The 57512-nt window shown below is 64.6% G+C and carries 50 protein-coding genes (1 of these 50 running past the window's edge); 19 read left to right on the top strand and 31 right to left on the bottom strand.

From position 1 onward, the window contains the following. The 4 genes from HZZ16_RS34290 to HZZ16_RS34275 all read right to left on the bottom strand — a co-directional run. Positions 1 to 239: the beginning of an MlaD family protein gene (locus tag HZZ16_RS34290; protein WP_197954913.1), read on the bottom strand. Its footprint begins 580 nt before the window's first position; the window shows 239 of its 819 coding nt (coding positions 1–239); it begins with the start codon at positions 237 to 239; its stop codon lies off the left edge, out of view. 195 nt (positions 240 to 434) lie between these two features. Then, on the bottom strand, positions 435 to 2651 hold the full coding sequence (locus HZZ16_RS34285) for an acetate--CoA ligase family protein (RefSeq protein ID WP_197954912.1): 2217 nt from the start codon (positions 2649 to 2651) through the stop codon (positions 435 to 437). A gap of 143 nt (positions 2652 to 2794) precedes the next feature. Further along, the gene (locus tag HZZ16_RS34280) at positions 2795 to 3364 is read right to left on the bottom strand and encodes a class GN sortase (RefSeq protein WP_197954920.1); all 570 of its coding nucleotides are present in this window, start codon (positions 3362 to 3364) and stop codon (positions 2795 to 2797) included. 204 nt (positions 3365 to 3568) lie between these two features. Continuing rightward, positions 3569 to 5833, bottom strand: coding sequence for a marine proteobacterial sortase target protein (locus tag HZZ16_RS34275; RefSeq protein WP_197954911.1), 2265 nt, complete (start codon positions 5831 to 5833; stop codon positions 3569 to 3571). Positions 5834 to 6019: 186 nt separating this feature from the next. On the opposite strand from HZZ16_RS34275, the gene HZZ16_RS34270 reads away from it, so the two are divergent. From HZZ16_RS34270 to HZZ16_RS34230, 9 genes are all read left to right on the top strand, one after another. Further along, positions 6020 to 6790: a helix-turn-helix transcriptional regulator gene (locus HZZ16_RS34270; protein WP_197954910.1), complete on the top strand. Its 771-nt coding sequence runs from the start codon at positions 6020 to 6022 to the stop codon at positions 6788 to 6790. A 164-nt stretch (positions 6791 to 6954) separates the two neighbouring features. Beyond that, entirely contained in the window at positions 6955 to 8091 is a 1137-nt protein-coding gene (locus HZZ16_RS34265) for an acyl-CoA dehydrogenase family protein (protein WP_197954916.1), read from the top strand. A 126-nt stretch (positions 8092 to 8217) separates the two neighbouring features. Further along, entirely contained in the window at positions 8218 to 9381 is a 1164-nt protein-coding gene (locus HZZ16_RS34260; protein WP_197954909.1) for an acyl-CoA dehydrogenase family protein, read from the top strand. Next, positions 9381 to 10037, top strand: a complete 657-nt coding sequence (locus tag HZZ16_RS34255; protein WP_197954907.1) for a glutathione S-transferase family protein — start codon at positions 9381 to 9383, stop codon at positions 10035 to 10037. Before HZZ16_RS34260 ends, HZZ16_RS34255 begins: the two co-directional genes overlap by 1 nt. A gap of 214 nt (positions 10038 to 10251) precedes the next feature. Further along, positions 10252 to 11052: a helix-turn-helix domain-containing protein gene (locus tag HZZ16_RS34250; RefSeq protein WP_197954906.1), complete on the top strand. Its 801-nt coding sequence runs from the start codon at positions 10252 to 10254 to the stop codon at positions 11050 to 11052. A 194-nt stretch (positions 11053 to 11246) separates the two neighbouring features. After that, entirely contained in the window at positions 11247 to 12113 is an 867-nt protein-coding gene (locus tag HZZ16_RS34245; protein WP_197954897.1) for a beta-keto acid cleavage family enzyme, read from the top strand. Between the two features lie 142 nt (positions 12114 to 12255). Next, positions 12256 to 13872, top strand: a complete 1617-nt coding sequence (locus HZZ16_RS34240; RefSeq protein ID WP_197954895.1) for an acyl-CoA carboxylase subunit beta — start codon at positions 12256 to 12258, stop codon at positions 13870 to 13872. Beyond that, positions 13869 to 15845 carry an acetyl/propionyl/methylcrotonyl-CoA carboxylase subunit alpha gene (locus HZZ16_RS34235; protein ID WP_197954893.1) on the top strand — a complete coding sequence of 659 codons (1977 nt, stop codon included), beginning with the start codon at positions 13869 to 13871 and terminating at the stop codon, positions 15843 to 15845. Before HZZ16_RS34240 ends, HZZ16_RS34235 begins: the two co-directional genes overlap by 4 nt. Before the next feature lie 180 nt (positions 15846 to 16025). Further along, entirely contained in the window at positions 16026 to 16829 is an 804-nt protein-coding gene (locus HZZ16_RS34230) for a hypothetical protein (protein WP_197954891.1), read from the top strand. A 143-nt stretch (positions 16830 to 16972) separates the two neighbouring features. Here the strand turns inward: HZZ16_RS34230 and HZZ16_RS34225 are convergent, their stop codons facing one another. The 10 genes from HZZ16_RS34225 to HZZ16_RS34180 all read right to left on the bottom strand — a co-directional run bounded on the left by HZZ16_RS34225 (position 16973) and on the right by HZZ16_RS34180 (position 28304). Continuing rightward, a complete protein-coding gene (locus tag HZZ16_RS34225; RefSeq protein WP_197954889.1) occupies positions 16973 to 17323 on the bottom strand; it encodes a hypothetical protein in 351 nt (116 codons plus the stop codon). Positions 17324 to 17494: 171 nt separating this feature from the next. Continuing rightward, on the bottom strand, positions 17495 to 18481 hold the full coding sequence (locus tag HZZ16_RS34220) for an ABC transporter ATP-binding protein (RefSeq protein WP_197954887.1): 987 nt from the start codon (positions 18479 to 18481) through the stop codon (positions 17495 to 17497). After that, positions 18478 to 19485 carry an ABC transporter ATP-binding protein gene (locus tag HZZ16_RS34215; protein ID WP_197954885.1) on the bottom strand — a complete coding sequence of 336 codons (1008 nt, stop codon included), beginning with the start codon at positions 19483 to 19485 and terminating at the stop codon, positions 18478 to 18480. Before HZZ16_RS34215 ends, HZZ16_RS34220 begins: the two co-directional genes overlap by 4 nt. Next, complete coding sequence (locus HZZ16_RS34210) at positions 19485 to 20378, bottom strand: ABC transporter permease (protein ID WP_197954884.1); 894 nt, start codon at positions 20376 to 20378, stop codon at positions 19485 to 19487. Before HZZ16_RS34210 ends, HZZ16_RS34215 begins: the two co-directional genes overlap by 1 nt. Before the next feature lie 194 nt (positions 20379 to 20572). Then, positions 20573 to 21520, bottom strand: a complete 948-nt coding sequence (locus HZZ16_RS34205) for an ABC transporter permease (protein ID WP_197954883.1) — start codon at positions 21518 to 21520, stop codon at positions 20573 to 20575. Positions 21521 to 21548: 28 nt separating this feature from the next. Further along, positions 21549 to 23147 carry an ABC transporter substrate-binding protein gene (locus tag HZZ16_RS34200; RefSeq protein WP_197954882.1) on the bottom strand — a complete coding sequence of 533 codons (1599 nt, stop codon included), beginning with the start codon at positions 23145 to 23147 and terminating at the stop codon, positions 21549 to 21551. A gap of 349 nt (positions 23148 to 23496) precedes the next feature. Continuing rightward, on the bottom strand, positions 23497 to 25047 hold the full coding sequence (locus HZZ16_RS34195) for an AMP-binding protein (RefSeq protein ID WP_197954881.1): 1551 nt from the start codon (positions 25045 to 25047) through the stop codon (positions 23497 to 23499). Between the two features lie 18 nt (positions 25048 to 25065). Continuing rightward, positions 25066 to 26220, bottom strand: a complete 1155-nt coding sequence (locus HZZ16_RS34190; RefSeq protein WP_197954880.1) for an iron-containing alcohol dehydrogenase — start codon at positions 26218 to 26220, stop codon at positions 25066 to 25068. Between the two features lie 335 nt (positions 26221 to 26555). Next, positions 26556 to 26801, bottom strand: a complete 246-nt coding sequence (locus HZZ16_RS34185; RefSeq protein ID WP_027565029.1) for a PilZ domain-containing protein — start codon at positions 26799 to 26801, stop codon at positions 26556 to 26558. Positions 26802 to 26912: 111 nt separating this feature from the next. Continuing rightward, the gene (locus HZZ16_RS34180) at positions 26913 to 28304 is read right to left on the bottom strand and encodes a T6SS phospholipase effector Tle1-like catalytic domain-containing protein (protein ID WP_197954879.1); all 1392 of its coding nucleotides are present in this window, start codon (positions 28302 to 28304) and stop codon (positions 26913 to 26915) included. A 359-nt stretch (positions 28305 to 28663) separates the two neighbouring features. On the opposite strand from HZZ16_RS34180, the gene HZZ16_RS34175 reads away from it, so the two are divergent. Next, positions 28664 to 30256: a YecA family protein gene (locus tag HZZ16_RS34175; RefSeq protein ID WP_197954875.1), complete on the top strand. Its 1593-nt coding sequence runs from the start codon at positions 28664 to 28666 to the stop codon at positions 30254 to 30256. A gap of 250 nt (positions 30257 to 30506) precedes the next feature. On the opposite strand, the gene rpmB is transcribed toward HZZ16_RS34175, so the two are convergent. After that, positions 30507 to 30815, bottom strand: coding sequence for a 50S ribosomal protein L28 (gene rpmB / locus HZZ16_RS34170; RefSeq protein ID WP_197954873.1), 309 nt, complete (start codon positions 30813 to 30815; stop codon positions 30507 to 30509). 539 nt (positions 30816 to 31354) lie between these two features. Here rpmB and HZZ16_RS34165 point away from each other — a divergent pair. The 5 genes from HZZ16_RS34165 (at position 31355) to HZZ16_RS34145 (ending at position 38320) form a co-directional block, all read left to right on the top strand. Then, a complete protein-coding gene (locus tag HZZ16_RS34165; protein WP_376707610.1) occupies positions 31355 to 32164 on the top strand; it encodes a DUF3108 domain-containing protein in 810 nt (269 codons plus the stop codon). 757 nt (positions 32165 to 32921) lie between these two features. Then, positions 32922 to 36344: a helicase-related protein gene (locus HZZ16_RS34160; RefSeq protein WP_197954870.1), complete on the top strand. Its 3423-nt coding sequence runs from the start codon at positions 32922 to 32924 to the stop codon at positions 36342 to 36344. A gap of 84 nt (positions 36345 to 36428) precedes the next feature. Next, positions 36429 to 36680 (top strand): RNA-binding S4 domain-containing protein, encoded by a 252-nt coding sequence (locus HZZ16_RS34155; protein WP_197954914.1) that lies wholly within the window; start codon positions 36429 to 36431, stop codon positions 36678 to 36680. A 132-nt stretch (positions 36681 to 36812) separates the two neighbouring features. Further along, positions 36813 to 37151 carry a ferredoxin FdxA gene (fdxA, locus tag HZZ16_RS34150; RefSeq protein WP_018643465.1) on the top strand — a complete coding sequence of 113 codons (339 nt, stop codon included), beginning with the start codon at positions 36813 to 36815 and terminating at the stop codon, positions 37149 to 37151. Positions 37152 to 37495: 344 nt separating this feature from the next. Further along, complete coding sequence (locus tag HZZ16_RS34145) at positions 37496 to 38320, top strand: CarD family transcriptional regulator (protein ID WP_197954868.1); 825 nt, start codon at positions 37496 to 37498, stop codon at positions 38318 to 38320. 87 nt (positions 38321 to 38407) lie between these two features. Here HZZ16_RS34145 and HZZ16_RS34140 read toward each other — a convergent pair whose 3' ends face one another. Beyond that, positions 38408 to 39796, bottom strand: a complete 1389-nt coding sequence (locus tag HZZ16_RS34140) for an adenylate/guanylate cyclase domain-containing protein (protein WP_246510634.1) — start codon at positions 39794 to 39796, stop codon at positions 38408 to 38410. A gap of 33 nt (positions 39797 to 39829) precedes the next feature. Then, positions 39830 to 40201, bottom strand: coding sequence for a winged helix-turn-helix transcriptional regulator (locus HZZ16_RS34135; RefSeq protein WP_246510632.1), 372 nt, complete (start codon positions 40199 to 40201; stop codon positions 39830 to 39832). Positions 40202 to 40309: 108 nt separating this feature from the next. Between HZZ16_RS34135 and HZZ16_RS34130 the strand changes: the two genes are divergently transcribed. After that, positions 40310 to 41014, top strand: a complete 705-nt coding sequence (locus tag HZZ16_RS34130; protein ID WP_197954866.1) for a glutathione S-transferase family protein — start codon at positions 40310 to 40312, stop codon at positions 41012 to 41014. A 182-nt stretch (positions 41015 to 41196) separates the two neighbouring features. Here HZZ16_RS34130 and HZZ16_RS34125 read toward each other — a convergent pair whose 3' ends face one another. The 7 genes from HZZ16_RS34125 to cyoA are packed head-to-tail and all read right to left on the bottom strand — an operon-like array spanning position 41197 to position 48117. Further along, positions 41197 to 41730: a response regulator transcription factor gene (locus HZZ16_RS34125; RefSeq protein ID WP_025033366.1), complete on the bottom strand. Its 534-nt coding sequence runs from the start codon at positions 41728 to 41730 to the stop codon at positions 41197 to 41199. Beyond that, complete coding sequence (locus HZZ16_RS34120; RefSeq protein WP_197954865.1) at positions 41720 to 43123, bottom strand: ATP-binding protein; 1404 nt, start codon at positions 43121 to 43123, stop codon at positions 41720 to 41722. The genes HZZ16_RS34125 and HZZ16_RS34120 overlap by 11 nt, the downstream gene beginning before the upstream one ends. Next, on the bottom strand, positions 43095 to 43943 hold the full coding sequence (locus tag HZZ16_RS34115) for an SURF1 family protein (RefSeq protein ID WP_197954864.1): 849 nt from the start codon (positions 43941 to 43943) through the stop codon (positions 43095 to 43097). Before HZZ16_RS34115 ends, HZZ16_RS34120 begins: the two co-directional genes overlap by 29 nt. Continuing rightward, entirely contained in the window at positions 43940 to 44320 is a 381-nt protein-coding gene (gene cyoD / locus HZZ16_RS34110) for a cytochrome o ubiquinol oxidase subunit IV (protein WP_036001948.1), read from the bottom strand. The genes HZZ16_RS34115 and cyoD overlap by 4 nt, the downstream gene beginning before the upstream one ends. Then, positions 44317 to 44946, bottom strand: a complete 630-nt coding sequence (cyoC, locus tag HZZ16_RS34105) for a cytochrome o ubiquinol oxidase subunit III (protein ID WP_197954863.1) — start codon at positions 44944 to 44946, stop codon at positions 44317 to 44319. The genes cyoD and cyoC overlap by 4 nt, the downstream gene beginning before the upstream one ends. Then, the gene (cyoB, locus tag HZZ16_RS34100) at positions 44947 to 46944 is read right to left on the bottom strand and encodes a cytochrome o ubiquinol oxidase subunit I (RefSeq protein ID WP_197954861.1); all 1998 of its coding nucleotides are present in this window, start codon (positions 46942 to 46944) and stop codon (positions 44947 to 44949) included. Positions 46945 to 46956: 12 nt separating this feature from the next. Next, positions 46957 to 48117 carry a ubiquinol oxidase subunit II gene (gene cyoA, locus HZZ16_RS34095; protein ID WP_197954859.1) on the bottom strand — a complete coding sequence of 387 codons (1161 nt, stop codon included), beginning with the start codon at positions 48115 to 48117 and terminating at the stop codon, positions 46957 to 46959. 182 nt (positions 48118 to 48299) lie between these two features. Between cyoA and HZZ16_RS34090 the strand changes: the two genes are divergently transcribed. Beyond that, positions 48300 to 49628 carry an MFS transporter gene (locus HZZ16_RS34090; RefSeq protein ID WP_197954857.1) on the top strand — a complete coding sequence of 443 codons (1329 nt, stop codon included), beginning with the start codon at positions 48300 to 48302 and terminating at the stop codon, positions 49626 to 49628. A gap of 51 nt (positions 49629 to 49679) precedes the next feature. On the opposite strand, the gene HZZ16_RS34085 is transcribed toward HZZ16_RS34090, so the two are convergent. Further along, complete coding sequence (locus tag HZZ16_RS34085) at positions 49680 to 50174, bottom strand: VOC family protein (RefSeq protein ID WP_197954855.1); 495 nt, start codon at positions 50172 to 50174, stop codon at positions 49680 to 49682. A gap of 88 nt (positions 50175 to 50262) precedes the next feature. Further along, positions 50263 to 50808, bottom strand: coding sequence for a carboxymuconolactone decarboxylase family protein (locus HZZ16_RS34080; RefSeq protein WP_197954851.1), 546 nt, complete (start codon positions 50806 to 50808; stop codon positions 50263 to 50265). Between the two features lie 139 nt (positions 50809 to 50947). Here HZZ16_RS34080 and HZZ16_RS34075 point away from each other — a divergent pair, with 139 nt between their 5' ends. After that, positions 50948 to 52162 (top strand): acyl-CoA dehydrogenase family protein, encoded by a 1215-nt coding sequence (locus HZZ16_RS34075; protein ID WP_197954850.1) that lies wholly within the window; start codon positions 50948 to 50950, stop codon positions 52160 to 52162. Between the two features lie 169 nt (positions 52163 to 52331). Continuing rightward, entirely contained in the window at positions 52332 to 53471 is a 1140-nt protein-coding gene (locus tag HZZ16_RS34070) for an acyl-CoA dehydrogenase family protein (RefSeq protein WP_197954841.1), read from the top strand. 173 nt (positions 53472 to 53644) lie between these two features. On the opposite strand, the gene HZZ16_RS34065 is transcribed toward HZZ16_RS34070, so the two are convergent. The 5 genes from HZZ16_RS34065 to HZZ16_RS34045 form a co-directional block, all read right to left on the bottom strand. Beyond that, on the bottom strand, positions 53645 to 54682 hold the full coding sequence (locus HZZ16_RS34065) for an amino acid ABC transporter substrate-binding protein (protein WP_197954837.1): 1038 nt from the start codon (positions 54680 to 54682) through the stop codon (positions 53645 to 53647). Between the two features lie 85 nt (positions 54683 to 54767). Beyond that, positions 54768 to 55361 (bottom strand): L,D-transpeptidase, encoded by a 594-nt coding sequence (locus HZZ16_RS34060; protein ID WP_197954834.1) that lies wholly within the window; start codon positions 55359 to 55361, stop codon positions 54768 to 54770. Between the two features lie 210 nt (positions 55362 to 55571). Beyond that, entirely contained in the window at positions 55572 to 56072 is a 501-nt protein-coding gene (locus tag HZZ16_RS34055) for an RNA pyrophosphohydrolase (protein ID WP_197954832.1), read from the bottom strand. A 201-nt stretch (positions 56073 to 56273) separates the two neighbouring features. Then, on the bottom strand, positions 56274 to 56780 hold the full coding sequence (locus HZZ16_RS34050) for an RNA pyrophosphohydrolase (RefSeq protein WP_036024645.1): 507 nt from the start codon (positions 56778 to 56780) through the stop codon (positions 56274 to 56276). A gap of 75 nt (positions 56781 to 56855) precedes the next feature. Next, on the bottom strand, positions 56856 to 57512 hold a 657-nt coding region (locus HZZ16_RS34045), incomplete at its 5' end, for a divergent polysaccharide deacetylase family protein (protein ID WP_197954830.1).

Here is a 57512-nt window from a genome sequence, read left to right as displayed (position 1 = left end):
GCCACGATCCTGCGCGGATTCTCCAGTTTGATCGACAGGATCTGGCCGGCGGGCACGCCGTCGAAATTGACCGGCCCGCCGCTGCGCAGCCCGCTGGCGGAGCCGCCTTCGAACACCACGCGCAACTGGCTGCGGCTCTGGATGGTACGCCATTTCTGTACGCCGAGCAGGCCGCCGAACGCCACGGCGATCGCCGCCAGCGTTGCCGTTCCGATCACAAGATTGCTCGCGCGTGCCATGCAGGGGCGATTCTACGGCCAAAGCGGGGAAGTTGGAAGGAGGCCGCGATGGTACGTAGGGCGGGTTAGCGAAGCGTAACCCGCCACCGTCTCTCGTACGCCTGGGGGATGAATAGGTGGATTACGCGGAGCCTGTCATCGGGCCGCGCATAGCGCGGACCCGGTGGCTAATCCACCCTACGGCACGGCGCGACATCAGTGCCCAGCCGCCCGCCTTGCCGCAGCATTGTTCAGCACGATCAGGGCATCGACGGCGACACCGGTCCTGGCGTTGATCAGGAACGGGTTGATGTCGATCGAGGCGATGCGATCGCCCGCATCCGCGATCAGATTGGACAGTCCGACCAGCGCCTTTACGGCAGAGGCCTCGTGCAAGACAGGCCTGCCGCGATAGCCCCGCATCTTGATGCCGGCCTTGGTGCGGCCGATCAGGAACCGTGCTTCGCTCTCGTCCAGCGGCGCGCCGGCGAGCGCGACGTCCTTCATCAGCTCGATGTCGATGCCACCGGTGCCGAACAGCACGACAGGCCCCATCTCGGCATCAAGCGAGGCGCCGACCACCAGCTCGAGCTCGGCCTTGACCTGCTGTGCGATCAGGATGCCGTCGAGCTTCGGCTTGCCCTTGAGCTTCGCCACGCGCGCGGTGATGTCGGCGAACGCCTTCTTCACCTCGGCTGCGCTGTTGAGGTTCAGCACCACTCCGCCGATGTCGGACTTGTGCAGGATCTCGGCGCTGACGAGTTTTGCCACCACCGGAAAGCCGATCTGCTTGGCAATCTTGACGGCGTCCGCCGCGGTCTGTGCGATCGCCTCCTTCGAGATCGGGATGCCGTAGGCCTTGAGCAGCTTCTTCGAGGCGACCTCGTCGAGCGCGGCGCCGGTTGCCGATTTCAATGTCTTCTCCAGCACGGCGCGCGCGGCCGGCTTCGAGCTCGAGACGATATCGGGCACTTCCTTGCGCAGTCTCGCATAGGCGAGCAGCGACTTGATCGCGGTCACCGCGCGGTCCATGCCCTGCATCACCGCGAGATGCGGCAGCGACTTCCGCAGGCCCTTGGTGTATTCGGTAAAGCCGATCGACATCGCGCTGATGTAGATCACCGGCTTGCCCGCCTTGCTCGTCATCTCGTTGACGATACGCAAGTTGCGTTCGCGCAGCTCGTGCGGTGCTTTCGGCAGTTCGGCATCGACGATGACGATGTCGATATCGGGGTCGTCGATCATCAGCTTGATCGACTTCATGTAGACAGAGGGATCGACCACCGCGGCGAAGCCGGCATCAAGCGGATTGCCGACGATCGATCCGGGGCCGAGCATCTTCGCCAGTTCCGCACTGACGTGCGGGCTCAGCGGCGCAAAATTCAGGCCTTCGGCATAGAACGCGTCGATCAGCATGCCGCGCTTGCCGCCGGACAGCGTCACCGCGGCGAGCCGGTCGCCTTTGGGCAAGCCAGCGTGGACGAAGCATTCGGTGGTCTCGATCAGCTCGTCGAGGCCGCCGACGCGGATCACGCCTTCGCGCGTCGCGATCGCGTCGAACGTCTCGATCGAGCCGGCGAGCGCGCCGGTATGGGCCATCGCCGCGGCGCGGCCGCCTTCGGAGGCGCCGAGCTTGAGCGCGATCACGGGCTTGCTCGCCGCGCGCGCCGCCTTGCAGGCTTCGCGGAAGGCCTTGGTGTTGCGCACGCCTTCGAGGTAGACGACGATCACTTTGATGCTCGGATCCTCGGCGAAATAGCGCATCAGGTCCGGCGTCTCGAGCCCGGCCTCGTTGCCTGTGGTCACCATGTAGCCGACGCCGACGCCGCGGTCTTCCAGCGCCTGGCGGATCGCCATGACGATGGCGCCGGATTGGCCGGCGATCGCCACCGCGCCCTGTTCCATGGTGACGATGCGATCGTCGATATTGGTGAAGAGCTTCTCGCCGGCGCTCAAATTGCCGAGGCAGTTCGGGCCGGTGACGGCGAGCCCCGTCTCGCGCACGGCCGCCTGCAATTGCGCAGCCAGCTTCTGGCTTTCGTCATCCTGCAGCTCGCTGAATCCAGAGGTGACGATGGTCGCCGAACGCGCGCCGGCCGCGGCGGCATCGCGGATCACCTGCACAGCAAAGCGCGCAGGCACCAGCACCAGGACGTGATCGGGCTTCTCGGGAAGACTCGCAAAGTCCTTGTAGCAGGGAACGCCCCAGATGGCGTCGCGCTTGGCGTTGACCGGATAGAGGCCGCCTTCGAAACCGTATTTGACCAGATTGTTCCAGATGCGCTCGGCATAATTGCCAGGCTTGTCGGTCGCGCCCACCAGCACGATGTTGCGCGGGTGCAGCATGGCATGGATGCCCTTGACGACGTCTGCCGCGTCCGGCGGCGGAGACCATGGGCGGGACGCGGACGCAGCAGACACATGGGCTTCCATGGCGTGACCTCACCTGTTGTTCTTATTGGTGTCGCGTCACTCTGTTCTATGGCGAGTCCTTTGCAGTGGCAACCATGTGGGCGTCATGCCGTGAGGCGGAATGAAGGCCGCCATCGGCGTGTCTCACCGATCCAGCAGGCGATCTATCTGTCCGCTTCGATCAATGTCGCGTGCAGGATGTAGCGCTCGGGGCCGGATGTGACGGCATCGAATGGCCAGCAGGTCGCGAGAACAAGTTCGAAACCTCGTGCCGAGGTGTCGATCCCCGATGCATCGAAGCGAACCACGGCCGAGGAATCCGCGCGATAGCGAAAGTGTCGACCGTCACTGCGCATGACATCGATGATGTCGCCAATGGCAACATCCTTCAGGAAGCGAAAATGAGTGTCACGATGGGCGGCATAGACGGCAATCCCGCGTTCGCCCGCATCAGCCGTGTGCTGGATATGGCCGGGTCCGAAAGCAAGTGCCTGCCCGCTCGCGCCTTCCAGCACGATGGCACTGGCGCCGATCCGCTTCACCTCGATCCGCGCGATCGGCCAGGTGTCGGCCCATGACCAGGGCTTCACCGCCTGTCCCGTCGCAATGCTTCGGTCGAATGCCCGCTCCAGCAGCAGCTGCGCCAGCCATGCCTTGGCATGGATATAAGCTCCGTCGCCGAACAGGATGAGGCCGATCAGGGCCAATACGAGGGGAGAGATGAGGCGGGGCACTGTTTCCACACTCGTCATTGCGAGCCACCGGGTTCGCGCGACGCGCGGCCCGATGACAGGCTCCGCGAAGCAATCCAGAATCTTTCCGCGGAGGCAGCCTGGATTGCGTCGCTGCGCTCGCAATGACCAAAAAAGGCGCGCGCGGCCGTTTGGAGGGGACGGGCAGCCGCGCGCGCTAACAGAGGAGTCCGGGGCGCTCCTCTCTCAAGCGACGTCGGTGAGCAAGGGCCGACGCCGGTTGAACATGAACAGGATCAGGGCGAGCACGATCAGGATGAAACCCGCGATCATCTTCAGCTCCGCCGAGGTTGCGGTCTTGGGCAGGCGGATCGCATCGGGCGCAGCAGGCGTCGGCCCTCGCGTCGCCGGCTGGTTGCGCGCATCGGTGTGACGTTCGCGCAGCTGTGTCGGCGTCAGATGCGGCCGCTCGCCGAATACCTTCTCGAAGTTCCAGCCCGCGGGCAGGTTGAGCGGCAGCTCGCTGAGCTTCAGCGGCGCGCCGTCGGGACGGCTTGGCGTCTTGTCGACCGCGACGAGGCTGGTCAGCCGCGTGACGATCTGATGGTCGAGCGCCAACGCCAGGATCGCCTTGTCGGAGTCTTCCGGGGTCATCTCGCGCACGGTGCGCGCCACCTCCGCATCGGCGATCTTGCGCCTGGCCCAGAGCTTTGACAGGCCCTTGCCTTCGGCCGCGCTTTGCAGCGGCAACGTCACCGACCACGGACGGTCGCCGACGCGGCCCTTGATCTCGAGCGAGCCTGCGAGCTTGTCGAGTCTCGCCGCCAGCACCAGGGGCTCGTCGCGATAGACGTCGGGAATGATCGCCGGGGTGACGTCGGCGTTGGCCTCGGAAAAGGTTGCGGTGAGGCCGGTCACGGCCGGATTCTCCAGCTTGGCGAACAGGCCGCGCATGCGCTCCTCCACCTGCTCGACGGAGCCGATATGGGTGAAGGCGCCGCGGCCGAGCTCGGCGGCGCGGGTCATCAGATAGGTGTTGGGCGCGGAGCCGATACCGACCATAAAGACGCGCGAGCGGCCGCGCATCGTCGTGATCGCATCGAACAATTGCTGCTCGTTGCCGATCGCGCCGTCGGTCAGGAACACGACCTGGCGGACCATGCCGGTGTCGCCGAGCCTGTCGGTCAGTGCCGCGCGCATCGCCGGTACCATCTCGGTGCCGCCGCGCGCCTGCAAGGCGCTTACGAACGAGATCGCCTCGCCGACATGCGCGGCATCGGCCGGCACGGACGCCGGAAACAGCACGTCCATGGTGTCATCGAAGCGGATCACGTTGAAGCGGTCATTCGGCTGCAGGCGGCCGAGGGCGTAGAGCAGGCTTGCCTTGGCCTGCACGATGGACGTGCCGCCCATCGAGCCGGAATTGTCGATCACGAACACGACCTCGCGCGGCAGCGGCTTCTGCATCGCCTGCTCCGCTCTCGGCGGGGTGATGAAGGCGAGCAGGTAATCGGCATCGCCGATGTGCTCACGAAACAGGCCGACCGACGGCGCTTTCTCGGCAGCCGGCTTCCAGGTCAGTTCGAAGTCACGGTCGGCGGGGACAGTGCCGTCGGCGAGCGTCACCACGCGCGTCATGTTGTCCGGGCCTTCCGTCTTGACGTTGTGATGGTGGCTCTTGACCTCGCCGAGCGCGAAGCCGGCCTGCAGGCGTACCGTGATGCTGGTCGGATTGACCGACGCATTCTTGGCGGGATCCAGCACAGGGGGCGAGATGCGATCACGATCCGGCACCGGGTCTGACGTCGTCGCGCCCCAGCCCGAGCCATCCTTGCGGAAGTCGACGCTCTGGATGATCGGCGCGGGATTGTAGCGCGGTCCGACCACGAGCGGCAGGCGCAACGAATATTCGTTGCCGACTTGATGCACCGGCTCCTGGTACTCGATCTGCACCAGCACGGTTTCGCCGGGACCGATATTGGCGACCGAATTGGTGAAGATGTTCGGCCGTTCCTGCTCGGTGAGCGCGGCCTTCTGGCCGGCGCGGCGCGCCTCCTCGTAGATCACGCGGGCCTGCTGCCGTTCCTTGATGTCGCCGATGATGACGCGGTCGCCGACCACCATCTTCAGCGTATCAACGGCGCCGCCGGCCGCGAGCGGATAGACGTAGGTGGCCTCGACCCAATCCTTGCTCGGGTTGCGGAATGCTTGCGTGACGCGGGCGCGCAAGGTCGGGCCCGACACCGTGATGTCGACATCGGTCCCGAGGCGGATCGCCTCTAGGGTGGCGCCGTCCTCTTTCAGCAGCAGGCTGCCCGACCGTGCCTCGCCGGGCTGGAGCAGGCTGGCCTGTTCGGTCGTTGCCGACCAGCTCGCCCCAAAACTCACCAGCAGGGCCAGGAAGGCGACCAGCATCACCGCGATGCCCTGCGCGAGAAGGAACAGTCCGACCTTGATGAGGCGGCTCAACAGCGGGTGTTCGTCGCTGTCGGCCGTGTCGTAGGAGTCCATTTGCTTGCTCCCGAAGCAGGTTTGCTGGTCCTCAGCATCCGCCGGCGGGGCGGCCTTTCGCGAGCAGAATGATCGGCAATGTTCCGCCGCGGCCGGCCCTGGCTCGTTTCGGCCGGGGCGGTCATGTGCGGTTTTGTGCTGGTTTGTCCGCCCTGCTAGACTGATCGGCCTGGAGCGGGGCTGACGATGCAGACGCAGGACAAACTCACCGACAAGCAGCTTTCGGACGAGCAGAGCCGCGAGATCGCCGAGACCATTCGCGAGGAGCTCGCCCGGCGCCGGATCTCCCGGCAGGCGCTGGCCGAGCAGGCCAAGCTCAGCCTGTCGACGCTGGAGAAGGTGCTCGGCGGCCGGCGGCCGTTCACGCTGGCGACGACGGTCCGCCTGGAGCAGGCGCTCGGCGTTTCCCTGCGCAAAAGTGTCGTCGTGGTGACGCCCCCGGCCGCAAACGACGTCGCGCCCGACAGCCTCGGCTCCTATGCCCATCGCGCGGTGACCTGGCTCGAGGACGTCTACATCACCCTGAGGCCGTCGTTCGGCGACAAGGATGCGATCTTCGCCTATCGCACCGAGATCGCCTGGGAGCCGAAGGTCTCGTCGCTGGTCTTTCGCGAGGGCGAGCGAACCGATGCCGCCTACGAGCATACCGGCGAGGTCGCCGTTCCCCATCAGTCCGGTTTCATCTACCTCGTCATCATCAAGCACGGCCAGCACCGCGTGATCACGGTGTCGCGGCCGACGGTATCTGGCGAGATGTACGGCATCATCTCGACGCTCCGCGCCGGGCCCGGCTCTCAGCTCACGCCGACCGCCGCGCCGATCGCCTATGTGCCGCTCAGGAATATCGCCAAGCCCTCTTTGGGCCGGGTTGCGCCCGACGATCCCAACCACGCCTTGTACCGAAAGCACCTGCGCCGCACGCTGGAAGAGCCGTTTGCGCTGTTTCTGACGTTGTGACCCACGAGAAATAACCAGCATCGGGCGTCCTTGCGTCTATAATTCTTGCGCTCAGTTGCTGCCTTGCTCGGAGCGTTCCGCGCCCATCAGCCACTCCGCGCAAGTGAGCGGCCAAGGTTCCAGCCATGGTGGCCGAGACGAATCCGCTTAAGGCAAGTCTCGCGATGAAGAGCCCGTTCTATACCGCCGATCACGACGCGTTCCGCGAGGTGATGCGGCGCTTCGTCGAGAAGGAGATCGCGCCCTTCGCCCACGACTGGGACGAAGCCGGCGAATTCCCGCGCGAGCTCTATCGCAAGGCGGCCGAGATCGGCCTCTTGGGCCTCGGATTTCCCGAGGAATATGGCGGCATCGCCGCCGACCAGTTCATGAAGCTCGTGGCGAGCCAGGAGCTTGCGCGCGCCGGCGCAGGCGGCGTCAGCGCCAGCCTGATGAGCCACACCATCGGCTCGCCGCCGATCGCGCGGGCCGCACGGGCAGAGGTGAAGGCGCGCGTGCTGCCGCAGGTGCTGGCCGGCGAAAAAATCTCCGCGCTGGCGATCACCGAGCCGGGCGGCGGCTCCGACGTTGCCAACCTGCGCACCCGCGCACGGCGCGACGGCGATCACTACGTCGTCAGCGGGGAGAAGACCTTCATCACCTCAGGCATGCGTGCCGATTACCTGACCGTTGCGGTGCGGACCGGCGGCGAGGGCGCCGGCGGCGTCAGCCTGCTCCTGATCGAAGGCGACACGCCCGGCCTGTCCAGGACGAAGCTCAAGAAGATGGGCTGGTGGGCCTCCGATACCGCGACGCTGCATTTCGACGCATGCCGCGTGCCCGCCGAGAACCTGATCGGCGAGGAGGGCCAAGGCTTCAAGATCATCATGCAGAACTTCAACAGCGAGCGCATGGGCATGGCCGCGAGCTGCACCGCCTTTGCCCGCGTCTGCCTCGACGAGGCGATCGCTTACGCCAAGGAGCGCAAGACCTTCGGCAAGCCGCTCGCGCAGCACCAGGTCATCCGCCACAAGATCGTCGACATGGCGCAGAAGGTCGCGGCATCGCAAGCGATGCTGGAGATGCTGGCCTGGCAGCTCGAGCAGGGCGAGAGCCCGGTCGCCGAGATCTGCATGATGAAGAACCAGGCGACGCAGACCATGGCGTTCTGCGCCTCGGAAGCCGTGCAGATCTTCGGCGGCGCCGGCTTCATGCGCGGCATCAAGGCCGAGCGCATCTACCGCGAGGTCAAGGTCAACGCCATCGGCGGCGGCACCGAGGAGATCATGAAGGATCTGGCGTCGCGGCAGATGGGTCTTTGAACGCTCTCTCCTCGCGTCATTCCGGGGCGCGAGCGAAGCGAGCCCGGATCCATCGAGCCGCAGACACCGTAGAGAAATGGATTCCGGGCTCGCGCTTCGCGCGCCCCGGAATGACGAGAGGCCAAAATGCTATTCACCGCCGACCACGACGACATCCGCCGCTCTTTGCAAAAATTCATCGCAAACGAGATCAATCCTCACGTCGATGAATGGGAGAAGGCCGACATCTTCCCGGCGCACGAGCTATTCAAGAAGATGGGCAGCCTCGGTTTCCTCGGCCTCAACAAGCCGGTCGCGTTCGGCGGGTCGGGTCTCGACTATTCCTACGCGCTGATGATGGCGGAGGAGCTCGGGGCCATCACCTGCGGCGGCGTGCCGATGGCGATCGGGGTGCAGACCGACATGGCGACGCCGGCATTGGCGCGCTTCGGCTCCGACGAGGTGCGGAGCGAATTCCTGGCGCCCTCGATCTCCGGTGACTACGTCGCCTGCATCGGCGTCTCCGAGCCCGGCGCCGGCTCCGACGTCGCCTCGATCAAGACCCAGGCCCGCTCCGACGGCGACGATTACGTCATCAATGGCGGCAAGATGTGGATCACCAACGGCACCCAGGCCGACTGGATCTGCCTGCTCGCCAACACCGGCGACGGTCCCGTTCACCGCAACAAGTCGCTGATCTGCGTGCCCATGAAGGCCAAGGGCGTCACCGTCGCGCGCAAGCTCGACAAGATGGGCATGCGCTCCTCCGACACCGCGCAGATCTTCTTCGACAATGTCCGCGTGCCCAAGCGCAACCGGATCGGCGAGGAGGGCCAGGGTTTCACCTACCAGATGATCCAGTTCCAGGAGGAGCGCTTGTGGGGCGCGGCCGCCTGCCTCAAGGCGCACGAATACATCATCGACCAGACCATCGAATACACCCGCAACCGCAAAGCCTTCGGCAAGTCGATCCTCGACAACCAGGTCGTGCATTTCAAGCTCGCGGAGATGCAGACCGAGGTGGAGCTCCTGCGCGCGCTGATCTATCGCGCCGGCGAGCAGCTGGTCGCGGGCGAGGATGTGACGCGGCTCGCGACCATGGCCAAACTGAAGGCCGGCCGGCTCGGCCGCGAGCTCACCGACGCCTGCTTGCAATTTTGGGGCGGAATGGGTTTTACCAACGAGACGCCGGTCAGCCGCGCCTATCGCGACAGCCGCCTGACCTCGATCGGCGGCGGCGCTGACGAGGTCATGCTGATGGTCCTGTGCAAGATGATGGGGACGCTACCGGGAAGCAAGGGGAACGCCTGATGATCACGCTCTATCACTGCGACGCCGCGCGCTCGTTCCGTCCGCTCTGGATGCTGGAGGAGATGGGGCTGCGCTATGAATTGAAGATGCTGCCGTTCCCGCCGCGCGTCTTCGCCAAGGACTATCTCGCGCTCAATCCGCTCGGCACCATCCCCTTCATGATCGATGGCGAGACCAGGATGACGGAATCCTCCGGCATTTGTCATTACCTCGGCGTCAAGTACGGCCCGACGCCGTTGATGGTCGGCCCCGAGGATCCCGCCTACGGGACGTTCCTGAACTGGATGTATTTCAGCGACGCCACATTAACCTTTCCGCAAACGCTGGTGCTGAGATACACCCAGCTCGAGCCGGAGGAGCGCCGCAACCCGCAAGTCGCCACCGACTACGCGAAATGGTTCCTCGGGCGCCTGCGCGCGGTCGAGGCAGCGACGGCGAATGCCGAAACATTGTGCGCGGGCCGTTTCACCGCCGCTGACATTGTCATCGGTTACGCGCTTCGGCTCGCGAGCAATATCGGGCTTGCTAAGGATTTCGGGCCAAACGTCGCAGCCTATTGGGCGCGCCTGCAGCAACGCGACGGCTACAAGCGCGCCGTTGCTGCGGAGCAAAAGGCCGGGGACGAGCAAAACGTCGCGCCAAGGGTGAGGGCGTAGGTTCCAGGACCGTCATTCCGGGCGATGCGCAGCATTGACCCGGAATCTCGAGGTTCCCGGTGCGCAATGGCGCACCTGAGGTTCGGTCTTGCGGACCGCCCCGGAACGACAGCGCGTGTTTTCATGACAGCGCTATCCTATCGTGACAGCGCGCAAATTTCCGCTAAGGTGACCTCCGTCCGCAGCGGCCAAGACCCGCGCGAGGAGGACCCCAATGGAATATAACGGTCGCGAATCCGACCACCTGATGCTGATCACGCCGGAGCGGGTGTTTTATGCGGGCCTGCTTGGCCGTCCGCGCAAACGGACACCCGGTTGCTGCCATGTCTATGTCGCGGTGAAGGGCAATCTGCACCTGACGATCGACGACGTTCTCACCACCGGCGAGCTGTTCGTCACCCTGCCGAACCAGCGGCATTCCATCGCCAGCGACTATCGCACCGTGATCAGCGTGACGCTGGAGCCGGAAAGCATGCCGGATGGCGTGATCGAAGCCCTGGCCGCGCGCCTGACCGGACCCGACCAGCCCGCCTATGCCCGCAAGATCCTCGCCGCCTATGCCTTGCTGCGTCAGCGCCGCTATGGCGACATCACCACGGCCGAGTTCGACGAGATGTGCTTCGGCGAGGCGCTGCCGCGCCGCGTCTTGGATCCGCGCGTGATGCGTGCGGTGGCCCGCATCCAGCGCTTCTCCGGCGAGCCGGTGACGGCGGATACCTGCGCCGCCGAAGCCGGTCTCTCGGCCTCGCGCTTCCTGCATCTGTTCAAGGAGGAGACCGGCATCTCGTTCCGCTCCTTCCGCGCCTGGAAGCGCGCGCGGCATCTGCTGCACTTCGCCAATCAGGACCTCAACCTCGCCCATCTCGCGCAGGACATCGGCTATCCCGATTCCACCCATTTCAGCCACTCGATCCGCCGCTTCTACGGATTGAAGCCGCGCGCGATCTTCGTCGGCTCGCGCGACCTTGCGATCTATCGCAGCACCGAGACGGTGCGGATGGCGGAGGCGAGTTGATTACTTCGTAGGGTGGATTAGCCGAAGGCGTAATCCACCACTTATGCATCCGCGGAGATAGACCTTGGTGGGTTACGCCTTCGGCTAACCCACCCTACGGCATCTCCTTTCCCAGCTTCTCCGCGCAAGAAGCCGCATGTCGCGCGTCACATGATCGCAAGCGTTGAATTCTCAACGTGCGAGACATCGAACGCATGAGCGACAAGGCCGTCATCACCTGCGCGCTGAACGGCGTGCTCACCGACCCCAGGCAGCACAACGTGCCCGTGACGCCCGAAGAGATGGCGCGCGAGGCCAAGGCGGCGTTCGAGGCCGGCGCGTCCATCATGCACATCCATCTGCGCCAGCAGGCGCCCGGCAGGGGGCATCTGCCGTCCTGGGAGGTCGCGGTCAGCAAGGAGATCCAGCAGGCGATCCGCGAAGCCTGCCCGGGCGTGATCATCAACCACACCTCGGGCGTGTCGGGGCCGAATTATTCAGGCGCGCTCGACTGCATCCGTGAGACCCGGCCGGAGATCGCAGCCTGCAATGCCGGCTCGCTGAACTACCTGAAGGTAAAGGCGGACAACACCTGGGCCTGGCCGCCGATGATGTTCGACAATGCGGTCGAGAAGGTGAAGGACTATCTCGACGTCATGAACGCGGTCGGCACCATCCCCGAGTTCGAATGCTTCGACGTCGGCATCGTCCGCTGCGTCGGCATGTACACCCAGGTCGGCATGTACAAGGGCCCGCTCGAATACAATTTCGTCATGGGCGTCGCCTCCGGCATGCCGGCCGATCCCGAGCTGCTGCCGATCCTCTTGAAGCTGAAGCGCCCCGAGGCGCATTGGCAGGTCACCGCCATCGGCCGCGAGGAGATCTGGCCGCTGCACCAGCGCTGCGCCGAGCTCGGCGGTCACTTGCGCACCGGCCTCGAGGACACCTTCTATCTCGCCGACGGCAAGAAGGTGACGTCGAACGGCGAGCTCATCGAAGCCGTCGCCGCCTGCGCAAGGCGCGCCGGCCGCGAGATCGCGAGCCCCGCGGAAGCGCGGAAGATCTTTGGGACGAACAGGTAGTCACACACTCCGTCATTCCGGGATGGCCCGAAGGGCCAGGCCCGGAATCCATATCCACGATCGGGAGTATGGATTCTCAGATGCGCAAGTGCGCATCGTAGCTCGCGCTGCGCGCGCCCCGGAATGACGGGCAGGAGCACTAATGTCTACCATCGAAAACACCATCTCCCCCGGCAGCGCTGCCTACCACGCCAACCGCGACGGCATGCTCGCGCTGATCGACCGCATGCGCGCGCTGGAAGAGCGCACGCGCGCGGCGTCGGCCGCAGCGAAGGACCGCTTCCACAAGCGCGGTCAATTGCTGCCGCGCGAGCGCGTCGCGCTGGTGCTCGATCCCGGCGCGCCGTTCATCGAGCTGTCGACGCTCGCCGGTTACATGTTCGATGTGCCGGATGCGAACAAGAGCGTGCCGGGCGGCGGAGTCATCGCCGGCATCGGCTTCGTCTCGGGCATCCGCTGCATGGTCAGCGCCAGCGATTCCGGCATCGACGCCGGCGCCCTGCAGCCTTACGGCCTCGACAAGACGCTGCGGGTGCAGGAGCTCGCGCTGGAGAACAAGCTGCCTTATGTGCAGCTGGTCGAAAGCGCCGGCGCCAATCTGCTGCGCTACCGCGTCGAGGATTTCGTCCGCGGCGGCAACATCTTTCGTAACCTCGCGCGGCTCTCCGCGGCGGGTCTGCCGGTCGTCACCGTCACGCACGGCTCCTCCACCGCGGGCGGCGCCTATCAGACCGGCCTCTCCGACTACATCGTCATGGTCCGCGGCCGCACCCGCGCCTTCCTCGCAGGGCCACCGCTGCTGAAAGCCGCGACCGGCGAGATCGCGACCGAGGAAGAGCTCGGCGGCGCCGAGATGCATACGCAGATCTCCGGCCTCGGCGATTATCTCGCCGAGGACGATCGCGACGCACTTCGCATCGCGCGCGAGATCATGGCGGCGCTGGAGTGGGAGCGGCGGGGCAAAATCTCAGTGCAGTTCAAGCCGCCGCGCTACGACCAGGACGAGCTGCTCGGCATCATGCCAATGGACCACAAGCGCCCCGTCGACATGAAACAGGTGATCGCGCGCATCATCGACGATTCCGATTTCACCGAGATGGCGCCGAATTACGGCCCGGCCACCGTCTGCGGCCATGCCCGCATCGAGGGCCAGGCCATCGGCATCATCACCAACAACGGTCCGCTCGATCCCGCCGGCGCCAACAAGGCGACGCATTTCATCCAGGCCTGCTGCCAGACCCGCACGCCGCTGCTCTATCTCAACAACACCACGGGCTACATGGTCGGCAAGGCCTATGAGGAAGCCGGCATGATCAAGCACGGCTCCAAGATGATCCAGGCGGTGACGTCGGCGACAGTACCGCAGATCACCATCTATTGCGGTGCCTCGTTCGGTGCCGGCAATTACGGCATGTGCGGCCACGGCTTCCATCCGCGCTTCTGCTTCTCCTGGCCCAACGCCAAGACCGCGGTGATGGGCGGCGAGCAGGCCGCCGAGACCATGGCGATCGTGACCGAGGCCGCAGCGGCCCGCCGCGGCAAGCCGATCGAGAAGGATAGGCTGGAGGCGATGAAGGCTGAGATCATCGGCGTGTTCGACGGTCAGATGGATGTGTTCTCGACCAGCGCCCGCGTGCTCGACGACGGCGTGATCGATCCGCGCGACACCCGCGCGGTGCTGTCGGAGGTGCTCGCGATCTGCCGCGAAGGCGATGCACGCACGCCGCAGCGCATGCAGTTTTCGGTGGCCCGCCCATGAGGAACGGATCAGTGCAGCACCGGCCGTTCTTCAAGGTCCTGGTCGCCAACCGGGGCGAGATCGCGCTGCGCGTCATGCGCAGCGCGCGAAAACTCGGCCTCGGTGTCGTCGCGGTCTATTCGGATGCGGATCGCGATGCGCTCCATGTGAAGCAGGCGGATCAGGCCGTACGCATCGGCGAAGCCTTGCCGGCGCACTCCTATCTCAACATCCCCGCGATCATCGCCGCGGCCCGGGCCGGCGGCGCGGATGCCGTGCACCCCGGCTATGGCTTCCTCGCAGAGAACGAGGAATTTGCGCGCGCCTGCAAGGATGCCGGCCTCGTCTTCATCGGCCCGTCGCCGCAGGCGATCGAGGCGATGGGCAACAAGGCCGGCGCGAAGGAGATCATGAGGAAGGCGGGCGTGCCGATCGTGCCCGGCTATCAGGGCGCCGACCAGGATGACGAGGTCATGCTCGCCGAAGCCGGGAAGATCGGCTTTCCCGTGATGATCAAGGCGGTCGCGGGCGGCGGCGGGCGCGGCATGCGGCTCGTCACCGATGCGGCCTCGTTTCCCGATGCGCTGCGCAGCGCGCGCTCCGAAGCGAAGGCCGCCTTCGGCGATCCCACACTCATCCTCGAACGCGCGATCCAGAACCCCCGGCACATCGAGATCCAGGTGTTCGGCGACAGCCACGGCAACGCCATCCATCTCGGCGAGCGCGATTGCTCGGTGCAGCGGAGGCACCAGAAGTTGATCGAGGAGGCGCCGTCGCCAGCCGTCACGCCCGAGCTGCGCGCAAGGATGGGCGAGGTCGCAGTCGCCGCGATCAAGGCACTGCGCTATGAGGGCGCCGGCACGCTGGAATTCCTGCTCGATACCGGCGGCGCGTTCTACTTCATGGAGATGAACACGCGCCTGCAGGTCGAGCATCCCGTCACCGAGGCGATCACCGGGCTCGATCTCGTCGAGCTGCAGCTGCGCGTCGCACGCGGCGAGCCGCTGCCGATTAAGCAGCAGGACGTCAAGTTTTCCGGCCATGCCATCGAGGTGCGGCTGTGCTCGGAAGATGCCGCGCACGATTTCATGCCGCAGTCCGGCCGCATGGCGCGCTGGCAGGTGCCTGACGGCATCCGCGTCGAGCACGCGTTGCAGTCAGGCTCGGAGATCCCGCCGTTCTACGATTCCATGATCGCCAAGGTGATCAGCCACGGCGGAAACCGCGAGGAGGCGAGGGGGCGGCTGATCGTCGGCCTCGAGCAGCTCACCGCGTTCGGCGTGACGACCAATCAGGCGTTCCTGATGTCCTGCCTGCGTCATCCCGGCTTTGCCAAAGGCGAGGCGACGACGGCGTTCATCGGCACCCATCGCGACGAGCTGCTTGCGCCGCGTGCGGACGCGGCATTCGAGACGGCGCTGGCAGGCCTGCTGCTCTACGTCACCAATCCGCGCGCGCCGTCGTGGCAAAGCGGGCGGAGCCTCGCCGCCACCTTTCCGCTGCCGGCGAAAATCGAGATCGCCGGCCACGCGCACGAGCTCGACATCACGCGCGAGCGCGACGGCAGCTACACCGTTGCCGGCGATGGCCGGCAAGATCGATTCGAGATCGAGCAACTCGATCCCGACGCCATCCGCTTCCGCCACGCCGGCGTGATGGACAGCGCAAGAATCCTGCGCGAGGGCGATCGGCTCTATCTCCAGCACCGCGGCATTCCGCTCGCGGTCACTGATCTCACCCTCGCCGCGCCGAAGGTGGCCGCCAGCAATGGCGGCGACGGCAAGGTTCGCGCCGCCATGAACGGCCGCGTCGTCGCCGTGCTGGTCAAGCCTGGCGACCGCGTCACCGCCGGCCAGCCGGTGCTGACGCTAGAGGCGATGAAGATGGAGCACGTCCACAAGGCCGGCATCGAGGGCGTGGTCTGCGCGATCGACGTCGCCGAAGGCGAGCAGGTGACGACGGGACGGATCGTGGCGGAGATCGGGGCGGGGTAGCCTCTCCGCCGTCTACCCTACCGCGCTTCGACTAGCCCGCCCCCACGGCGCCTCTCGGACGTCGAAATGCAAGCGATTTCAAAGAGGTATTAGCTCGAAAAATTGCGCAGGATCTCCATTGAACATTGTTCAGTTACAGGATACGATTATTGAACGCTGTTCATTTCGGTGGAGTCTCGAATGTTGCGCATCGACGATCCCGCTCAAGCGGCCAATGCCAGGCTGCCGTCACTGTCGCGCCGTTTCGCGCTTGGCGCGCTAGAGCCCCGCGAAAAATACCTGATCGGCGCGCTCTCAGTCCTGACGCTCACCGCGCTTCTCGCGCCCGCATTGCCCGCCGCCGCCTGGCACATCCCGCATTTCGTCGACGACCGCACCTGGCTCGGCGTCCCCAACGCCGGCGACGTGCTGAGCAATCTCGCCTTCCTCGCAATGGGTGTCTGCGGCTCGGAGCGGCTGCGCGGCCGAAGTGATGCGCCAGTCGGGGCAAGCTGGTTCTTCGTGGGACTGGTCCTCACGTGCCTCGGCTCTGGCTTCTATCATCTCGACCCCGATGTGCCGCAACGGCTCGTGGCCGATCGTCTCGGCATGGCGGTGGCATTCGCAGGCTTTCTGGGCATCGCGGCCAGCGAGCGGATCAGCACGCGCGCAGGCGAGGCAGTGCTGGTGCTGACGATGATCGCGGGCCTGTTGGCTGCCTGGGTGGCGCGCGAGAATCTCACGCCCTGGGTGGTGGTGCAGTTCGGCGGCATGGCGCTGGCCGTGGCACTGGCGCTGACGCGTCCCCGGCCCGGCGCGCTTGGCGTGCCACTCGGCGGCGTGATCGCCTTCTATGTGCTCGCCAAGCTTTTCGAGCTGGGCGATGTGACCGTGTTCGAAGCCACCGGCCACATCGTCTCAGGCCATACGCTCAAGCACCTTGCCGCCGCGCTCGCGGCCTGGCCGGTGATCCGGGCGCTGGGATCTAGGCCGTGCACTCATTAAGCGGCTGGCCGCCGCCTGATGTCCGCTTCAGCCCCAACACCGGCGGAGAAGCAGCAATCTTCCAATGTCGCTGAAGGGCCAGAAGCGGACATCGCCCCTAACCGATACGACGAAGTGGATGCTCATGGCAGGCCGAGCAGATCTCAACCTGAGGCGTTTAAGAGATCGTGTAGACTTATGGCCTGCTGGTCATTGAGCACAACCCGTGTCGAACCGACATAGGTTAGCTCGAAGCGCCCCCCTTCGTTGTCGACGGATCGCACGCCGTCGAGCACCGCCAGAAGGCCGAACAGCGTTTGATGGACTGCCGTCGCAATCACGCCATTGACGTTATCGGCGTCTCCCGCTCGCAGGCTTTGGTACCATTCCGAGCGCGCGCGCTGTTCGGGTGGCACGTTTCTGCCCGGCGGGCTCTTCAGGAGGGCTACTGTGTCTTCGATTGCGGCATCCCCCACGTAGCGCTTGATAGCTTCAACAAATTCCTGGCTGTTCATGGCACCTCTTCATCTGCCGACTGGCTGCGACCGTATATCGGGTTGTGTTGGCCGATCAACACTCGCGAAATCGGGCATGGTTTACTTCGGGCCAAAAACGGTAAAGCTTTGCCCAGCAGAAGATTTCCGCTCTTCCCGCAGGAGCTGGCATTGCTCTTATGAGTACACGCCCTAGCGGCCTCGCCCCGTGCCGTCATTGAGCAGGCACGCGACCTGATGCCCGTCGCCGGCATCCAGCAGCGCCGGCCGCTCCGTCTTGCACCGCTCCATCGCAAACCGGCAGCGGGTGTGGAATGCGCAGCCGGACGGTGGGTTGACCGGGCTCGGCACGTCGCCGTCGACCAGCGGCGCGAGCTTCTTCGCCAGCGGATTGGCGATCGGCACCGAGGCGAGCAGGGCCTGGGTGTAGGGATGCCTGGGATTGCGGAACAGCTCGTCCTTGTCGGCGATCTCGACGATGCGGCCGAGATACATCACGGCGACGCGGTGGCTGATATGCGCGACCACGGCGAGGTCGTGCGCGATGAAGAGATAGGAAAAGCCGTGCTGCCGCTGCAGGTCGATCAGCAGATTGATCACCTGCGCCTGGATCGAGACGTCGAGCGCGGAGACCGGCTCGTCGCAGACGATCAGGCGCGGCTCCAGCGCCAGCGCGCGGGCGATGCAGATGCGCTGGCGCTGGCCGCCGGAGAATTGATGCGGGAAATTGCCCATCTGGTCGGGCCGCAAGCCCACTTGCTCGAACAGCCTTGCAACCCGCGCGTCCAGCTCCTTGCCTGGGGCAAGCCCGTGCACCGCGATCGGCTCGCCGACGATATCGCCGGCCGTCATGCGCGGATTGAGGGAGGCGAACGGGTCCTGGAATACGATCTGCATCGAGCGGCGGTGCGGCCGCAGCGCCGTTTTCGACAGATGCGTGATGTCTTCACCGTCGAGGCGGATCTGGCCCGAGGTCGGCTCGACCAGTCGCAGCACGCTGCGCGCCACCGTGGACTTTCCGCAGCCGGATTCGCCGACCAGGCCGAGCGTCTCGCCGATGCCGAGTGCGAACGAGACGCCATCGACCGCATGCACGGTGCCGACCTGCCGGCGCAACACGCCGGCGCGCACCGGGTAGTGCTTCTTGAGATCGGTGACTTCGAGCAGCGCCTCGGTCATGCCACCTCCGCGACTTCTTCCGCGCGCCAGCAGGCGGCGAGATGGCCGCCGCCCCAATCCGAAAGCGGCGGATATTCGGCCTCGCAACGCTTGATGGCGAGCTTGCAGCGCGGCGCGAAGGCGCAGCCTTGCGGCAGCCGCACCAGCGACGGCACCGTGCCGGGGATTTCGTTCAGCCGCGCCTGCGCGGCGACGCCGGAAGCCGGCACGGCCGGGATCGAGGCCATCAGTCCCCGCGTGTAGGGATGCTTCGGCGCCGCGAACAGCGCCTCGACGCTGGCTTCCTCGACCTTCCGCCCCGCATACATCACGATCACGCGCTGCGCGGTCTGTGCGACCACGCCGAGATCATGCGTGATCAGCACCAGCCCGGTGCCGAGCTCCTTCTGGAGGTCGAGGATCAGCGCCAGAATCTGCGCCTGGATGGTGACGTCGAGCGCAGTGGTCGGCTCGTCCGCGATCAAGAGCGCCGGCCGGCAGGCCAGCGCCATCGCGATCATCGCGCGCTGGCGCATGCCGCCGGACAGCTGGTGCGGATATTCGCGCGCCCGCCGCGCCGGCTCGGGAATGCGCACCAGCCGCAGCATCTCGACGGCGATGCCTTGCGCCTCCTTCGACGAGATGTTCCGGTGCAGCCGCACCGCCTCGACGATCTGGTCGCCGATCCGCATCACCGGATTGAGCGAGGTCATCGGCTCCTGGAAGATCATGGAGATGCGGTTGCCCCGGACGCTGCGCATCTCGGATTCATCCAGCGCCAAGAGATCGGTGCCTTCCAGCGCGACGGAGCCGCCGACGATGCGGCCGGGCGGATCGGGCACGAGACGCATCAGCGACAGCGCCGTCACGCTCTTGCCGCAGCCGGATTCTCCGACGATCGCCAGCGTCTCGCCGCGCCTCACGCTGAAGGAGAGGTCGTCGACGGCCTTGAACAGGCCGGAATTGGTGAAGAACACCGTCTTCAGGTTCTTCACATCGAGCACGAGATCGGTCTTGTCCGCCATCAGCCGCGCTGCCTCGGATCCAGGATGTCACGCAGGGCGTCGCCGAACAGATTGGCGCCGAACACGGCGAGGCTGATCGCGATGCCGGGGAAGATAACCAGCCACGGCGCGGTGCGGACATATTCGGCGGCGGATTCGGACAGCATGCGCCCCCATGACGGATAGGGTTCGGGAATGCCGAGGCCGAGGAAGGAGAGCGAAGCCTCGGTCAGGATGGTCGAGCCGAGCTGGGCCGTGGCGAGCACGATCAGCGGCGCCAGCGTGTTCGGCAGCACGTGGCGCAGCGCAATCCGCATCTCGCTCATGCCGATCGACTTGGCGGCCTCGACGAACGGCTGCTCGCGCAGCGCCAGCGTGTTGGCGCGGATGACGCGCGCCACCGTCGGGATCAGCGGAATGGCGATGGCGATGATCACGTTCGGCAGCGAGGGTCCGAGCGCTGCCGTCATCACCAGCGCCAGCACCAGCAGCGGCAGCGCCTGCAGCACGTCGGAGACGCGCTGGAACACAAGATCGACCCAGCCGGAGAGATAGCCGGAGGTGAGGCCGACGATCACGCCGATGGTGCCGCCGAGCACGGTTGAGCCGATGCCGACCGCGAGCGAGATCCGCGCGCCGTGGATGATGCGGCTGAACACGTCGCGGCCAAAGGAATCGGTGCCCATCCAGTGCGCCAGGCTCGGTCGCGCCAGCGCGCGGGCGGAATCGACCGTCAGCGGATCATAGCGCGCGATGACATCGGCGAAGATCGCCGTCAGCACGAACAATGTCATGATGATGAGCCCGGCCGCGCCCAGCACGTGCCGCTGCGCCATGAACAGCACGCGCCGCCAGCCCCCGGTCGCATGCGCCCCGGCCCGCCTCAGTTCAACGTCGAAGTCGATCGCGGCCATGGGTCTACCTTCTCCCTCTCCCCGCGCGCGGGGAGAGGGTCGGGGTGAGGGGGGCTCTCCACGGGGGAGGTGAGAGTTGGATTCGCGGAGACTCCCCCTCACCCGAATTTACGCTTCGCGCAAATTCGACCTCTCCCCGCAAACGGGGAGAGGTAGAGGAATGTGCGAGCGCGGCGTGGATGACAAGCATGGTGCTAATCCGTGTACCTGATCCGCGGGTCGAACACCGCGTAGAGCATGTCGACGGTGAAGTTGGCGAACACCACCACGACCGCGATGAACATCACGAGGTTCTGCACGATCGGATAGTCGCGCCAGCGGATTGCCTCGACCAGGAAGCGGGCGACGCCGGGGATGTTGAACACGGTCTCGGTGACGATCAGGCCGCCGATCAGGAACGCCGCCTCGATGCCGATCACGGTGATCACGGGCAGGATCGCGTTTTTCAGCGCGTGGTGATAGTTCACCGCGGCTTCGGACGCGCCCTTGGCGCGGGCGGTGCGGATGTAATCCTGCCGCAGCACCTCCAGCATCGAGGATCGCGTGATGCGCATGGTCAGCGCCGCGCTGCGGAAGCCGACGGCGGCGGCCGGCACGGCGTAGGTCGCGAACGCCTCGAGCCACGTCTTCGGATTCGGATTGAAGATCGGCATCTGCCCGAACATCGCCACCGACGCGGTGAGGATGAGAAGGCCGAGCCAGAACGAGGGCAGCGACAGGCCGCTGAGGCTGACGACGCGCAGCGCGTAGTCGAGCTTCGTGCCCTGCTTCACCGCGCTGATGACGCCGAGCGGAATGCCGATCGATGCCGAGAACAACAGCGCGAGGCCGGCGAGCTTTGCCGTGATCGGAATCCGCGGCAGGATCTCCTGCAGCGCCGGCTTCTCCGAGACATAGGAGTAGCCGAAATCGCCGCGCAGGAAGCCGCCGATCCAGTGCCAATATTGCACGATCAGCGGCCGGTCGATGCCGAGCTCTTTCTCCAGATTGGCCTTGTCGGCCGGATCGACGTAGCCGGCGGCGGCGAACAGGATGTCGACGATGTTGCCCGGCACGATGCGCAGCAGGAAGAAGATGACGACCGAGATCCCGAACAGGGTCACGAGCATCAGGAACAGGCGCCGCACCAGATAGGCAAACATGCATCGCCCTCCGCGCTAGCCTTTCGCGTTACTTGTCGAGCCACACATCCTCGTAACGGAAGCCGTTATAGGAGCTGTTCGACATGATCGTGACGCCCTTGACGTAGGGGTGCCAGCAGGTGCCGGCGCGCGCATGGAAGATGATCGGGCGGGCGACGTCCTCCTGCAGCTTCTTGTCGATGTCCCACACCAGCGGCCTGCGCTTTTTGATGTCGGTCTCCTGCGACTGCACGTCGAACAGCTTCTCGATCTCCTTGTTGCAATAATTGGTGTAGTTCCGTTCCGAGCCGCAGGAATAATTCTCGTAGAAGGACTGGTCGGGATCGTCGACGGAATTGCCGGTCAGGTTGAGGCCGAGCATGTAATCCTTGCGGGCGACCTTCGGGAACCAGTTCGCGGTTTCCACGACGTCGAGCTCGCCGTCGATATAGATGCTTTTGAGCTGGTCGATCAGGATCACGGCGGGATCGCGATATTCGGCGATGTTGCGCGTCGAGACCTTCACCGCGAGGTGCTTGTCCGGACCGTAGCCCGCCTTCTGCATCAGCTTCTTGGCTTCCTCGCGGTTGGCATTGATGTCGCGGCCATAGCCCGGAATGGTCTCCAGCCTGTCCTTGGGCATGCCCCAGATGCCCTGCGGCGGCGGCAGCATGGTGCCGCCGATGTCGCCCTGGCCTTCGAACAGGATGTCGACGAACGCCTTGCGGTCGAGCGCGAGCGCCATCGCCCGGCGGATGTCGATGTTGTCGAACGGCGCGGAGCTCGAATTGACGATGATGTTGGTCGAGACGTTGGTCGGCTCGACGACGCAGGTCGCGTTCGGCGCCTGCGACTTGATGTCCTTCAGCAGCGGGATGGTGATGTGCGTCGGAAAGGTCATGTCGAACTTGCCGGCGACGAAGGCCAGGATCGCGGTCGAGCGGTTGGTGATGATGGTGTACTCGATGCCGTCGAGATAGGGCAGGCCCTTCTTCCAATAGTCCGGATTGCGCGTCAGCTTGATCGATTCGTTGGCCTTGAACTCGACGAACTTGAACGGCCCGGTCCCGATCGGATGGGTGCGCATGTCCGCCGGCGAGACGTGACAGGGATAGACCGGCGTGTAGCCGGAGGCGAGCATCGCCAGCAGCGAAGGCTGCGGCCGCTTCAGGTCGAAGGTGACCTCGAATTCGCCGTTCGTCGTGACCTCGTTGACCTCGCTGTACCAGGCCTTGCGCGGATTCTGCCGCAGCTTCTGCTGCGACTTGCCCATCAGGAGATCGAAGCTGCACTTGACGTCGGCCGACGTGAACGGCTTGCCGTCGTGCCATTTCACGCCCTGGCGCAGCTTGAACGTCAGCTTCTTGTTGTCGCTGCTCCAGGACCAGCTTTCGGCGAGGTCCGGCCGCAGCGTATCGGGACTGTTCTGCGCGATGTGCTGATCGTAGATCAGGAGATTGTTGAACACCCCCATGAACGGCACGTTGATCGAATAGGTCGCGCCTTCGAGGATCGAAGCGTTGGCCGGACTGTCGCGGTGATACATCCGCAAGATGCCGCCCTGCTTGGGCTCGCCGGCGAGCGTGGCGGTTGAGGCCGTCAGCACAGATAACGTCGCCATTGCGGCGAGCGCCCACACGCTCCGCATGCTCATCCTCCCTGGACTTTCGCCTTTTCGGCCTGTTTATCCAGACGATAGCGAGGCGCGTGCAGCGAGGCAACCCGCAAGGCCAGCTACGCTCTCGACAATTCGGATGACGGATGGCCACGGGGTTCATCTCTCATCATGCGAGAGTGCAGGTGCGAAGGGTAATGGCGTTGCTGGAGCCGCGGCGAAGGTGCGCTCCCTCGCCCCGCTTGCGGGGAGAGGGTTGGGGTGAGGGGACTCTCCACGGGGACGGTGAGAGTTGGACTCGCGGAGGCTCCCCCTCACCCGAAATTCAAGCTGCGCTCGAATTTCGGCCTCTCCCCGCACGCGGGGAGAGGCGAAGCAACCCTCACACGATCCGCGAGGACTTGTTCCCCCAATAGCGGTCCCGCAGCAGCCGCTTGTACAGCTTCCCCGTGGGCAGCCGCGGCAATTCCTTCTCGAAATCGACCGAGCGCGGCACCTTCTGCCGCGACAGCGATTTGGCGCAGAACGCGATCAGCTCTTCGGCGAGCGCCGGCCCCGGCACCACGCCCGGCATCGGCTGCACCACCGCCTTCACCTCTTCGCCGAGATCGGCATTGGGTACGCCGAACACCGCGGCATCGGCAACCTTGGGGTGGGTGATCAGCAGGTTCTCGCATTCCTGCGGATAGATGTTCACCCCGCCGGAGATGATCATGAAGGTGGCGCGGTCGGTCAGGTAGAGGAAGCGGTCGGCATCGACATAGCCGACGTCGCCGACCGTGCTCATGCTGCCATCGGCAGAGCGCGCCTCCCTGGTCTTCTCCGGGTCGTTGAAATATTCGAAGGGCGTTGCCGTCTTGAACCAGACCTGGCCGGGCGTGCCGGTCGGGCACTCCCGCATGTTCTCGTCGAGAATGTGCAGATCCCCGAGCAGCACCTTGCCGACGGTGCCGCGATGCGCCAGCCATTCCTCGCTGTTGCAGGCGGTGAAGCCGAGGCCTTCGGTCGCGCCGTAATATTCGTGGATGATCGGTCCCCACCATCTGATCATGTCGTCCTTGACCTGGGGCGGGCAGGGCGCGGCGGCGTGGATCGCGATCTCCAGCGAGGACAAATCGTAGCGGGCGCGCACCTCTTCTGGCAACTTCAGCATGCGCGAAAACATCGTCGGCACCAGTTGCGTGTGGGTGATGCCCCATTGCTCGACGAGCTGCAGGTAACGCTCGGGATCGAAACTCTCCATGATGATCACGGTACCGCCCATGCGGATCGTGAGGTTCACGGCCGCCTGCGGCGCGGAATGATAGAGCGGCGCCGGCGACAAATAGACCATGCCCTCGCGGTAGTGCCAGAGCCCGACCAGGAAATCGAACAGCGGCAGATTGTGCTTCGGCTTCTCCTCCGGCAGCGGACGCAGGATGCCCTTTGGCCGTCCGGTCGTGCCGGAGGAATAGAGCATGGCGGTGCCGAGCCATTCATCTTCGATCGGCGTTGCCGGCAGTCCGGCGGTCACTTCAGTCAGCCCGACGATGCGCTCGCTCTCGCCGGGGCCGTCTGCGACGATGCAGAGCTCGACGCCGGGACAGGCCTCAATCGCCTCGCGCGCGATGGCGAGCTTGGCCATCGAGGTGATCAGGATCTTCGACTGGCTGTTGACGAGGAGATAGGCGAGCTCGCCCGGCGTCAGGAACGAGTTGATGCAGGTGTAGTAGAGCCCGGAGCGCTCGCCCGCGCCGCAGGCTTCGAGATAGCGCGCATTGTTCTCCATGAAGATCGAGTAATGGTCGAGCCGCCTCAAGCCGTGCTTGCGGAACAGATGCGCCAGGCGGTTGCTGCGCGCCTCCAGCTCGCGATAGGTGACGGCTTCGCCCGTCCCCGCCATGATGAAGGCGGGCTGCAGCGGGCGCAGGCGGGCATGGTGACCTGTGTACATCGATCCTCCGGATTTCGATCAGGCGGCAAGGAGCAGGATTTCGCGCACATCGGCGGGGCCTTCGATCTTGCGCGGGTTGCGTGGAATCCAGTTCGTCCGCATCGCGGCTTCCGCGATCGCATCGAAATGCTCCGGGGAGATGCGCACGTCGGCGAGGCTGCGCGGCATGCCGAGCGAGCGGATGAAGGCATCGAGCACGTCGGCGGCGTCACGGCCGGGATAGCCCATGGCGGCCGCGACGATGGTCTGCCGTTCGGCATTGTCGCGCGCGTTCCAGCGCATAACCGCCGGCAGCATGACGCAGGAGGTGTAGCCGTGCGGCACGTCGTAGGCGCCGCCCAGCACGTAGCCGATGCCGTGGCTCGCGCCCATCGGCACGCCGGCGGCGAGCGCGCCCATCGACAGCCAAGTGCCGATCTGCGCGTCCATCCGCGCGTCGAGATCAGCAGGGTCGGCCTTCACCCGCGGCAGCGCGTCGGCGAGCATGGCGAGGCCCTTCACCGCCTGCGCATCGGCGTAAGGATGCGCCTCGCGCGAGCAGATCGCCTCGACGCAATGGTCGACGGCGCGGATGCCGGTCGACAGGAACAGCCATTCCGGCGTGTGCACGGTGATTACAGGATCGAGGATGGTCGCGCGCGGCACCGCGAGCGGATGCCGCAGCATCTGCTTCACCTGCGCGGCGCGGTCGGTGACGCCGGCGATCGACGAGAACTCGCCGCCGGCGATGGTGGTCGGCACGCTGATCTGCCGCACGTGTGGGGTCTTCATCTCGGGCGCGATGCCCTTGCGCACGCGGATACGGTCGATGCCCTCGATATCGTCGATGCCGTTGGCAAGGCAGAGCTGCACCGCCTTGGCGCCGTCGGTAATGGAACCGCCGCCGACGGTGACGATCAGGTCCGCCTCCGCCGCGCGCGCCGCTTGTGTCGCCGCGATCACCGCCTCGCGCGGCGTATGCGCCGGCATGGCGTCGAACAGGCCGGCGCAGCGCGAGCCGAGCGCGTCCCTGATCTTGGTGATCTCATCGGTCTGCCGGTTCAGCGTGCCCGAGACCATCAGGAAGGCGCGGCTTGTTCCGAGCCGGTCCATCTGCGCGACGATGGCGCCGGCCGCAGGATGGCCGAACACGACCTCCTCGATCGCGCCGAACACGACACGTCCCTGGTGCACGCCTGTCCTCCCCGGACAATCGTTCTTGTTGTTGGGCACGCAATCTAGCCGACCCCGCCACATCAGTCATGCGCGAAGACGCTGGCGGTTTGGCGGCAAGGGAAGGGCTGTCGCATGTGAGATGCGGGCGGTGGGCACCGACTATCTCCAAGCGTCATGATTGCCGACAGTCTCGTGCCCCGGACGCGGTGCGGCGCGAAGTGCCGCTCCGCAGAGCCGGGGCCCATCCATCCGCAGCTTGCCTGTCGGCTTCTGGGTCCCGGCTCGCGCTGCGCGCGTCCGGGACACGAGAGATGAGCGCTACAAGGGGGGCAGAAGGTCCCGGCCGCAACCCGTCAAAACACCACGCCCACGCGCGTGCCGCGCTTCCAGGCGATGCGGCAGCGCTTCTTGGTGTTGACGTGGAGCAGCTCGAAGCGATCGGGAATCTTCACCTGGCCGCCGAGATCGACGCAGGCCCCGCCGGGCGAATAGTCGATCAGCGTGCACGGGATCACCGGCGCGCGCGGGTCGGTGATGATCTTGGCCTGGCGCGACACCAGGCCTGCGGGCTTCACACGAACAAACTTGCGCGGATGCATTGGCACGTCTCCTCCAACTCCGCAGGTCTCGCGGCGGGTGATCTGTCCCAATCATGGAAAAGAGATGATGCGATCCCCCTAAGCCGCGCCCGAGAATTTTAACGAAAAGTGTCAACGAATGGCGAAACCCGCGGTAGCGCGGTGCCACCCTCCCCCTCCAGGGGAGGGTGGCAGCACCTCCTCCTCCACCCCCTCCGCCAGATCCACCCCCGGCGGCACCGGCATCGGCACCGTCACGTAATCCTTCGGCATATTCACCGGCCGGTAGTCCGGCTCCACCGCCATCCGCTTCAGCACGCTCTCATGCACATGCGCGCCGTCGGGGATCAGGCGCGGCTCGGCATCGGGAATGTAGAAGCCGAAATAGACTTTCCGCTCCGGCCATTCCCGGTACTTCGCCTTCTTCGGCAGATATTCCAGCAGGCGCCAGGCCCAGTTCATGGAATCGTGCAGCGTGCCCGGCTTGCCGGTGAAGGCGGGCGCGACATAGTGGAACGGCGAGTTCTTGCGCTGGATGCCCCAGGCGAGCTGGTTCACCGTGCGCGGGTTGAACTTCAGCCCGGCCTTCTCGGCCTCCGCGATCATCCACAGCAGCGGATATTTCGATTCCCCGCTTTCGGCTTCCGGATAGCCGCCGCCGACGTCGCAATGCACGCCGGCGAACCACACCTGCAAAATGTCCTGCGCCACCTTCTTCTCGTCCGGCACGTAGCGGTTGCTCCAGAACTCCTGCGGCTCGCAATATGTGTTCAGGCGGAACATGCGGCGCCGCTCGTCGATCGCGATCGCCTGCCGGAAGATCCTGATGCTGGGATCGCGCCGCGTGAAGGCGAGCTGCTCCAGGCTCGGCCAGAACAGGCGGTCGGGGCGCGGCACGATCACGCTCGCCACCGTGTCCCACACGCCGACAAAGTGGATGGTCGGCCAGCGCGTCGAGGTGATGCGCGCAAACTGCGCGGCGAGGTCGAATTTGTCCTTGGGGACCGGCCCGCTCTCGTCGAAAGCGATGCCCTGGAGATCGGCGATATCGTTGCCGCGGCCGCTGCCGGAATATTGCTTGTAGGCGATGAGGCCGCTCCCAGCGAGGTTCGCCTGCTCCGGCGAGATCAGCCCGATCTTGTGGATCAGCCCCGCCAGCACGCGCACCGTATAGGCCCCGCGCGAAAAGCCGAACAGGTAGATCTTGTCGCCCGGCGCGTAATGCTCGATCAGGAAGCAATAGGCCGAGAGCACGTTGTCATCGAGCCCGTAGCCGGTGGCGAGCCCCAGCACCAGGTTGATATTGGCCTTGAGCCGGTGCCACGTCGTCGGCTCCGTCACCGTGCCGACCCCGGGATCGTAAAACACCATCTGCCTGGGCTGCGTCTTGTCCGTCTTGCGCAGGCAGCGATAGAGCTTCAGGACGTTGGAGATGTTCTCCGAGATCTCGTTGCCGGTGCCGTCACAGCAGATGACGAGGTGCTTCGGCTCGGGCTTGCGATCGGTGGTGTGGGCGGATTCCATGGGATGCGCCTCCGTGTGATGCTACCGGGGCGAGTATAGCGGAAACGAGGCGTCAACGGGTGAACCAATTTCGTTTCCTGAGGAAGTATCTTCGTGCAGAACTTACGGCAGTATGGCAAAGCGCTCACAAATCGGCACTTGGATGTTTTTCGGAAGGCCTCAAATTGCTTTCGCACGCACAATGCCTGTATCTTCTCCTTGGGGCGATCACCACGATATCGCGAGTTGACGCGTTGTAATGTGCATTTCCTTCGTCATCTTGCAGCACTGCTCTTCCGTTGATTGCTGAATGATTGTCTGCGTCTACGTTCTTCGCTCTCGAAAGACTCGAGCCGTATCAATTTGCTCTGGACCATTCGATGAAGGTCGGTCGAAACAAGCCATGCCCCTGCGGTAGCGGACGCAGATATAAGCATTGTCATGGCAGTTTGGCGCCGCCGTTATCTACGCGAGGAGTAGCGCGCATCGATCAAGCTGAAATCACGCGGCAGCTGGATCGAGTTAGGGCGCAAGAAAAAATCAGACAAGATCAGCAAGGGTTCGGTAGGCCTATCGTCGGCGTGAAGCACGGTGAGCATCAGATCGTAGCCGTGGGGAATACGATCTATTTCTCCGATAAATGGAAGACCTTCCCGGATTTCCTATCCGATTACATGAAGCAGAAGCTCGGCGTAGAATGGGGTAATGATGAAATAAAGAAGCCGCTTAAGGACCGACACCAGATTTTGCAATGGTATGACTACTATTGCCGCTATCAGCAAGAGACCATCAAGAGTCCGGGTGAGGTAAGCCAAGCAAGGGTTACAGGTGTTGTCGCCTGCTATCTTGGTTTGGCGTACAGCCTTTACTTGCTCGATCACAATGTCGAACTTCAGTCTCGCTTGGTCAAGCGTTTGAAGGATAGATCAAATTTCCAAGGGGCCTTTTACGAGCTCTTTGTCGCCAACATCCTAATCCGCGCCGGTTTTACTCTTACCTTGGAACAGGAGGAGGATGGAGCGAACAAGCATTGCGAGTTCGCTGCTGTCTCACGACGAACTGGCACGCGCTATTGGGTCGAAGCTAAAGCTCGTTCAGTGGTTGGAGTTCTGGGTAAAACTGACAAGGATGGCGGTCCCGATGCCGATCCACTGACGCGGTTGATACCCCACCTAAACCAAGCGCTAGCTAAACCCGCAGCGGACGAGCGGCTTATCTTCATCGATCTAAATACAACTCCGCAGTTCGATTCGAACCAAAAACCGACCTGGCATGATCGAGCCGTATCGAGGCTTGAGCGTTACGAAGACAAAGAGCTTGCAGAGGGGAAGACTGCGTACGTTTTCGTAACAAACATTGGATTTCATCGACAATTGGATGACGTCCCAGCACCAGTTGCAGTGCCATTTGGACTGGGAATAAGCGACTTTAACAAACCGGGCTACTTTCGTTTGTCAGAGGTATACAGACAACGGAAGCGACACGCTGACGCGTTTGAAATTGGGGAAATGTTTCTGAAGTGTCTGGTGTTTCCCTCAAGCTTTGATGGGCGCCTCGTATCTGGGAGTAAGCGCATTCTAATTGGTGAAACCTACTTTTTTGAAAACGCGGTTCCAGGAGGGCTGCTAGCAACGGTCAGTTCCGTCCATGTCAGCGAAGCAGATGGTAAGATCTATATAGGAACGGACAAAGGGCACGTTCTGAGTGAGGCAATGTCGGAAGCACAATTCGCCGAGTATAAGGCGCACCCGGACGCCTACTTCGGAAAAATCGTTTCTGTCAATGCGCCTGTGAAAGATGCCTACGAACTATTCGAATTTTTTATGCGCGCGTACAAAGACATTTCTCGTGACGACCTAATTTCTCGACTTGCTGGCGCTCTTAACACGGAACAGATTGAGAAGTTGAATGATGATGAGTTGCTTGCTGAGTACTGCGAGCAGTTGGTCTTCGCTGTACAGACTCATCGATAAAGGCGCGAAGTGTGGACTCCATCCAAACTCGCGTCTGTCGCAGTATGTGCCGCACCCTTCAGAGTAGTGTCGAAAACCAACCGCATTGATATGGATGCGCGAGGGCCAAGATAGGTATGAACCGGTGATCTCTGTAGCCCCACAAAACAAAAACGGCCGGATCTTCCGATCCGGCCGCTACTCGAACTCTTACTCGGCTAAGCCTACGCCACGCGACGCAACCTAGCCCCCGCCCTTAACGGTAAAACTCTCAGCTCGCCTGCTTTGCCGGCTGGGCTTCGCCGACCTTCTTCTGGATGGCGCGCTTCAGCTCGACCGCGCGCGGGGAGAGCGCATCGGTGCTCGCCTTGAGCAGGAAGGCGTCCAGGCCGCCATTGTGGTCGACGCTCTTGATCGCGTTGGTGGAGACGCGCAGGCGCACGTTGCGGCCCAGAGCTTCCGAGATGAACGTCACGTTGACGAGGTTCGGCAGGAAGCGGCGCTTGGTCTTGATGTTGGAGTGGCTGACCTTGTGGCCGACGAGGGGGCCCTTGGCCGTCAGTTCGCAGCGGCGAGACATGGCAGAAATCCTTTAGTTCGAACCCCCAACGAGTGCGGCCGCCATCTCAGGGCGCCACGGGGGCAAATTCTTCGTCCTTGCAGGGAGCGGGCGGACGTATAGGGGGGAAGGGACCGGACGTCAAGTTTTTGGGGCGGGGATTTGGGCCGCCCGGGTGGTGCGCACCCCCTCCCCCGCGCGCGGGGGAGGGTTGGGGAGAGGGCTCTCTCCGCGGCGGCGCAATCGCGGGTGTCCCCCAGAGGAGAAAGCCCTCACCCGCGCCTGCGGCGCGACCTCTCCCGCGCGCGGGAGAGGTATCGGAGCCCGCTTCACCCGATCACCAAAACGGCAATGATTGTCGCGCCTTACCATCACATAAAGGGCGTATTCGCCGCCGAAGAGTCCGGTGGAGTTCCCGGGGCTGGACGCCCCGACAGATTGTTTGCCGCGGTTTTTGGCTTAAGTAACAGCGCATCGCGCTCCGATTGGATTGTTTCGTGCTGACAACGTCCCCTTTTGCGCAAAAGCTGCGCCCGGCCCGCTCGCGCCTGGCGGTTTGGCTGCCTGCGCTGTGCGGTCTGGTCCTGGCGTCCGGCGTGGCGCCGGCGGCGGCGCAAGGCAAGCTCGAGGCGCAATATGAGGCGACGCTTTCGGGCATTCCCGTCGGCAAGGGCGCCTGGAACATCGATATCCAGGACGACGTGTTTGCGGCGGCGGCCTCCGGCGGCACGTCGGGGCTTTTGAAGTCGTTCACGGGCGGGTCCGGCACCGGCGCCAGCCAGGGGCGCGTCGTTGGTGGCGCGCTGGTGGCGACCGGCTACCAGGCCTCCACCACCACCCAGAAGAAGACCGAAGAGATCCGCATCACCCTCGACAGGGGCAATGTGAAGGATTTTGCCATTTTGCCGGAGCCGCCGGTCGATCCTGATCGCATCGTCGTCACCGAGGCGCATCGCCGCGGCGTGTGGGACCCGATGACGGCCTCGCTGCTGCGCGTGCCCGGCACCGGCGACCCCGTGTCGCCGGAGGCCTGCCACAACTCGGCGCCGGTGTTCGATGGCCGCATGCGCTACGAGCTCAAGCTCGATTTCAAGCGCATGGAGACCGTGAAGGCGGAGAAGGGGTACAAGGGCCCGGTCGTGGTCTGCGCGATCTATTTCGTGCCGATCGCCGGCTACATCCCGGACCGCCCCGTGATCAAATACCTCGCCGCCCAGCGCAACATGGAGATCGCGTTCGCCCCCATCGCCGGCACGCGCATCCTGGTGCCGTTCTGGCTGAAAGTGCCGACCCCGCTCGGCCCCGCGATGCTGGAAGCCACCAGCTTCATCACCGCCCCCCAGCCGCCAAGGGTCGCCAAGACGCAGTAGCGCTCTTAACCCTCCCCCTGCGCTCTTACCCTCCCCTGGAGGGGGAGGGTCGATCGCGCGCAGCGCGAGCGGGGTGGGGTGACGGTCTCTCCGCGACGAACGCTGCCCGTGGGGAGGAGATCACCCCACCCCGTCACGCAATCTCGCTTCGCTCGATTCCGTGCCGACCCTCCCCCTCCAGGGGAGGGTAAGAGCACTCCAGCAATATCAATCACTTAGCTACTGTGCATGGGGTTGTTTTCGCGACTTTTGTTTTGCAGCCCTCCGCCGGAGGGAATCCATTTGACTCCTCCCCGATTCTGATTCGACTCAAGGCCATCCCCAGCTTTAACCACCCCGCGCGCTTGTGCCCTCACGCAAAACTCCATCTAGTGCGCAACCAGGACGAGTCCCGCGACATGTTGCGTGAACGGAACGGGACTCAATTGGGAGTCAGCGATTCGGCCGCGATTCGTTCTAGAGTCGTTCCGAAGCTTAAGGCGAACGGGAAAAGCGTCGCAAAGTGAGACAGTTGCGCGGGATTTTTCTCCCTCGCCCCGCTTGCGGGGAGAGGGTTGGGGTGAGGGGGGTCTCCGCGGGGACGGTGAGAGATGGGTTCGCGGAGAGCCCCCTCACCCGGCGCTTCGCGCCGACCTCTCCCCGCAAGCGGGGCGAGGTGACTTCCAAGCGCTTCGCGCGTCAGCTTGCAACCAAGCCCCCTCACCGCCCCATCCAGCACTGACATTCGCCCAAATCGCCATTACCTATTCCCCCAGACATGGCTTTTTCCTCCTCCCCCTTCGCCTCCGAGCGCGCACCCGGTGCGGGCGTCACTGCGGTGCTCGGTCCGACCAACACCGGCAAGACCCATCTCGCCATCGAGCGGATGCTGGCGCATCCCTCGGGGATGATCGGCCTGCCGCTGCGCCTTTTGGCGCGCGAGGTCTACAACAAGATCGCCGCCAGAGCCGGCGAGGCCAGCGTCGCGCTCGTCACCGGCGAGGAGAAGATCAAGCCCAGGAATCCGCGCTATTGGGTCTCGACCGTTGAGGCGATGCCGCGGGATCTCGACGTCTCCTTCCTCGCCGTCGACGAGGTCCAGATCGCCGCGGATCTCGAGCGCGGCCACGTCTTCACCGATCGGCTGCTCAACCGCCGCGGCCGCGACGAGACGCTGCTGCTAGGGGCCGCCACCATGCGCCCGATCATCGAGCGCCTGTTGCCGGGCGTCTCCATGATCACGCGGCCCAGATTGTCGCAGCTCGAATTCGCCGGCGACCGCAAGATCACGCGCCAGCCGCGCCGCACCGCCATCGTCGCCTTCTCCGCCGACGAAGTCTACGCCATCGCCGAGCTGATCCGCCGCCAGCACGGCGGCGCCGCCGTGGTGCTGGGTTCGCTCAGCCCACGCACACGCAACGCGCAAGTAGCGATGTTCCAGAACGGCGACGTCGATTATCTCGTCGCCACCGACGCGGTCGGCATGGGCCTCAATCTCGACGTCGACCACGTCGCCTTCGCCTCCGACCGCAAGTTCGACGGCTACCAGTTCCGCCGCCTCACGCCAGCCGAATTCGCGCAAGTCGCAGGCCGCGCCGGCCGCGCCACCCGCAACGGCACCTTCGGCACCACGGGCCGCTGCGCGCCGTTCGAGCCCGAGCTCGTCAACGCGCTCCAGAACCACACCTTCGATGCCGTGAAGGTGCTGCAATGGCGCAATTCCAAGCTCGATTTCTCCTCGCTCGGCGCGCTCCAGGTCTCGCTGAACCTCGCCCCCGGCCACGAGACGCTGACGCGCGCGCCGATCGCCGAGGACATGCGCGTGCTCGATCACGCTGCCCGCGACGGCGAGGTGCGCGATATCGCGCATGGCAAGGCCGCGGTGGAGCGGCTGTGGGAAGCCTGCCAGGTGCCGGACTACAGAAAGCTGTCGCCGGCCGCCCATGCCGAGCTGGTGACGACGCTCTACGGTTTCCTGATGCGGAAAGGCTGCATTTCCGATTCCTGGTTCGAGGCCCAGGTCACCCAGGCCGACCGCATCGACGGCGACATCGACACGCTGTCGGCCCGAATCGCCCAGATCCGCACCTGGACCTTCGTCGCCAACCGCCCGGACTGGCTGAAAGACCCGGAACGCTGGCAGGGGATCACGCGGGAGGTCGAAAATAAATTATCGGATGCGCTCCATGAACGCTTGACGGAGCGTTTCGTTGATCGCCGGACCAGTGTATTGATGCGCCGCCTGCGGGAGAACACGAGCTTGAATACTGAAATCGGCAAGACCGGCGAAGTTATCGTCGAAGGCCATGTCATCGGCCGCCTCGATGGCTTCACCTTTGCACCGGATGCGGCGGAAGCCGGCTCCGATGCGAAAGCCTTGCAGGCTGCAGCGCAAGCAGTGCTCGCCGGCGAGATCAACGCGCGCGCCGAAAAGCTGGGCAATGCGCCGGACGAGCAGTTCGTGCTGACGTCCGAAGGCATCATCCGCTGGACCGGCGATGCCGTGGCGCGACTCGCCGCCGCAGACGACGCGCTGCATCCGCGCATCCGCATCATCTCGGACGAGCGCCTGACCGGCGCCCCCCGCGACAAGGTGCAGGCGCGGCTCGAGCTCTGGCTCAAGACCCATATCGAAAAGCTGCTCGGGCCGATGTTCGAGCTGTCGAAGGCCGAGGACGTCACCGGCATTGCCCGCGGCATCGCCTATCAGCTGGTCGAGGCGCTCGGCGTGCTCGAGCGTCCGAAGATTGCCAGCGAGCTGAAGGATCTCGATCAGCCCTCGCGCGCGACCTTGCGCAAATACGGCGTCCGCTTCGGCGCCTATCACCTCTATTTCCCCGGCCTGCTCAAGCCCGCCGCGCGTGCGCTCGCAGCGCTCTTGTGGGCGCTGAAGCAGGACAATGTCGATCTCTCCGCCCTCTCGGGCGCGCAGCATCTGGCCTCCTCGGGGCGCACCTCGTTCCCGGTCGACAAGGCGCTGCCGCGCGATGCCTATCGCGTGCTCGGCTACAAGCAGGCCGGCGAGCGCGCCGTGCGCGTCGATATCCTGGAGCGCCTCGCCGACCTGATCCGCCCGGCGCTGGCCTGGCGCGAGAATTCGCCGGGCGAAAAGCCCGCCGGCGCCTTCGACGGCCGCAGCTTCGTGGTCACGCAGGCCATGACCTCGCTCACGGGATCTGCCGGCGAGGACTTCGCCTCCGTGCTGCGTGCGCTCGGCTATCGCATGGAGAAGCGCCCACCGCTGCCGCCGAAGCCTGTCGCGACCGAGCAGGTCGTGACCGAGACTGTTACGGCCGAGACGCCGCCGGCTGAAGGCAGCGCGGAGACCTCGACCGAGGCTGCGACGGAGGCCGTTGCCGGCCTGCCGGCCGAGGCGCCGACCGCTGAGGCCGCCGCCGAATCCGTCACGGTCGAAGACGCGCCCGGCATGGAGCTGCACGACGAGCCGGCCCAGGACGAGCCCGCCCAAGAGGAGGCTCACGAGGAGCCGGCGCTGGAAGCTTCTGCGCCAGAGCCGGTCACGCCGGAAGATGCCCCCGGCATTGCACCGCCGGCCGAAGAGGCCGCAGCACCGGTTGATGCGGCTCCGGCCGAGACCGCCGCCGTCGAAGCCGCCGCTTCGCCCGATGCTGCCGCGCCGGTCGAAGCCGCAGTGACGCCTGCCGAGCCCGAGCTGATCGAGGTCTGGCGCCCTGCCGGCCGTCACGAGGATCGCAAGCCGCGCCACGAGCGCCATCGTCATCAGCGTCACCATCATCAGCCCCGTCCGCAGGCGGGTGCCGAAGCTGGGGCGCCCGCTGAAGGCGAGGCTGTGCAATCGGCCGACAGCGAGAAGCGCGGCGATCGCCATCGTCATGGCGGCGGCCATCGCCGCGATGGCGGCCGCGACTTCCGCAAGCCGCGTGAAGGCGGCGAGGGCGGTGAGCGCCGCGACGACCGCAATCGCAGCTTCCAGGGCAAGGGGGACCGCGACAAGGATCGCGATCGCAACCGCGACAACAAGAAGTTCGGCGGAGATCGCGACAAGGGCCGCGACAATCGTGGCCGCGACCGCGACAAGGGCCGTGACCGCCAGGGCGGTCCGTCACTGCGACCGTACGCGTCGAGCGCGAACCCGCGCGAGCGCGATCGTCCGATCGATCCGAACTCGCCCTTCGCCAAGCTCGCCGCGCTCAAGGAGCAGCTGGGGCGGAAGGAGTAACATAGCGTTTTCGAGCGAAGTGCGGAGCGGTTCGCGTGAAGAAAACGCGTCAAAAGGAATAGAGCCACGACCGAGCGGCAGCGCATCGACAAATGGCTGTGGCACGCGCGGGTGGTGAAGGCGCGCACCTCCGCGGCCGAGCTCGTCGTCACCGGCCATGTCCGCGTCAACGGCGTGCGCGAGACATCGCCGGGCCATGCGATCAAGGCCGGTGACGTCCTCACCATTGCGCTCGATCGCACCGTGCGCGTCCTGAAGGTCACCGCCTTCAACGAACGCCGTGGCGATGCCGCCTCGGCTCGCGTGCTCTACGAGGAGCTCGGGACGCGTAATTAATTGCGTCTGGTATTCATTTCTTGATCGATCAAACGCACAAAGCCGTCATGATCGGGCCTTCCTGACCTTGCGGCGCCCGGCCATCCGCGCTAGGCAAGCCGCGACTTCTAAAAGAGCTTTTCGGAGCGTTGGATGACTTACGTCGTCACTGAAAACTGCATCAAGTGCAAGTACACCGACTGCGTCGAGGTCTGCCCGGTCGACTGCTTCTACGAAGGCGACAACATGCTCGTCATCCATCCCGACGAGTGCATCGATTGCGGCGTGTGCGAGCCGGAATGCCCCGCCGACGCCATCAAGCCGGACACGGAACCGGGCCTCGAAAAGTGGCTCCAGGTCAACGCCGATTACGCCAAGAGCTGGCCGAACATCACCCAGAAGAAAGAATCACCCGCCGACGCCAAGGAATTCGACGGCATGGAAGGCAAGTTCGAGAAATATTTTTCTCCGAACCCCGGCTCTGGGGACTAATTCGCGCCCAAACTTAACCCTAATAGCGGCGCTGCCGCCGAAAACCAGCCCTCAAGACCCCTAAATCATTGATTTTTGCGGGAAATGTGCTATATTGAGCACATTAAGCCGAACCCCGTCAGCCCCGTTGGCCCCTCTGGGTTCCCGTGAAACCAAATGTCGAACAGGGGCGTGGCAGTTTCCGCGCGCAGGCTGTGTCACAGAAAACGCGTAAAAAGAGTACTTCAGCGAGGGCTTCCCATAAGGAGGCCAAAAAAGTCGCCGCGGCCAGCCGTAGCGCATCCAAGGGTCGGACCGCGACGAAGGCGCCGGCTGCAAAGTCCTCGAAGAACAAAAGAAGCGCAATGCCTAACAAGACTGCCAAACCGGCCGCGAAAGCGACCGCTGCCAAGCCTGCTGCCGCCAAGCCTTTGAACGTCAAGCCTGTGACTGCCAAGGCCCCCGCTGCCAAGCCCGCGACCAGGGCCCCCGTTGCCGCTGCGCCCGCCAAGGCTCCCGTCGCCGCCAAGCCGGCCGCCAAGCCCGCGGCTGCGCCGAAGGTCGAGGAAAAGAAGGTCGTGACCCAGCGTCAGGGCTTCAAGGCCAACGAATTCGTGGTCTATCCCGCTCACGGCGTCGGCCAGATCCTGGCCATCGAGGAGCAGGAGATCGCCGGTGCGAAGCTCGAGCTGTTCGTCATCAACTTCATCAAGGACAAGATGACGCTGCGCGTGCCGACCGCCAAGGTCGCCAATGTCGGCATGCGCAAGCTGTCCGATCCGGTGCTGGTCAAGAAGGCGCTGGAGACGCTCAAGGGCCGCGCCCGCGTCAAGCGCACGATGTGGTCGCGCCGCGCCCAGGAATACGAAGCGAAGATCAACTCGGGCGACATCGTCGCGATCGCGGAAGTCGTGCGCGACCTCTATCGCTCGGAATCGCAGCCCGAGCAGTCCTACTCGGAACGCCAGCTTTATGAAGCAGCGCTCGACCGCCTCTCCCGCGAGATCGCGGTGGTGCAGCACTCGACCGAGACCGAAGCGGTCAAGGAGATCGAGGCTCAGCTCGCCAAGAGCCCGCGCCGCACCAGCGCCAAGGCGGAAGCCGCCGACGGCGAAGCCGACACGGATGCCGAGGGCGATACCGACGATACCGATGGCGACGACAGCACCGTCGCCGACGAGGCCGCGTAAGCAGCTTCGTTCTGCGCAAGTCATCAAAAGCCCGGCCGTTGGCCGGGCTTTTTGCTTGGCTTTCCGACACCGCGGGCGAGTTCGGCTCTACGCGCCGCGCGGCTGGGTCCAGATCGAGATCGGCTGCTGAATACCGCGGACCGCCCGCGGCTCTCGCGCTTCCAATGACTGAAACGTTGCGGCTGCGTCGCCAAGCTCGGCCTTCGCCTGGCTGACGAGGTCGTCGCTTGCCACCAGCGCGCAATCGAAGGTGCGGGTCAAGGCTTCGAGGCGGCTTGCGACGTTCACGGTCGCGCCGATCACCGCAAATTCCAGACAGGTCTGCCCGATGTCGCCGAGCACCACCGGCCCATAATGCAAGCCAAAGCTCACATGAAGCGGCGGCTCGCCTGACGCTGCCCGCCGATCATTCCAACGGTTCGCAGCGACGATCATCGCCTGGGCACATCGCAGCGCGTTGCTGGCGTCGTGCTCGCCCGCGAAGGGCGTCCCGAACGTCGCCATCAATCCGTCCCCGAGATATTTATCGAGCGTGCCGCTATGGCGGAAAACCTCCTGCTCCATCAATCCGTGGAATTCCCGCAACGTCCGCACGACCTCCTGTGGCGAGCGCGCATCGGCAAAGGCCGTGAAGCCGACGATGTCGACGAACAGCACCGCGACGTGTTGTGTGCGCACCTGCTTCAACGGCTCGTCCTGCTTCGACAATTCCGCCACGACGTTCGGTGAGAAGTAGCGTGCGAGGTTGCCGCGCTCGCGCTCCACCGCGGCATGCCGCACCAAGAGGTCGTTGCTGCGGCGGACCGCGAGCGCCAAGGTCATGGCCACGATCAAGAAAACGACGATCTCCTGGATGCGAACGTGGAACACGATCGCGCTGGGCGAAATCATCGCAAACAAGCGCTCATCACTGCCCACTGCCGCTGCGATGCGGGCCGTCAGCGCAGGATCGCGATCGGGCTGCCACCAGACCCAGGCCACGCCGATCATCCAGAGCGCAGCTGTCCACACGCCGACCGCAATCATGGTCCGCCAAGTATAGGCCAATGTGGCCCCTGCGAGCAGTACGAAGAAATAGATGAAATTGCCGAAATGGTACTGCATCGCGACCGGCCAGTGCGAGGCTCCGAACGGATTGGGAACCACGAGGAGGCATGTGAGCAGCGCCAAGTCGCAAAACAGGAGCGCCAATTCCGGCCGTGACACGCCAACCCGCCCGACCCTGACCTGAGCCCAGCCGATCAGTGCGAACAAGCCGAGCAGCGCCACGTAGTAGAGCTGCTCCCAGGCCGGGTTGATCGCCAGCAGCAAGCAGCCGATGACGACGAGGGCGACATAGCGCGCCCGCACCGCGAGTTTCAGGCCCTCCCGCTTGGCGGACGTCAGCGCGGCCTGTGCGAACTGAACTGTTTCGGCATCGCGCTTGCTCGGCGCGGGCGAAAGCGCAACCAGCAGGTTGAAGCGCTCGACGAGCATGGTCACGGCAGTCTCCTCACGTGGGCCTTCGCTTCAAGTCCGCTGCGTCCTTGCCGGGACGCCGATTTCATCCCGACGGCCTTCTCCGTCAGCCGCCGCTGCAACCGACGTCCACCAGTTTCCCAAGGCATCGATCAACGGCACGAGCGCGTGACCGGCGGGCGTCAGATCGTACTCGACGCGCAGCGGATATCCGCCGAATTCAGTGCGGCTTACGATACCGGCATCTTCCAGCTTGCGAAGCTCGAGCGCGAGCATCCTGTGTGAGATGGTCGGATTGTCTCGGCGCAAGTCGCTGAAGCGCTTGGTGCCCTGCTTCAAATAGTAGATCAGCAGCGTCGGCCAGCGACCGCTCAGAATCTGCATCACTTCCTCGATGGGACATCTCGAAACGAGATCCTTCATCGGCACCTCCAGGTTACAAAAAAGTTCGTAATTTACTTGATGCGGCGAGCGACTAGGGTCGCGTCACCGCTGCGCAGCGTGATCATCAGAAATCACGGAGAATGGATCATGGACCCAATTCTACTCTACGGCTTCCCGAAGGGAAGCTCCATGGGGCTCGTTGCAGCTCTCGAATGGCTGGGCAAGCCATATCGGTTGTGCCGGGTCGACATGATGGGCGAGATGCGAAGCCCGTCATACGCCCGCATCAATCCGCGACATGAGACGCCGGTCTTCATCACCGAGGAGGGCGAGGTGCTGACGGAAACGATGGCGATCGCGGCCTGGTTAGAGGCCAGGGATGTCGAACGGCGCATCAGCTTCGATCCGCTGTCGCGGCAAACCGATCGCATGCATCAGCTCATGGCGTTCGTGAATACCGGTTTCACCGCCGCCTTTGCGCCGCTATGGGCCGCAATGGAAGCCGAAGCCATGGAGCCCGCCGCGAAGTCGGTCCTGCGCGCCTTCGGCACAGGAAGGGTCATCGAGCGCCATGACAAGCTCGAAGGGATGATCGAATCGCGGGAATTCCTGCTCGGCGAGCGGCCGACCCTTGCCGACGCCGTGCTCGTCGGCGTCGCGCGCTGGCTCGACTTCCACGCGGTTGCGGAGCGGAGCCGCTGGCCAAAGCTGGCGGCATTGCGAGCTCGCCTCGAAGCCGATCCCGCGGTCCTCTACGCCACCGCTCTGGAGGACGGCGGCTCTGATCCGGGAGCGGGATCGTGCACAGGTCACATCGCGCTGGCCGACGTGATCGCGCGGTTCGGCAAATAGCGGCCGGTGCGCCCGCCTCGTCCTTCGAGACGGCGCTTACGCGCCTCCTCAGGATGAGGCTCATCGGCATCAGTGCCCGTTGAAACTGCAGCCACGCACTCCGTCCTCATCCTGAGGAGCCCGCCTCAAGCGGGCGTCTCGAAGGATGGCGGCGGGGAATGCTCTCAAATGCGATAGCGCTCCTACTTCACGGGGCGCTTCTCGAGCTTCCTCGCCAACGTCCGCCGGTGCATGCCCAGCCGGCGGGCCGCTTCCGAGATGTTGAACTCGGTCTCGATCAAGGTCTGGTGGATGCGTTCCCATTCCAGCGTCTTGATCGAGGTCGGACGCGTATCGAGCGCGACCTCGGCGTTGCCTTCAGCCTTGTGGAAGGCGGCCTCGATGTCGTCGGTGTTGGACGGCTTTGCCAGATAGTGGCAGGCCCCTAGCTTGATCGCCTCGACGGCGGTGGAGATGCTGGCAAAGCCGGTCAGCACCACGATCAGCATGTCCGGATCATGCGTGTGCAGGAGCTCGACACAGGCAAGGCCCGAGGCGCCGCCGAGCTTGAGGTCGACGACGGCATGACCGAAGGAGCGCTCCTCCAGCACCTGGCGTACCTCCTCGATCGAGGCGGCGAGCACGACCTCGTAGCCACGACGCTCGAACGAGCGCTTCAGCGTGCGGGCGAAACCCGCATCGTCCTCGACGACGATGAGCGAACGGTCAGGCGTCAAAATTCCCTCCGATCGCCAATGTTGCGAGCGGCAGCGTGAGGCGCACCGTGGCACCCCGCTTCCTGTGGTTCTCGGCGGTCACGGTGCCCCCCAATTTGCGCACGACGTTCACCACCAGGAACAGGCCGAGCCCGCCGCCGGCGCGGCCCTTGCTCGACTGGTAGGGCTTGCCCAGCTGCGCCAGCATCTCCGGCGCAAAGCCGGGACCGCGGTCGGAGATCGACAGCACGAGATTGTCGCCCTCGCGCTCGGCGACGAGCTCGACCCACTCGCGCGAGACCTCATAGGCGTTGTCGAGCACGTTGAAGATCACCTGCTTCAGCGCCACGTCGGAGACGATCGCGACGTCCTCGCCGAAGGTGTTGACGAAGTAGAGCGTGCGGGCCGAGCGCGCATTGCGCCATTCGTCGACGAGCGCGGTGACGAAGGCCGTCACCGTCGTCGGCGAGGAGCCCTCACCGCGGGCTTCGCCCGCCGACACCAGGATGCCGGTGACGATCGACTTGCAGCGCTGCAACGACGTTTCCATTTCAGCCAGATCCTCGGCGAGCTCCTGATCGGCGGCGAGGTCCGGCATGCGGCGCCAATCGCTGAGGATCACCGAGAGCGAGGCGAGCGGCGTGCCGAGCTCATGCGCCGCGCCCGAGGCGAGCAGGCCCATGCGCACGATATGATCCTGCTCGGCGGCATGCTGGCGCAACGCCGCCAGATGAGCGTCGCGCTCGCGCAAATTCCTGTTGATGCGGGTGACGAACACGACGAGCAGCACGGCGTTGAGCACGAAGCCCAGGAGCATGCCTGTTACGGTGAGCGTATAGGTCTCGCTCAACGGATTGGGCGGCAGATCGAGCGGCCGGTAGGCCAATGTCAGCCAGACGAAACTCGCGCAGGTCAGCGCCACCAGCGACCAGGTCGAGCGGGCATCGAGCAGCACGGCGCCGAGCGTCACCTGGAGCAGGAACAGCGAGGTGAAGGGATTGGTGGCGCCGCCGGAGAGATAAAGCTGCGCGGTCAGCGCAGCGACGTCCAGCATCAAGGCGACCAAGAGCTCGTTGTTGGTGATCGCGGCGCGATGGCGCACCCAGACCAGGCTGGAGACGTTGAGCAGCACCAGCGCGCCGATCACCGCGCCCATCCGCTCGAGCGGCAGGGGGATGCCGAGGCCGAAATGCACGGCACCGATGGTCACGATCTGGCCGACCACCGCGGTCCAGCGCAGCTGGATCAGCAGCGCCATGTTCTTGCGGTTGGTCTCGTCCTCGGTCGGCATAGTGCCGATCAGCTCGCTGCGGGCGTCGGCCTGCGATTGCAGCGTGACGGGCCCGCCGCCATGGGCAAGCGTCTGGGAAAGCGTTTTCCCGTCGTCAGGTCGGCTCGACGATCGTTCCAGCATCTGATCCCGTCCTGCGGGCGACGGCATCCGAGCCGCCGGCCTTGTCGTGGACGAAGCGCTTGCGGCGGAACAGCCCGCCGCCGAATATGACGAAAAGTCTGCCGGCCAGCATGAAAGCCAGGGCAAACCACGTCAGCGCGTAGATCAGGTGGTTATTGGGAAAGCGGATCACGGTCAATCCGCCGATTGGGCCGCCTGCAATTTGTGATCCAGCGTCGGCGTCCACGAAGAAGGGTGCGACCTCGCGAAGGCCGCGTGCCGTCGCAATCGCGGCGACGTCCCGCGAGTACCAGCGGTTGTGCTCGGGCACGTTGGTCCGCAAGAAGCCGCCCCTCGGCTCCGTGACGCGGAGCAGACCGGTGATCTCCACCCGGCCTTGCGGATTGCCGTCCCGGCGCGTCGATGCGTCGCGCCGCTCGGACGGCACGAAGCCGCGGTTGATCAGCACCACCGTGCCGTCGTCGCGCTGAAGCGGCGTCAGCACCCAATAGCCGGGGCCTTCCTCGGTGACGGCCTGAACCAGCGTCTCGCTCTCATGCAGGAAGCGCCCGCTGAGGCTGACGTGCCTGTATTCGTCATTCGCGGCGCTGACGGCGGGCCATGATGCGGGCGAGGGGATCGGCTGCGCCGGCGCGTGGACGCGCTGCTCGACCCGGTCGATCAGCGCCAGCTTCCAGGCGCGGCGCTCGATCTGCCAGACGCCGAGCGCGATCAGAAGCACGAAAGCAATGAGTGAGAGGACCGTGAGCCACAAGGACGGCGGCCGCACAGCCTTGCTGCGCGCTCCATCCTTGCCCGTCAGGGTCCCGGTCTCGCTCACTTCATTCCGCTCATCTGGTGCATCGGCATCATGTTGCTGTTGAGGTGGCTCATCACCCACAGTGACCCCGACAATGCGATCACCACCATCACGATGGTGAAGATCAGCGCCATCATGGTCCAGCCGTTCTCGGACGTCGTGTTCATGTGCAGGAAGTAGACCATGTGCACGACGATCTGCACGATTGCAAAGGCCATGATCACCAGCGCGGTGATCTGCTTGCTTGGCAGCGCGCCGCTCATCACCAGCCAGAACGGGATCGCGGTGAGCACGACCGAGAGCACGAAGCCGAGCATGTAGCCCGAGAACGTACTGTGGGCGTGGCCGCCCTCGTGGTGATGGTCGTGCGCGCCGGCTGCGTGGGTATCGGTGCTCATCGCAGAACTCCCAGGAGATAGACGAAGGTGAAGACGCCGATCCAGACCACGTCGAGGAAGTGCCAGAACATCGACAGGCACATCAGGCGGCGGCGGTTGGCCTCGATCAGGCCGAACTTTCCGACCTGCACCATCAGCGTCACCAGCCAGATCAGGCCGCAGGTGACGTGCAGGCCGTGGGTGCCGACCAGGGTGAAGAAGGCGGAGAGGAAGGCGCTGCGCTGCGGCGTCGCACCCTCGTGGATCATATGGGCGAACTCGAAGAGCTCGATGCCGATGAAGGCCAGGCCGAACAGGCCGGTGATTGCCAGCCAAACTTGCGTCTGCGCGACCTTGTTCTGCTGCATCGTCAGCATGGCGAAGCCGTAGGTGATCGACGACAGCAGCAGCATGGAGGTGTTCACCGCCACCAGGCTCAAGTCGAACAGGTCCTTCGGCGCGGGGCCGGCGGCATAGTTGCCGCCGAGCACGCCGTAGGTGGCGAACAGGATCGCGAAGATGAGACAGTCGCTCATCAGGTAGATCCAGAAGCCGAGCGAGGTGCTGTAGCCTTCCGGATGCGGATGCTCGTCGGCGAGATAGAAGACCGGCTCGCCGGTCTGCGAGGGATGAACGGCAACGGTCATTTACTTGGCTCCGGCGAGCAGTTTGGTGCGCGCGTCTTCGGTCCGGATGACGTCTTCAGCCGGAATGTCGAAGTCGCGGTGATAGTTGAAGGTGTGGCCGATCCCGACGGCGAGCATCGCAATGAAGCTCAGGGCGGCGAGCCACCACATGTACCAGACGAGAGCAAAGCCCATCGCGGTGGCGAAGCCGGCGAGGATGATGCCGGTGCCGGTGCTGCTCGGCATGTGGATCGGCTTGAACCCGGCGAGCGGACGCTGGTAGCCGCGCCGCTTCATGTCCCACCACGCGTCGTTGTCGTGAACGACCGGCGTGAAGGCGAAGTTGTAGTCCGGCGGCGGCGAGGAGGTCGCCCATTCCAGCGTGCGCGCGTCCCAGGGATCGCCGGTGACGTCCTTGAGCTGCTCGCGCTTGAGCAGGCTGACCGCGAACTGCATCAGCATCGCGAGGATGCCGATGAAGACGAACACGGCACCGATCGCAGCGATGACGAACCAGATCTGCAAGGACGGATCGTCGAACACGCGCAGGCGGCGGGTCACGCCCATCAGGCCGAGCACGTAGAGCGGCATGAAGGCCAGGTAGAAGCCGGTGACCCAGAACCAGAACGACATCTTGCCCCAGAACGGATCGAGCTTGAAGCCGAACGCCTTTGGGAACCAGTAGTTGATGCCGGCGAACGCGCCGAACACCACGCCGCCGATGATCACGTTGTGGAAGTGCGCGATCAGGAACAGGCTGTTGTGCAGCACGAAGTCGGCCGGCGGTACCGCGAGCAGTACGCCGGTCATGCCACCGATCACGAAGGTCAGCATGAAGGCGATGGTCCACATCATCGGCAACTCGTAGCGGATGCGGCCGCGATACATCGTGAACAGCCAGTTGAACATCTTCGCACCCGTCGGGATCGAGATGATCATGGTGGTGATGCCGAAGAACGAGTTGACGCTGGCGCCCGAGCCCATCGTGAAGAAGTGGTGCAGCCACACCAGGTAGGACAGGATGGTGATGACCACGGTGGCGTAGACCATCGAGGTGTAGCCGAACAGCCGCTTGCCCGAGAAGGTCGAGGTGACCTCGGAGAAGATGCCGAACGCCGGGAGAACCAGGATGTAGACCTCGGGGTGGCCCCAGATCCAGATCAGGTTCACGTACATCATCGGACTGCCGCCGAAATCGTTGGTGAAGAAATTGGTGCCGACGTAGCGGTCGAGCGAGAGCAGCGCGAGCACCACGGTCAGGACCGGGAAGGAGGCGACGATCAGCACGTTGGTGCAGAGCGAGGTCCAGGTGAACACCGGCATCTTCATCATGGTCATGCCGGGGCAGCGCAGCTTGACGATGGTGCAGATCAGGTTGATGCCTGACAATGTCGTGCCGACGCCGGCGACCTGCAGCGCCCAGATGTAATAGTCGACACCGACGTCGGGACTGTAGCCGATGTTCGACAGCGGCGGATAAGCCAGCCAGCCGGTGCGGGCGAATTCGCCGATGAACAGCGAGGCCATCACCAGCACCGCGCCGCCGACCGTCATCCAGAAGCTGAAATTGTTCAGGAACGGGAACGAGACGTCGCGCGCGCCGATCTGCAGCGGCACGACATAGTTCATCAGGCCCGTGACCAGCGGCATCGCCACGAAGAATATCATGATCACGCCGTGGGCGGTGAAGACCTGGTCGTAGTGATGGGCGTTGAGATAGCCTTCGGAGCCATTGAACGCGAGCATCTGCTGGCCGCGCATCATCAGCGCGTCGGCAAAGCCGCGCAGCAGCATCACGATGCCGAGGATCATGTACATGATGCCGATGCGCTTGTGGTCCACCGTGGTGAACCATTCGCGCCAGAGATAGCCCCAGAGGCGGAAATAGGTGAGGCCGCCGAGCAGCGCGGCGCCGCCGAGCGCGACCACCACGAAGGTGCCGACGACGATCGGCTCGTGCAGCGGCAGCGATTCGAGGCCGAGCCGGCCGAAGATGAGCTTGAGAAGATCAGGAGACATGCGCATTCTCTATTAGGAGTCTGACTTCGGACGCTGTCCGAGGAAGAAGGACGAGGACTTCAGCGGCGTGAACGACGGCCGCTTCAGGCCGGCACCTAGGAGCGGCGCGAAGTCGGTCGGAGCCTTGATCGAGGCGGTGGTCTGCCCCTGCGGCGCATCCGGCGTGCAGGTGCCGGCGACGAAGGTCGGCTCGGGTCCGAGCACCGTGCCGCGGCGGGCATATTTGTCGTAGGTGAGCGGCAGGGTGTTATTCAGGCCCTGGTGGCCGTTGCCACCCTTGGCGTCGATCGCCATCATCTCGCTCTGGCACATCTTGCCGGTCTCGACGCACATGTTGAGGATCAGGCGGTAGAGATCGGCATCGACGGTGCCCCAGCGCCGCACCGGCTCGTTCTGGCTGGGCTTCTCCAGCTGGAGATATTCGGCGCGGCCGAGCGAGCCGCCGGCCGACTTGGCGCTGGCGATCCAGGCGTCAAAGCCCTTGTCGTCGAGTCCCCTGAAGTTGAAGTGCATGCCCGAGAAGCCGGCGCCGCTATAGTTCGCCGAAAAACCCTTGTAGGTGCCGGCGTGGTTGACCACGGCGTGGAGCTTGGTCTCCATGCCCGGCATCGCGTAGATCTGGCCGGCGAGCGCGGGGATGTAGAACGAGTTCATCACCGAGGACGCGGTGATGCGGAAGGTGATCGGGCGATCGACCGGAGCGGCGAGCTCATTGACGGTGGCGACGCCGTAGTCCGGGTAGATGAAGAGCCATTTCCAGTCGAGAGCGACGACGTCGACCTCGAGCGGGGTCTTGGACCGGTCCACGGCGCGCTCGGCATGAATGCGGCCGAGGGTGCGATAGGGGTCGAGCAGATGCGTGCCCATCCAGGTCAGCGCGCCCAGGCAAACGATGATCAAGAGCGGCGCCGACCAGATCACCAGCTCGAGCTTGGTCGAGTGATCCCATTCCGGCTCGTAGCGGGCCTCGGTGTTGGACTGGCGGTAGCGCCAGGCGAACAGCACCGTCAGTGCCATCACGGGCACGACGATCAGGAGCATCAGGACGGTCGAGATGATGACGAGGTCGCGCTGTTGGGCTGCGATATCGCCGGCTGGCGCCAGCACGACATAGTCGCAGCCGCTGAGTGCAGCAGCCAGAGGTAGTAGCGCCAGGATCTTGAGACGAGACACGGGCCGAGCCTTATGAGAATGAGTTTCCTTTGCGGGGCCAACGGGTAGCTGCGGCGCAACAATCCGGACATTGGACAATTTGTCCAATGTTGCAGTGCGGGAGCTTGGGCCAGACAGGGGCAGATTACCTGGCGTCCCGCCGGGCGGTCGGCTTTGGTTTTCAGGACGTTAAGGGCGCACGAATGGCGACGGCACAGACCCCCGCAATGGCAGACCTCCACACGGGCGAGCACGGCCACGACCAGGCCAGTCCCGGCGAGATCGCCATTGGCGTCATCATTGGCCGCACCTCGGAATTCTTCGACTTCTTCGTCTTCGCGATCGCCTCGGTGATCGTGTTCCCGCGCCTGGTGTTCCCGTTCGCGAGCGAGCTGACCGGCACCCTCTATTCCTTCATGATCTTCGCGCTGGCCTTCATGGCCCGTCCTATCGGCACCGTCATTTTCATGACGATCGACCGGGAATACGGCAAGACGGCCAAGCTGATCTCGGCGCTGTTCCTGCTCGGCACCGCCACCGTCGCGCTCGCGTTCCTGCCCGGCTATCAGGAGATCGGCGTCGCCGCGATCTGGCTGCTGGCGCTGGCGCGCATCGCGCAGGGTCTGGCCTGGGGCGGCGCCTGGGACGGCATGGCTTCGCTGCTGGCGCTGAATGCGCCGGCCTCCCAGCGCGGCTGGTACGCGATGGTGCCGCAGTTAGGGGCCCCGCTCGGCCTGATCGTGGCGAGCGCGCTGTTCGCCTATTTCGCCGGCCTCCTTTCGGCCGATGATTTCTTCGACTGGGGCTGGCGCTATCCGTTCTTCGTTGCGTTTGCCATCAACGTCGTGGCGCTGTTCGCGCGCCTGCGCATGGTGACGACGGAAGAATACGCCACGCTGTTCGAGACCCGCGAACTCCAGCCGGCGCGGATCTCCGAGACGGTCGCGCGCGAGGGCCAGACCATCATGCTTGGCGCCTTCGCGCCGCTGGCGAGCTTTGCGCTGTTCCACATGGTCACGGTGTTTCCGCTGTCCTGGGTGTTCCTGTTCACCCGCGAGAGCCCGGTGCGCTTTTTGATCATCGAGATCGTCGCCGCCGTGTTCGGCGTCGCCGCGATCGTGGCCTCCGGCATCATCGCCGACCGCGTCGGCCGCAAGTCGCTGCTGATGGGATCGGCCATCGCGATCGCGATCTACAGCGGCTTCGCGCCGCAGCTGCTCGACGCTGGCGCGTTCGGCGAGACCATCTACATGGTGATCGGCTTCATCCTGCTCGGCCTGTCCTTCGGCCAATCCTCCGGTGCGATCGCCTCGAACTTCCGGCAGGCCTATCGCTACACAGCCTCCGCGCTGACCTCCGACATGGCCTGGCTGTTCGGCGCCGGCTTCGCCCCGCTGGTCGCGCTGCTGCTCGCCACCAATCTCGGCGTCATCGCCTCGGGTGCGTATCTGTTGTCCGGCGCGTTCTGGACCCTGCTCGCGCTCTGGCTCAGCGGCCAGCGCGAGGCGGGCGACATGGACGCGGGGCGCTGATCACGCAGCGCATGCAGGGTGGGCGACGGCGCTGGTTGCGCGGTGCCCACCTCACCCCTCCCGCTGCCTCAACAGCGCTTCGACATCCAGCCGCTTGGTGAACATGGCCAGCTTCCCGTCAGGCCCGAACGGCCATTGCTCCCGCGGCTTGTCCCAATACAGCTCCACGCCGTTCTGGTCGGGGTCGCGCAGGTAAAGCGCCTCGCTGACGCCGTGGTCGCTGGCGCCGTCCAGCGCAATGCCGGCCGCGAGCACCCGATGCAGCGCATCCGCCAGCGCCGGGCGCGTCGGAAACAGGATCGCGGTGTGATACAGCCCGGTCGCGCCCGGCGGCGGCGGCGAGCCGCCCTTGCTCTCCCAGGTGTTGAGCCCGATGTGATGATGATAGCCGCCGGCCGAGATGAAGGCCGCGCCCGAGCCCATCCGCTGCATCAGCTCGAAGCCGAGCACGCCGCAATAGAAGCCGAGCGCACGATCGAGATCGGCGACCTTGAGGTGGACATGGCCGATCCGGGTGCCGGCAGGAATGGCTGGGCTTTGCGACATGTGAATGCTCCGTTGAAAACATGCACGTAGGGTGGCGTCGAGCCAGCGCCACGGCCAAACGCGAAACCCATCGTTTCCGAATGGGAAACTAGGCCAGCTCCGACACCTCACCCTCGGGAAGGCCGAACTCGAACGTGTTCAGCGTCATCGACACCAGCGTGTAATAGCCGCACAGCCCGATCACCTCGACCACGCCGCGTTCGCCGAGCAGCTTCACCGCCTCATCATACAAACCCTTCTCAACGCCGTGGCCCTCATGCAGCGACTTCGCGAGATCGTAGATCATCTTGGCCTTAGTATCGTCGAAGTCGGGCGTGCGGCGGTCGCGGATGGCGTCGATGATCTTGGGCTTCATGCCGCCGGCAAGCGCCAGGCGCTTGTGCGCATACCATTCGTAATGCGCGGTCCAGTGCCGCGCCGTCACCAGGATCGCGATCTCCGAGAGCTTGGCCGGGAAGATCGTGTCGAAGCGCAGCACCTCGCCGAGCCGCGTGGCATGGCGCGCCATCTCGGGGCTGTTCAGCCAGGCCATCATCGGCGCCGGCGGCTTGCCGCGCTTGCCGGCAATCGACTCGTCATAGGTCTGTCGCTGGCTCTCGTTCATTTCGCCAGGCGAAAGAAGTTTCAGGCGCATGGTCGTTTCCTCTTTGTTTTCAAGGCTCGCCGTCGCGCGACTATAACCGATGCGGGCCTTGCGGAAGTGGTTGAATTCCGCGGGGGCTTGGCCCAGACTCGGCGGCAACAATTCGAATTTTGAGTGATGGAAACGACCAATGACTGACTCTAAAACCAGCGATGCAGAATCCGCCGATCTCGAAACATTCCGCAACGAGACCCGCGCCTGGCTGGAGGCCAATTGCCCGCCGGAGATGCGCAAGCCCGCAACGTCGGATGCCGACGTGTTCTGGGGCGGACGCAATGCAAAATTCTCGTCCGAGCCGCAGCGCATCTGGTTCGAGCGCATGCGCGACAAGGGCTGGACCGTGCCCGACTGGCCGAAGGAGTATGGCGGCGGGGGCCTGGGCGCTGCCGAGCACAAGGTGCTGCGCGCGGAGATGGCGCGGATCGGCGCGCGGCCGCCGCTGTCGAGCTTCGGCATCTGGATGCTCGGGCCGGCGCTGCTCAAATACGGTAATGAGGCGCAGAAGAAGGAGCATCTGCCGAAGATCGCCGCGGGCGAGATCCGCTGGTGCCAGGGCTATTCGGAGCCGAATGCCGGCTCCGACCTCGCTTCGCTGCAGACCCGCGCGGAGAGCGACGGCGACGACTTCATCATCAACGGCCAGAAGATCTGGACGTCCTACGCCAATTACGCCGACTGGATCTTCTGCCTGGTCCGCACCGATCCGACCGCGAAGAAGCATGATGGCATCAGCTTCATCCTGTTCGACATGACCTCGAAGGGCGTCTCGACCAAGCCGATCCTGCTGATCTCGGGTTATTCGCCGTTCTGCGAGACCTTCTTCGACAATGTCCGCGTGCCGAAGTCGAACGTGGTCGGCACCATCAATCGCGGCTGGGACGTCGCGAAATATCTGCTCCAGCACGAGCGCGCGATGATCTCGGGCATGGGCGAGCGCGGCGTCGGCCGGCCGCTCGGCCAGATCGCGGCCGACTCCGTCGGCACCGATGGACAAGGCCAGCTTGAGGATGCCATGCTGCGCGGCCAGATCGCGCGCTTCGATGTCGATGAAGCTGCGCTCGCTGCCTGCGCCGAGCGTGCGGTCGATCTCGCCAAGGCCGGTCAGGCGCATCCGGCGTTCTCCTCGGCGATGAAATATTACGGCACCGAGCTCAACAAGCGCCGCCATGAAATCCTGATGTCGGCCGGCGGCGTCGATGCATTGGAATGGGAGAGCGAACGCTCCAAGCAGGGCGCCCGCCCGCGCGCCTGGCTGCGCACCAAGGCCAACTCGATCGAAGGCGGCACGTCCGAGGTCATGCTCGGCATCGTCGCCAAGCGCATCCTGGATCTGCCGGGGGCGTGAGCCACGCTCTCACCACCCGTCATTCCGGGGCGCGCGAAGCGCGAGCTAAGATGCGCAATTGCGCATCTGAGAATCCATAACCACCAGTCGGGAGTATGGATTCCGGGCCTGCGCCTGCGGCGCATCCCGGAATGACGAACCAAATAGATTTCGAATCGGAAACAAGCACATGGCCCTCGTCCTCACCGAAGAACAATCCATGCTCCGCGACTCCGCGCGCGGGCTGATCAGCGACAAGGCGCCGGTGTCGCACCTGCGCCACTTGCGCGACAGCAAGGACCCCATCGGCTTCTCCAAGGAGCTCTGGCATTCCTTCGCCGAGATGGGTTTTGCCGGCTTGCTGGTGCCGGAAGAGTTCGGCGGCAGCGGTCTCGGCTACGTCGAAGCCGGAATCATCATGGAGGAGATCGGCCGCACCTTGATGCCATCGCCCTTCCTCGCCACCTCCGTGGTGGCGGCCTCGGCGCTGACCCGTGGCGGCAATGCCGCGCAGAAATCGGAATATCTGTCGAAGATCGCGAACGGCTCGCTGCTCGCGACGCTGGCGATCGACGAGGGCGCCAAGCATCGCCCGCTGCAGACCAGCCTGCAGGCCGTGCGCGCCGGCAACGGCTTCAAGCTATCGGGCGCGAAGGCGCTGGTGGTCGACGGTCATGTCGCCGATCTCCTCATCGTCGCCGCGCGCACCGCGGGCTCTGCCGGCGAGCGCGAGGGCCTGACGCTGTTCCTGGTCAACCCCAAGGCCAAGGGCGTTGCGATCGAGCGCACCATCATGGTCGATGCGCACAATGCGGCGCGGATCGAGTTCGCCAATGTCGAGGTCGATGCCGACAGCGTGCTCGGCGAGGTCGACCAGGCGGCCGGCCTGCTCGATGGCGTGCTCGATATCGGCCGCGGCGCGGTCGCCGCCGAAATGGTCGGCCTCAGCGACGAGGTGTTTGGCCGCACCGTCGAGTATCTGAAGAGCCGCAAGCAATTCGGCAAGCTCATCGGCGAATTCCAGGCGCTGCAGCATCGCGCCGCCGAGCTCTATATCGACATCGAGATCACCCGTGCCGCCACCATGAAAGCGCTGCAGGCACTGGATGCCGACGTCGTCAAGGCCGCACCCGCCGTCGCCGTGGCCAAGGCGCGCGCCGGCACCACCGCCACGCGCGCGGTACAGGAAGGCGTGCAGATGCACGGCGGCATGGGCATGACCGACCAGTTCGATATCGGCTTTTTCATGAAGCGCGCGCGTGTCTGCGAGGAGCTATTCGGCGACGCGAACTACCACACCGAGCAGCTGGCCAGGTCGCGGGGATATTGAGGCAGTAGAGCTCTGGTAGGGTGGGTTAGCTCTGCAGAAGCGCGAAGCGCATCTGCAGGGCGTAACCCACCAACTTCGTCCGGCAAACGCGGAAGCATGGTGGGTTACGCCGAGCAATTGCGCTTAGCGCAATTGCAAGGCTAACCCACCCTACGACGTTTCAGCGAGGCCGCTTACCGCATCGGCGGTGCGTATTGCACGCCACCTGCGTTCCAAAGCTGGTTCATGCCGCGCGGGATCTTCAGCTTCGACTTCTCGCCGATGTTGCGATCATACATCTCGCCGTAATTGCCGACGTGACGGATGATGCGGGCGGCCCAGTCCTTGGTGAGGCCGAGCTGCTCGCCGTAGCGGCCTTCGGTGCCGACGAGGCGCATCACGTCCGGCTTCTTCGACTTCAGGGCCTCGTCGATGTTCTCCGAGGTGACGCCCAGCTCCTCGGCGTTGATCATGGCATACAGCGTCCACTTCACGATCATCATCCAGTCGTCGTCGCGCTGACGCACCACGGGGGCGAGCGGTTCCTTGGAGATCATGTCCGGCAGGATCATATGGTCGCCGGGTTTCGAGAGGTTCAGCCGCAGAGCATAGAGCTGAGAAACGTCGGCGGAAAACGTGTCGCACTTGCCGGTGTCGTAGGCCTTCACGACGTCGTTGAGGTTATCGAACTTCACCTCTTCATATTTCATATTGTTGACGCGGAAGTAATCGGCGACGTTGAGTGTCGTCGTGGTTCCGTTCTGCACGCAGACCTTGCTATCTGTCAGGTCCAGCGAGGTCTCCTTGTTGCGCGTCCGCGGCACCATGAAGCCGACGCCGTCGTAATAGGCTACGGCCGGAAAATACAGGTCGTAGTCGAGCTCGCGTGCCATGCTCCACGTCGTGTTGCGCGAGAGGATGTCCACCTTGCGGCTCTGCAGCTCCTTGAAACGCTCGTTGGCGTCGAGCGGAACGAACTTCGCCTTGTTCGGGTCGTTGAAGATCGCAGCAGCCACCGCGCGGCAGAAATCGACGTCGAAGCCGGTCCAGTTGCCCTTGTCGTCGGGGATCGAGAAGCCCGGCAGGCCCTTGTTGACGCCGCACAGCACTTCGCCGCGGCGAACGGTGCGCTTCAGGGTGCGGGTGTCGTAGAATTCATAGATGACGGCGAGGACGCCGACCAGCACGGCGACCGCGAGCCCGATCAGCAGGCCGCCACGAAAAGTGCGCATGATTTCTCTCTCGAAAGTGTCGGAAAAGGAAGCGGAGGAGGGGACGGAGCATGATCCCGAAGGATCATGCTCAAACCGACGGCCGTCAGAGCTCGGGCTTCTGCCGAATGACGACCTTGGTGCCGACAGGGACGCGATCGTAGAGATCGGCGACGTCGTTGTTGACGAGACGGAAGCAGCCGGACGACACCTTGGTGCCGATCGTATCAGGGCGGTTGGTGCCGTGGATGCGATAGACCGTGGTGCCCAGATACATGGCGCGGGCGCCCAGCGGATTGCCGGGTCCGCCGGCCATAAAGCGTGGCAGATAGGGCTGGCGCTGGATCATCTCCGGCGGCGGTGTCCAGTCCGGCCACTCCTTCTTGTTGGTGATGGTCACCAGCCCCTGCCACTGAAAACCGTCGCGGCCGACGCCGATGCCGTAGCGGATGGCGCGCCCGCCCGGCTGCACCAAATAGAGGTGGCGCTCGGCGGTTGAGACGATGATGGTGCCCGGAGCTTCCGTGGTTCGGAAGTAGACCACCTGCTTCTGCCATTCCGGCTCGAGCTGGTAGGACTCGTCCGCGATCAGGCCCGGCTCGTCGCCGCGGTCCGGCTGCTGGGCGAAGGCGTGGGGCGTGGACAGGACCAGTCCCATCGCAGCCACGAAAATCCCGGTCAGGCGACGAAAATCCGTCATTTCAAGCTCTCCCCGCTGCCACAGCGCAAATCATTCGGAACCATCAAACCTGAGGGGCAAGTTCATGGCAAGTTGATGGCGCGCCATCCTGGCATGTCACGAGAATGCTTTGGTTTTTTGACGGGCTTCGCGCAATGCCACGAACAGGGGATGGCGCGAAAAGCAGTAATTGTCACCGCTCGGAAGGTGAGCTCTCTCCCCGCATGCGGTTCAGCTTGCGAGGTGCGCAAACTCTCGCGCCACCGCGCGGTAGACCTCGCGGCGGAACGGCACCACGAGCTCGGCGACACGGTCGAGGCGCTCCCAGCGCCAGGCGTCGAACTCCGCGGGCTGGCCGTTGCGCGGCGTCAGCGGATCGATCTCGTCGTCCCTGCCGGTGAAGCGCAGTGCGAACCATTTCTGGCGCTGGCCGCGAAACTTCGCCAGCCGGTGCGTCTGCGGTCCGTCGTACGGCGGGAATTCATAGGTGAACCAGTCGGTCTCGCCGAGATAGTCGGCGCTGACGACATTGGTCTCCTCCCAGAGCTCGCGCATCGCCGCGTCGCGCAGGTTCTCGCCCTCGTCGACACCGCCCTGCGGCATCTGCCAGTCGAGTCCCGGCAGGATGATCTCGGGCCCATCGCCCTTGAAGCGATGGCCGATCAGCACGCGGCCGTCGGCGTTGAACAGGGCGATGCCGACATTGGGGCGATAGGGTTTTTGATTGGTCATCTTTGTCATTCCGGGGCGCGCGGAGCGCGAGCTCTGGTGCGCAATTGCGCACCAGAGAATCCATAACCACAGGCGGGTGTTTGTTGAACGCTCGCGGTTGTCACCTTCCGCACAACTTCTCCCTTGGGTTATGGACCCCGCCCCCGTGCGCAATTGCGCACTAGGCGGGGGTGACGAGCGGAACTTTAGGCGGGAGCGTCGCTAACCCTCCGCCAGCGCAGAAAATTCCTGCACCACGCGCTCATAGACCGGGCGCTTGAACGGGATGATCAGCTCAGGGAGATTCTTCATCGACTCCCAGCGCCAGCTCACGAATTCCGCCTTGTGGCCGCCGCCACCGGGATGCTCGACGTTGATCTCGCTGTCCTTGCCGGTGAAGCGCACCGCATACCATTTCTGGCGCTGGCCGCGGTAGCGGCCCTTCCAAGCGCGTCCCGCAACGGTGCGCGGAATGTCGTAGGTGAGCCAGTCCGGGACTTCGCCGAGCCGTTCGACCGAGCGCACGCTGGTCTCCTCGTAGAGCTCGCGCTTGGCCGCTTCCCAGGTGTCCTCGCCGGGATCGACCCCGCCTTGCGGCATCTGCCAGACATGGGTGTCGTCGACATGCTCGATGCCGCCGGCGCGGCGGCCGATGAACACCAGTCCCTTTGGATTGATCAGCATCACACCGACACAGGTCCGGTAGGGCAGATCCTCGTAACGCGCCATTCCGCCAGACCTCTTGCCTGCTTCTTGGGAAGGCATGCCGGCCCCGCGAGACCCGTGCCGAACCAATTCGTTGATTTAGCTGGATTTTGATTTCAGCATCGCGGTTGTCAATGGCACCAAAAGGATACCTCGGTCGCCCAATGTCTTGGTCCAGGCGCTGATGCGCTCGATCGAGACGGGCAGGGCGGAGGCCGTGCCGACAGCGATGCCGCGCTCGCGCGCCGCCGATTCCAGCTTGTTGAGGGCGCGGTCGATCTCGGTCGCCGTCGGCACCGCATCGATGGCGATATCGCCCTTGCCGAACGGCATGGCCTGGTTGGCCGCGGCCTGGGGCGCGATGCTGCGCGGCGAGGAGCCGTCATCGAAGAAGCCGAGGCCGCGCTTGGCCGCCTCGCGAATGATCGGCTGCATCGCCGGCTCCGTCGCGATGAAGCGGGCGCCCATGAAATTGGTGAGGCCGGCATAGCCCTGCATCCGGCTGAGGTGCCAGTACAGGCGGTCCATGTTCTGGTCGGAGCTGAGCGAGGTCAGCAGCGTTTGCGGCCCCGGATCGTTGTCGGGGAAGTCGTAGGGCTCCATCGGGATCTGGAGGAAGATCTCGTGGCGCTGCGCCCGCGCCCGCTCGGCGAGCTTGCCGGGGTCGGAGCCGTAGGGCGTGAAGGCCAGCGTCACCGCCGGCGGCAGCTTCATGATGGCGTCCAGGGTCTTGGCGGCGCCGACGCCGAGGCCGCC

The organism is Bradyrhizobium glycinis, from assembly GCF_016031655.1.
GTDB lineage: Bacteria > Pseudomonadota > Alphaproteobacteria > Rhizobiales > Xanthobacteraceae > Bradyrhizobium > Bradyrhizobium glycinis.
The sequence above is the reverse complement of the archived record's forward strand: the minus strand, read 5'-3'. Positions and strand labels throughout refer to the sequence as shown.

Bases quoted from the DNA above. Each gene is read 5' to 3' on its own strand.
- HZZ16_RS34265 (WP_197954916.1), top strand. From the start codon at position 6,955: ATGAAGAGCCCGTTCTATACCGCCGATCACGACGCGTTCCGCGAGGTG.
- cyoD (WP_036001948.1), bottom strand. From the start codon at position 44,320: ATGAGCACCGATACCCACGCAGCCGGCGCGCACGACCATCACCACGAG.
- HZZ16_RS34245 (WP_197954897.1), top strand. From the start codon at position 11,247: ATGAGCGACAAGGCCGTCATCACCTGCGCGCTGAACGGCGTGCTCACC.
- HZZ16_RS34270 (WP_197954910.1), top strand. From the start codon at position 6,020: ATGCAGACGCAGGACAAACTCACCGACAAGCAGCTTTCGGACGAGCAG.
- HZZ16_RS34085 (WP_197954855.1), bottom strand. From the start codon at position 50,174: ATGTCGCAAAGCCCAGCCATTCCTGCCGGCACCCGGATCGGCCATGTC.
- HZZ16_RS34120 (WP_197954865.1), bottom strand. From the start codon at position 43,123: ATGCTGGAACGATCGTCGAGCCGACCTGACGACGGGAAAACGCTTTCC.
- rpmB (WP_197954873.1), bottom strand. From the start codon at position 30,815: ATGTCTCGCCGCTGCGAACTGACGGCCAAGGGCCCCCTCGTCGGCCAC.
- HZZ16_RS34050 (WP_036024645.1), bottom strand. From the start codon at position 56,780: ATGGCGCGTTACGAGGATCTGCCCTACCGGACCTGTGTCGGTGTGATG.
- HZZ16_RS34175 (WP_197954875.1), top strand. From the start codon at position 28,664: ATGAAGGTCGGTCGAAACAAGCCATGCCCCTGCGGTAGCGGACGCAGA.
- HZZ16_RS34220 (WP_197954887.1), bottom strand. From the start codon at position 18,481: ATGACCGAGGCGCTGCTCGAAGTCACCGATCTCAAGAAGCACTACCCG.
- HZZ16_RS34080 (WP_197954851.1), bottom strand. From the start codon at position 50,808: ATGCGCCTGAAACTTCTTTCGCCTGGCGAAATGAACGAGAGCCAGCGA.
- HZZ16_RS34075 (WP_197954850.1), top strand. From the start codon at position 50,948: ATGACTGACTCTAAAACCAGCGATGCAGAATCCGCCGATCTCGAAACA.
- HZZ16_RS34240 (WP_197954895.1), top strand. From the start codon at position 12,256: ATGTCTACCATCGAAAACACCATCTCCCCCGGCAGCGCTGCCTACCAC.
- cyoC (WP_197954863.1), bottom strand. From the start codon at position 44,946: ATGACCGTTGCCGTTCATCCCTCGCAGACCGGCGAGCCGGTCTTCTAT.
- HZZ16_RS34250 (WP_197954906.1), top strand. From the start codon at position 10,252: ATGGAATATAACGGTCGCGAATCCGACCACCTGATGCTGATCACGCCG.
- HZZ16_RS34145 (WP_197954868.1), top strand. From the start codon at position 37,496: ATGCCTAACAAGACTGCCAAACCGGCCGCGAAAGCGACCGCTGCCAAG.
- HZZ16_RS34260 (WP_197954909.1), top strand. From the start codon at position 8,218: ATGCTATTCACCGCCGACCACGACGACATCCGCCGCTCTTTGCAAAAA.
- HZZ16_RS34060 (WP_197954834.1), bottom strand. From the start codon at position 55,361: ATGACGGATTTTCGTCGCCTGACCGGGATTTTCGTGGCTGCGATGGGA.
- HZZ16_RS34195 (WP_197954881.1), bottom strand. From the start codon at position 25,047: ATGTACACAGGTCACCATGCCCGCCTGCGCCCGCTGCAGCCCGCCTTC.
- HZZ16_RS34275 (WP_197954911.1), bottom strand. From the start codon at position 5,833: ATGGACTCCTACGACACGGCCGACAGCGACGAACACCCGCTGTTGAGC.
- HZZ16_RS34230 (WP_197954891.1), top strand. From the start codon at position 16,026: ATGTTGCGCATCGACGATCCCGCTCAAGCGGCCAATGCCAGGCTGCCG.
- HZZ16_RS34135 (WP_246510632.1), bottom strand. From the start codon at position 40,201: ATGAAGGATCTCGTTTCGAGATGTCCCATCGAGGAAGTGATGCAGATT.
- HZZ16_RS34185 (WP_027565029.1), bottom strand. From the start codon at position 26,801: ATGCATCCGCGCAAGTTTGTTCGTGTGAAGCCCGCAGGCCTGGTGTCG.
- HZZ16_RS34255 (WP_197954907.1), top strand. From the start codon at position 9,381: ATGATCACGCTCTATCACTGCGACGCCGCGCGCTCGTTCCGTCCGCTC.
- HZZ16_RS34140 (WP_246510634.1), bottom strand. From the start codon at position 39,796: ATGCTCGTCGAGCGCTTCAACCTGCTGGTTGCGCTTTCGCCCGCGCCG.
- HZZ16_RS34065 (WP_197954837.1), bottom strand. From the start codon at position 54,682: ATGCGCACTTTTCGTGGCGGCCTGCTGATCGGGCTCGCGGTCGCCGTG.
- HZZ16_RS34285 (WP_197954912.1), bottom strand. From the start codon at position 2,651: ATGGAAGCCCATGTGTCTGCTGCGTCCGCGTCCCGCCCATGGTCTCCG.
- HZZ16_RS34235 (WP_197954893.1), top strand. From the start codon at position 13,869: ATGAGGAACGGATCAGTGCAGCACCGGCCGTTCTTCAAGGTCCTGGTC.
- HZZ16_RS34055 (WP_197954832.1), bottom strand. From the start codon at position 56,072: ATGACCAATCAAAAACCCTATCGCCCCAATGTCGGCATCGCCCTGTTC.
- HZZ16_RS34160 (WP_197954870.1), top strand. From the start codon at position 32,922: ATGGCTTTTTCCTCCTCCCCCTTCGCCTCCGAGCGCGCACCCGGTGCG.
- HZZ16_RS34090 (WP_197954857.1), top strand. From the start codon at position 48,300: ATGGCGACGGCACAGACCCCCGCAATGGCAGACCTCCACACGGGCGAG.
- HZZ16_RS34180 (WP_197954879.1), bottom strand. From the start codon at position 28,304: ATGGAATCCGCCCACACCACCGATCGCAAGCCCGAGCCGAAGCACCTC.
- HZZ16_RS34205 (WP_197954883.1), bottom strand. From the start codon at position 21,520: ATGTTTGCCTATCTGGTGCGGCGCCTGTTCCTGATGCTCGTGACCCTG.
- HZZ16_RS34225 (WP_197954889.1), bottom strand. From the start codon at position 17,323: ATGAACAGCCAGGAATTTGTTGAAGCTATCAAGCGCTACGTGGGGGAT.
- HZZ16_RS34215 (WP_197954885.1), bottom strand. From the start codon at position 19,485: ATGGCGGACAAGACCGATCTCGTGCTCGATGTGAAGAACCTGAAGACG.
- cyoB (WP_197954861.1), bottom strand. From the start codon at position 46,944: ATGTCTCCTGATCTTCTCAAGCTCATCTTCGGCCGGCTCGGCCTCGAA.
- HZZ16_RS34070 (WP_197954841.1), top strand. From the start codon at position 52,332: ATGGCCCTCGTCCTCACCGAAGAACAATCCATGCTCCGCGACTCCGCG.
- HZZ16_RS34210 (WP_197954884.1), bottom strand. From the start codon at position 20,378: ATGGCCGCGATCGACTTCGACGTTGAACTGAGGCGGGCCGGGGCGCAT.
- fdxA (WP_018643465.1), top strand. From the start codon at position 36,813: ATGACTTACGTCGTCACTGAAAACTGCATCAAGTGCAAGTACACCGAC.
- HZZ16_RS34200 (WP_197954882.1), bottom strand. From the start codon at position 23,147: ATGCGGAGCGTGTGGGCGCTCGCCGCAATGGCGACGTTATCTGTGCTG.
- HZZ16_RS34130 (WP_197954866.1), top strand. From the start codon at position 40,310: ATGGACCCAATTCTACTCTACGGCTTCCCGAAGGGAAGCTCCATGGGG.